Below are 56,253 nucleotides of genomic sequence, written 5' to 3'. Positions count from 1 at the left end.
CCGGCCCGGATGCGTGCTGGACGATGTAGGCGTGAGGCATGACCTTGACCACGCGCCCGTCCACCGGGGCCACAGCGGTGAGCACACCGGCGTCGTCCTCCGGCATGACGGCAGCGCCGTCTCCCACCAGTGCCTGGGCGAACACAGGGTCAGGGACCTCGCTCAGCGCGAGCACGACGCCGGGAAGCGGCGAAGCGACCGTCAACGCTCCCTGTGCGCCCTCCTCTACTTCAGGACTCACATGAGGTCCTGAATGTCATCGGCGAGGCTGTCCGCTTCGGGGCCGACGACGACCTGAACCACGGTTCCGGCGACCACGACGCCGTGTGCGCCGGCTGCTTTCAACGCGGCCTCATTGACGCGCGAGGAGTCAATCACCTCAGTACGCAGCCGCGTGATGCAGCCCTCGATTTCCTCGACGTTATCTGCTCCGCCGAGTGCCGCCAGGATGTCTTCGGCCTTGGACATGTCTCCTCCTTCGTCGGTGATGCTGGACTGTGGACCGTATTTCCGCAGCGCGGGTTGACAATCGGACTCCAGCGCATCACAGTGATGGTTGTCACTGGTTATAACCAGTGAGGATGACTCTACTGACTTCGGCAAAGACACACAAGCGCCCTCCCTCCACGAATCGAGGATTCACATGTCCACCGCAAGCACCAACCCCGAGCCGGGCAAGGGCGCTGCTGAAGCGCCCACCGACCCAGGAACAAATACTCCGGAAAAGACCAAGGGCAGCGGTAAGGCCCTGCAGAACCTCCAGCGTTTCGGGCGAAGCCTGATGTTGCCGATCGCCGCCCTGCCGGCGGCGGCGCTCCTGCTTCGCCTGGGCCAGGACGACCTGCTGGGCAGCTTCGAATCGCTCTCCACCGCGGCGCACGTTATCGGCGCAGCTGGTGGCGCGCTGTTCGAGAATCTCCCGCTGCTGTTCGCAGTGGGCATCTCGTTCGGTTTCGCCAAGAAGGGCGACGGATCCACAGCCCTGGCCGCCGTCGTCGGCTACCTCGTGCTGACGAACGTCTTCGAGGTCATGGCACCGCTGGTTCTGGGTGAGGCTCCGGAGGGCGGCGAAGACCCGGTCATCAACTACGGGGTCCTTGCGGGCATCGTCATGGGCCTCACGACGGCGTGGCTCTGGCAGCGCTTCCACCGCACCAAGCTGCCCGACTGGCTGGGCTTCTTCGCCGGCCGCAGACTGGTGCCGATCCTCACCGCTTTCGCGGCCATCGCCATCGGCGTGGTCATGGCGCTCATCTACCCGCTCTTCGACCGCGGCCTCACCGCCGTCGGCAACACTGTTTCGGAAAACACGGTGGCCGGAAGCGGCATCTACGGGTTCCTGAACCGCATGCTCATCCCCCTGGGCCTGCACCACATCCTGAACTCGATCGTTTGGTTCATCATCGGGGACTACGAAGGTGCCCAGGGTGACCTCAACCGCTTCTTCGCCGGCGACCCGGAGGCCGGTGTCTTCATGACCGGCTTCTTCCCGATCATGATGTTCGCCCTCCCGGCGGCCGCTCTGGCGATCTGGCAGGAAGCACGTCCGTCCCAGCGCAAGCTCGTCGGCGGCATCATGCTCTCCACCGGCCTGACCGCCTTCCTGACCGGCATCACCGAGCCCCTCGAGTTCTCGTTCATGTTCGTCGCCTGGCCGCTGTACGTCATTCACGCGATCCTCACCGGCGTATCGATGATGGTGGTGAATGTCCTGGACATCCACCACGGGTTCGGGTTCTCGGCGGGTGCCATCGACTACGTGTTGAACTTCGGCATCGCGCAGAATCCGCTGCTCCTGATCCCGATCGGCCTGGCCTTCGCTGCGGTGTACTACGTGCTCTTCCGCTTCGTCATCCGCAAGTGGAACCTCCGCACCATGGGCCGCGAGGACGAGACGACTGACGCGCCGTCGATGGCTCGCCCGGATGCTAGCTGACGCCGGCCCCGGCGAGGACCGGGTTCTTCGCGGCCGGCTGGTCACCGGCCGGCTGGTCACCGGCCGGCCGGCCGAGGACGTGATCGACGACGGCGCCGTCTGGCTCGCCGGGGGCCGCATCGAATGGTGCGGCCCGGCATCGGCGCTGCCGTCCGGTGCTCCTGACCGGATCGAGCAGGTCCCGGTAATCCTGCCCGGACTGGTCGACCTCCACTGCCACGGCGGAGCGGGACACACCTTCTCCGCCGATCAGGACGGTGCGCGGGCGATTGCCGGCCACCACGCAGCCCATGGGACGACGTCGTTGCTTGCCTCGCTGGTCTCGGCGCCGGCGGATGAGTTGCTTGGCCAGATCGAGGTGCTCCGAGAGCTGGTGCACGACGGAACGCTGGCGGGCCTTCACCTGGAGGGGCCGTTCATCGCCGCCGACATGTGCGGAGCGCAGAACCCGGCGGCGATCATCGAGGGTAACCCAGCGCTGCTTCGTCAATGGCTGGAGGCCGGACGGGGAACCGTCCGGACCATCACGCTCGCTCCGGAAACCGCCCACTTCGACGAGCTCGTGGCACTTTGCCGGGAACACGCCGTCGTACCTTCGGTAGGGCACACCGCAGCGACAGCGGCCGAAATGCGGGGGGCCCTTGAGCGCAGCCCAGCGGGATCCTGGTCAGCGACCCATCTGTTCAACCGCATGCCGCCGCTCGATCATCGCCGCCCCGGCCCTATCGCCGTGCTGCTCGAAACCGCCCGGCGCGCACCGGAAACCGTGGTCCTTGAACTCATAGCCGACGGCGCGCACCTGGATTCGGAAACGGTCCGGATGGTCTTCGGCCTGGTCGGTCCGAGCGGCATCGCCCTCATCACGGACGCGATGGCCGCGGCCGGAATGTTGGATGGAGACTACACCCTGGGTGCGCTCGACGTTGAGGTGCGGAGCGGCACGGCGCGGCTTGCAGTCCCTGACGGCAGCCAGGGCGCCATCGCCGGCGGCACCAGCCGACTGCTGGAAAATGTCCGGCGCTGCCGTGAGTGGGGCATCCCTCTCGCGGATGCGGTTGCGGCCGCTTCCTCGACCCCGGCACGGCTGATCGGGAACGACGACGTCGGCACCCTCGCCGCAGGGCGCCGGGCAGACGTGGTGGTCGCCTCGGACGAACTCGAAGTTCTGCAGGTGTACCAAGCCGGTCACCTGCTTGAGCACGCAACAACAGAAAGGGCATAACCGTGCAGGTCATCATCTGCGACTCACCGGAACAGGTCGGTTCGCGCGCAGCGGACATCATCGAAGAGCATGTGCGGCGCGGGCCCGCGGTTCTGGGACTGGCTACCGGCAGTTCACCTGCGGGAACCTACCGCGAACTTATTCGGCGCCACCGCGAGGAGGATCTCAGCTTTAGAGATGCCACCGCCTTCACACTCGACGAGTACGCGGGACTGCCGCTGGATCACGAGCAGTCGTATCATTCAACGATCCGGCGGGAATTCCTGGACGACGTGGACCTCCCGCTGTCCCGTCTGTTTACCCCGCACGGGGATGCCGAAGATCTCCGTGCAGAGGCGGCCCGCTATGACACCGCTATCCGCGAGGCCGGCGGTATCCACGTCCAACTCCTCGGGATCGGCGCGAACGGGCACATCGGGTTCAACGAGCCGACGTCGTCCCTGACATCGCGGACCCGGGTCAAGACTCTTGCCCGCATCACGCGCTCCGACAACGCGCGGTTCTTTCCCGGCGGTGAGGTCCCACAGCTGTGCCTGACCCAGGGGCTCGGGACCATCAGCGAGGCACGGCAGGCCGTGCTGGTGGCTATCGGCTCCAACAAGGCCGCCGCCGTCCGCGCAATGGTCGAGGGTCCGGTCAGCGCCTTCTGCCCCGCCTCGGTCCTGCAACTGCACCCTCGCGCCGTCGTCGTCCTCGATCGTGAGGCAGCCTCGGAACTGCAGCTCACCGATTACTACCACAGGGCACAGGAGCTGAACGACCGGCTTCTCGCCCGGTAGCGCTCAGCGGGGGTCGCTTACGGTTCGGGGGTGCGGGAGTCGTACCGGCCGAAGCGCGGTTGAAGTCGGGCCAGCAGGACCACCAGGAGCATGCACACGATCCCGCCCCACAGCGCGGTCCAGCCCTCACCGATCCACTCGGCCGCCCCGCCCCCGGCCAGTTCGCCCAGCCGGGGGCCACCGGCGACGACGACAATGAACACTCCCTGAAGTCGTCCCCTCATGGCATCGGGAGTGGCCGACTGCAGGATGGTGCTCCGGAACACGCCGCTGACGGAATCGGAGACGCCGGCCAGCAGAAGGCAGAGGGCGGCGGGAATGATCCACGGGGTCATCCCGCCGTCGGGCGAACGTCCGGCAAGGATGACGACGAGTCCGAACGCGCTGATCGATGCTCCCCATGCGGCGACAGACCACTGGACAGCTCTGCCCTGACGGTGAACGTGTCCCAGCGGACCGGAGAACAAGCCGGAGAGCACGGCTCCGAAGGCACTCGCCGCGAGCAGGATTCCGACTGTCAGTTCGCCGCCCCCAATGAAAACGGCGCCTACTGCGGGCAGCAGCACGCGAGGCTGTGCCATCACCATGGCGGCGAGGTCGATGAGGAAGGTCATCCGGATGTTCGGCCTGGTGCCGAGGTAGCGGAACCCCTCGATGACTGTGCCGAGTCCTGCTCGCCGCACCGGCCCTTCAGGAGGCATGGCGGGGAGCCGGAAGAGTGCCCACAGCGCGGCGGTGAAGGTGACGACGTCGATGGTGTAGGTCCAGCCGTAACCCACCTGTGCGATGAGCAGCCCCGCAAGCATCGGTCCCACGGTGAACGCGAGCCCGAAGGTGATCATCGACAGGGCGTTGGCGGCAGGCAGCAACTCAGGCCGCACCAGCCGCGGAATGATGGCCGTCCGTGTCGGCTGGTTGATGCCGGCAAATCCGCTATGCACGGCGATCAGGACGTAAAGCAGCCAGACGTTGTCGGCTCCGGCCCAGGCCTGCAGCGCTATGCCGATCGTCGATGCCCACAGGCCGATTCCGGACAGGAGGGCGACCTTGCGCCGATCATGGGCGTCGGCAACCGCTCCCCCGTACAGTCCGGCGAAGATCAGCGGCACCAGGGCGAATAGACCGATCAAACCGACGTTGAGGCTTGAGCCGGTGATGTCATAGACCTGCAGGCTCACAGCCACCAACGTCAGATTGGTGCCGACTGCCGAGAGCGCCGTCCCAAAATACATCCTGCGGAAAGCCGGACTCTCCTTCAGCGGAGTGATGTCGGCGAGGAGTCTTGGCACCGGCCAAGTCTACCGGCGGAGCCGTTACCTCCGGCAATGACCCGTGCGTGTTCGCAATTCATCAGCCTGCTGACTTTACGGGTGCGGATGACTAGGGTTGCACTCACAGCGCCGCTCGCAACCGATCGTCAAGTGAAGGAACCGCCATGCTCACCAGCGAAGTCGCCGAGGGAATCCACTGGCTGGAACACGCCCACGTCAACGTCTACTTCGTCGAACAGGAAGGCCGTGTCATGATCATCGATGCGGGCCTCCCTGCAATTTGGCCCAGAGTCCGGGAAGCCCTGCGCGAACTCGGATTCGAGGACTCGGTAGTGGCGCTGGTCCTCACCCACGGTCACTTCGATCATGTGGGAGTAGCTGCGCGGATAAGGAGTCACTACCGGGTGCCGATACTCGTCCACCCGGATGACGCCTATATTGCCGCCCATCCTTACCGCTACAAGCACGAGCTGAACCGATTTGTGGTGCCCCTGCAGAACCCCGGCAGCCTGCCCATCCTCGGCCGGATGACGCTGGCGGGAGCCCTACGGGTGCGCGGGGTCACCGATACCCTGCCGCTTGCCCCCGGGCTGGCGGCCAACCTCCCCGGGATGCCGGAGGTCATCCATGTCCCGGGACATACCGCGGGCCACGTTGCTCTTCATTTCGCTGATCGCGGTGTGCTGATCATCGGCGACGCACTGGTCACCCTGAATCCCTACACCGGGGTAAAAGGACCACAGATCGTGTCCGGCGCCGCAACCGCCAATTCTCCGCAGGCCCTGGACTCCCTCGACCGCATCGCGGCGCTGCACGCCGACAAGGTGCTGACCGGCCACGGCGAGCCGTGGCTTTCAAGCCCGGCCGAGGCCGTCGCAATCGCCAAGAAAATTGGACCCTCCTGAAGGGTCTCCTATCCCGCGGGCTCCGGGGCGTGGGCTGCAATGGCTGTATCGACAGCGTCGAGTACGCGCTTATCTCCGAGGGGCCGAAAGTGGCCCATGATGTCGAGCCGCACGTTGGTTGCACCGACCAATTCGCTGCCGCCCGGGATATGCGGATCGAACGTTCCGTAGATGGAGGTAATGCGTGAGTTCACGGCAAGGTTGGCCCGCAGTGCGTTCAGCGTCCGGTTCCGTGGCGAGAATGCACGCAGGCTGGGAAGGAACGCGAACATCGCGTAGACGGAACCGGAAAAGGGCGAGTTCACGGCAACCAGCTGGTGTACGCGCGGCGCAGATTCCGGAAGGGTCATGACGTATTTTCCGATAAGCCCGCCCTTGCTGTGCGCTACAAGGATCACGTTGCGCAGGTCCCGCTCCCGCAGGTACTGGGCGACGAGTTCCGCCATCGCTGGAACCGTGCCCCGGTTGTAACCCAGCGCAGTGACCGCGTGCACTGGGTGCCCGTTTGCATGGAGATGGGAAGCGACCGGGTGCATGAACTGCCAGGGCTCGTAGATCCCCGGGAGCAGGACCACGGGCGCCTTGTCGCCGGACAGCTGGGAGCCGGCGTCGCCCCGGAAGATAAAGCCGCGCGCCTGCCAGAAACCGACGTAGGCGTAGTCGAGGCCCCAGGCCCACCCCCGCTTAAGCAGCCGCATGCGGGTCCCCGGTCAACAGTCCCCGGGCAGTTTCTGCGGGGCGACTGAACATCAGGATGTGTGGCACATCCGGCACCTCCACGATCACGGAGTTCGGATTGGCGGCGGCCAAGCGCTGGAGCCAATCCGTCGGCACGATCGGGTCGCGTTCCCCCCGCATGAGGACGACCGGGCAGGCTACCCGCGGTAGCGCATCTTCAAGCCTGTGGCTCACCATGGCCGGCAGCGTGCGGAGGTAGGGAACGATCGAACGAAGGTAGTCGGTGAAGACCATCCAGTTCACGGCCGGCGGCTCACGGAGCGTGTCCTGCGCCAGGCGCAGCGCCTGCTGACTGACCGAACGCTCCTGATCATTCACAGTGGGCCCGAGCAACACGAGCTTGTGCACCAGCTCCGGAGCAAGGGCCGCAGTCTCTGTGGCCACCTGGCACCCCATGGAGTGGCCGACCAGAACTACCCCGGTCAGGTCCAGCCTTCGCAGGACAGCCACAACGATTTCACCGAGCTCCGGCACCGACAACGCCCGCCGCGGCCAGGGCGAAGGACCGAAACCCGGAAGTTCGACCGCGTAGACAGCGCTGTTCTTAGCCAGTTCGGCGGCCAACCGCTCGAAATAGCGGGCGGAGACGCCGATGCCGTGGACAAGGACGATCGGTTGCCCCTGACCTGTCCTCCGAACGTTGACAACACAGTCTCCAACGCGCTCCTGGCGTCTTTCTTCCCAGGGCGTACGGCCCATTCTTCAACCCTTCATCGCCAATGTATCCCTACAGCCTAGCCCGTTAGGCGAGGCTTATTATGAGTCACTCAGAATAAGTGTTTTACTGGTCCCATGACCGAACAGAATGCGCCCGTGAGCCCCTGGGCTGCGCCGCTGCGCTCAGCGGGGCGAAGGGTGACCAGGCAGCGCCTGGCGGTGCTCGCCGCCGTCGAACGGTCACCGCATTCAACCGCCGACGACGTCGTGACCGCGGTTCGGAGTGAACTCGCCGATATCACCGTGCAGTCGGTGTATGTGGTCCTCTCCGATCTCACGGAGAGCGGGCTGCTGCGCAGGATCGAGCCGCCCCACTCCCCCGCTCGGTATGAAACCCGGGTCAATGACAACCATCACCACGCGGTCTGCACCGGGTGCGGCCGGATCGAAGACGTGGACTGCGCTGTCGGACACGCGCCCTGCCTCACTCCATCCTGGTCGCCCGGATCCAGCCGGATGACCATTCAGATTGCCGACGTGGTGTATCAGGGTCTCTGCACCGACTGCCGCGAGACCTCCCCAAATCTTCCCGAACTAACAGAAACACACTGAAAGAAGGAGAATCCATGACTGCCAACTTCAGCACCACCCAATCGGGTGCCCCCGTTGTCGACGACAGCAATTCCTCAGCCCTGGGCCGCGACGGCGCCATCCCGCTGACTGACCACTACCTGATCGAGAAGCTCGCGCAGTTCAACCGTGAGCGCGTTCCCGAGCGCGTTGTGCACGCCAAGGGCGGCGGTGCCTTCGGTATGTTCGAGACCACGGAGGATGTCAGTCGGTACACCAAGGCTGCGCTCTTCCAGCCCGGTGCCATGACCGAGACGCTGCTGCGCTTCTCCTCCGTTGCCGGCGAGCAGGGCTCCCCGGACACCTGGCGCGACCCCCGCGGCTTCGCACTGAAGTTCTACACCTCCGAGGGCAACTACGACCTTGTGGGCAACAACACCCCGGTGTTCTTCATCCGCGACGGCATCAAATTCCCCGACTTCATCCACTCGCAGAAGCGCCTTCCCGGTTCAAACCTGCGCGACGCCAACATGCAGTGGGACTTCTGGACCCTCTCCCCTGAGTCAGCGCACCAGGTGACCTGGCTGATGGGCGACCGCGGACTGCCCGCCTCATGGCGCACCATGAACGGCTACGGCTCCCACACCTACCAGTGGATCAATGAGGCCGGCGAAAAGTTCTGGGTCAAGTACCACTTCAAGTCCAACCAGGGCCACGAGACGCTGACCGGCGACGAGGCTGAGGCACTGGCGGGTTCGGACGCAGATCACCACATCCGCGACCTTTACGAGAACATCGAGCAGGGCAATTTCCCCAGCTGGGACCTCAAGGTCCAGGTCATGCCGTACGAAGAGGCAAAGAACTACCGGTTCAACCCCTTCGACCTGACCAAGGTCTGGCCGCACGCTGACTACCCGCTGATCCCGGTCGGACGCCTCACCCTGAACCGCAACCCGGAGAACTACTTCGCGCAGATCGAGCAGGCCACCTTCGCGCCGTCGAACTTCGTTCCGGGTATCGCGGCATCCCCCGACCGCATGCTGCAGGCCCGCATCTTCTCCTACGCCGATGCGCACCGCTACCGCGTGGGAACCAACCATGCGCAGCTGCCGGTCAACGCACCGAAGAACGAGGTGCGAAACTACTCGAAGGACGGTGCCGCCCGCTTCTTCTTCAATTCCCCGCAGACCCCGGTCTACGCTCCCAACTCGGTGGGCGGCCCCGCTGCAGATCCCGCGCAGTACGGTGAGCACGGCGGCTGGGAGAACGACGGCGACCTGGTGCGCGCCGCGCATAGCCTCCATGCAGAGGACGATGACTTCGGTCAGGCCGGCACGCTGTACCGGGAGGTCTACAACGACGCTGAGAAGGCGCGCTTCCTGGAGACCATCACGGGTGCGGTCAGCGGTGTGACCATCGAGGACATCCGTGAGCGCGCCATCCAGTACTGGACGAACGTTGACGCGGACCTTGGCGCGAAGCTTCGCGCCAACCTCGGCTGCGCTTCCGGTGCGGCCCAGAACTCGGAGGCCGAGGCCGCGAACAAGTTCTAGGGTGTAACCCGTGTAAGCAAGCGGAAAGGGAGGATGGGCTCAGGCCCGTCCTCCCTTTTCGCTGTTTCCGGCCTCCGAATGGACTGCAGCGAGCGCATGGTCCAGGCCACTGAAGAACCGCTCAACCAGCAGGTGCAGCGCCCGCTTCACGGACGCTCCGTCATTGTTCAGCACAAAGTCGTACTGCAGACCGTACAGGCTTGATACGAAGAGTCGCGCCGAACCCTCCGCCGCCTCGCGCGGCAGGCCCTGGTTCACCAGCCAATCGGCAGCAAGTTCGTGCCAGAACGAGAACTTCCTCAGGGCACTGCCGCGGGGGCTGGGACTCACGGAGTCCTGAACGGCGGCTTCGAACTCCAGTCGCTGCAGACTTCGGTTCCTGTCGACCAGCAGTTCATTCCAGGATTCCAGGAGCCATTCACGAAAGTCGTCCCGGGTGAAACTTTCGGGATTCGTCGGCTTGATGGAATCATGACGTGCCTCAATATGCGCGACGATCTCGTTGATGAGCTCCTCGCGGTTTCCGAAGTGGTAAACGAGCACATAGCTGCTGATGCCCAGCCCATCGGCAAGGGTGCGGAAGCTCAGGCTCGCGAACGTCTTGTCGAGCAGATACTCGACGATCTGGTCGAGAAGCTCGTTCTTGCGTTCCGGTTTCGGGGGGCGCGCCATGGCTGAATATTACAGTCCGCCCTGACGCGCCCCTCCCGCCGAAGGTCAACGTCCCGCGCGGGACTCTTCCAGCTCGGGTTCATCTGCGTTTCCTGATGCCAGCCGTGAGTGCCGCCGACCGTACGCGAAGTAGATCGCGAAACCCACGACGAGCCAGATGCCGAAGAACACCCAGGTCACGGTGGCCAGATTGAGCATGAGGTACAGGCAGAGGACCGCCGACAGAACCGGGATCACCTTGCCGAAAGGCACACGGAAGGACGGCTTCAGATCAGGGCGCTTCTTGCGGAGCACCAGGATGCCGAGGCTGACCGTGACGAACGCTGACAGCGTGCCGATGTTGATCATCTCGGCGAGCAGCTCTACCTCGGTGAAGCCGGCCAGCAGCGCAACGACGACGCCGCAGAGGATCTGTGTGCGGGCCGGAGTGCTGCGCTTCTCAGAGGTACGGCTCAGCCCTCGGGGCATCAGCCCGTCACGGCTCATCGCGAAGATGACCCGTGCCAGACCCATGAGCAGCACCATGATTACGGTGGTCAGGCCAATGAGGCTTCCCACCGAGATGATGCCGGCGGCCCAGTCTGCTCCCACCAGCTGGAATGCGGTGGCCAGCGACGGCGATTCCGCTGCGGCAAGTTCCTTGTACGACACCATCCCGGTCACGGCCAGGGTGACAAGGATGTAGAGCACGGTCACCAGCGCCAGGCCACCGAAGATTCCGCGCGGAAGGGTCTTCTGCGGGTCCTTGACCTCCTCGGCGGAGGTGGCAACGACGTCGAAGCCGATGAACGCGAAGAAGACCAACGCTGCACCGGAGATGATGCCGGTGAAACCGTAGACGGCCGGGTTGGCACCCGACAGGAAGGACAGGAAGGGCTGCGAGGTCCAGTCCGCATCCAGTGCCGCGGGCGGCTCGGAGGCCGGGACAAACGGCTGGTAGTTCTCGCCGTTGATGAAGAAGAATCCCGCAACAATCACGAACAGCACGATGGCGATCTTGATGATGGTGAAGATGTTGTTCACACGGGCTGACAGCTTGGTTCCGAGCACCAGAATGACGGTGAAGATCGCCACGATGATGAGCGGCCCCCAGTACATGGTGATACCAAAGACGTTGACCTGGGACGGAACGTCCAGGTTGAGCACCGCGAACAGGTCACTGAGATACACGCCCCAGAACTTCGCGATCACCGCTCCGGCCATCAGCAACTCAAGAATGAGGTTCCAGCCGATGATCCAGGCGAGAAGCTCACCCATGGTCGCGTAGGTGAAGACGTAGGCGCTGCCTGCAACAGGGATCGCTGTGGCGAACTCGGCGTAGCACATGATGGCCAGCGCGCAGGTGATTGCAGCCAGCACGAACGAGATGGTCACTGCCGGCCCGGCGTTGAAGGCCGCTGCCTGAGCGCCGACCGAAAAAATGCCGGCGCCGACAGCAACAGCCACGCCCATGATCATGAGGTCCCAGGTGGTGAGCGACCGCTTGAGTGTGCGGCCCTTCTCACCTGAGTCTGCGATCGACTGTTCGATCGACTTGGTACGGAAAAGATTCACGGCTATGTGTCCTTGATGGGGAAAACTGACCGCATAATCCTAGAGATTACGAAATACTTCTCCGCATTAGTCTCACCATGTGAGACAGTTTGATCCCCTTCAGCGGCCCGACGGTACCGGATCCGACGACGGCACGTCCCGGCCGGCGTCGTGGTCCGTCTTCTCCATCAACCGGGCGCCCTCAACGTCGACATCCGGGAGGATGCGGTCCAGCCACCTGGGCAGCCACCAGGCTGACCGGCCGAGGAGGTGCATCGCTGCGGGGATCAGGGTCATACGCACCACAAAGGCGTCCAGCAACACGCCGAAGGCCAGGCCGAATCCGATCGGTCGAACCATGGTGAGGTGGGAGAAGACGAAGCCCGCGAACACCGACACCATGATGATGGCCGCCGCCGTGACCACCCGTGCCCCGTGGCTGAAGCCGACGCGTACCGCTTCCTTCGCCGGCCGGCCGTGCACGAAGGACTCGCGCATTCCGGAGACAAGGAACATCTGGTAATCCATGGCAAGGCCGAACAGGACGCCGATCAGGATGATCGGCAGGAAGCTCAGGATCGGGCCGGGGTTGGTGACGCCAAAGAAATCACCGAGCCAGCCCCACTGGTAGATCGCCACGGTGGCCCCGAAGCTGGCCATCAGTGAGAGCAGGAACCCCGCTGTGGCGATGAGCGGCACGAGGATGGAGCGGAAGACCAGGAGCAGCAGGATCAATGAGAGCCCGACGACGATGCCCAGGTAGAGAGGCATGGCTTCCATGAGTTTGGCGGACACGTCGATGTTTGCGGCGGTCTGGCCTGTGACGGAAACTGTCACACCGGTGGCGTCCTCGATGTTCGCCGCCTCAGCGCGCAGGTCGCGGACAAGCTGTTCGGTGCTCTCGCTTGCCGGGCCTTCCTCGGGAATGACCTGGTAGATCGCGGTGCGGCCGTCGTCGCTGATGCCCGCAGGCACCGCCGCAGCAACGTCCTCGACCTGGGTGAGTTCGTCTGCGACGTCCAGCTGCAGTTCCGTGCGGTCAGCCTCGTCTTCGATGGGCGGCAGGTTGCCCACTACGAGCAGCGGACCGTTGGTGCCCTCACCGAACTTCTCACCGACAAGCGTGTACGCGCGGTAGGCAGTCGAATCAGCGGGTTCGGAACCGCCGTCGGGCAGTCCCACACGCAGTTCCAGGGCGGGGATGGCGAGCACCGCGAGCGCGGCGACGGCCGCAAGCACCGTCAGGATCGGCTTGCGGGTCACGGCACCGCCCCAGCCTCGACCCGCCGCATAGGAATCGTCCGCGGAGTGTTCTTCAGCGGCCTGCGCGTCAGCACCTGCGGACTCCGCCTTCGCCCAGCGGCGCTTCGAGATGACCCGACGACCCATGAAGCCGAGCAGCGCGGGCGTCAGGGTCAGCGCGACGATGACAGCTACGGCCACGGTTCCAGCCGCGGACATGCCAAGGATGGTGAGGAACGGAAGGCCTGGAACGGCGAGGGCGGCAAGCGCGATGACAACTGTGATACCCGCAAACAACACGGCGTTGCCTGCTGTACCGGTGGCACGCGCGATCGATTCCTGCACAGGCATGCCCCGCAGCAACTGCGTACGGTGGCGGTTCACGATGAACAGCGAATAATCGATCCCGACGGCGAGTCCAAGCATCAGCGCGAGTACCGGAGAAATAGAGCTCATCTGAATGACGCCGGTGAGCGCGAAGGTGATGCCAACGCCGACACCTACGCCGACGATCGCCATCAGCAGCGGAAGGCCAGCGGCGATGAGCGTTCCGAGCATCAGGATCAGGACGAGCGCGGCCACGGCGAGGCCGATGACTTCCGCTGGACCGAAAATCTCGGAGATGTCCTGAACGATCTCCTTGCTGTACTCCACCGAGAGACCGGCCTCGGTCGCCCGGTCCGCGGCCGCTTGGACAGCTTCTCGCGTCTCGACGCTGATTGCGTCCACCGACGACGTGAATTGGATGCTTGCGACGGCTGTGGTGTCATCCTCCGATACGAACTGCACTCCGGAAGAAGCCTCCAGTTGGCGTTCCCCCAGCTCCAGTTCGACGCGGGCGGCATCGAGTTCTGCCTGTCCTTCATCCAATTGCCCACGCTGCGCATCGATCTCGGTTTGGGCGGCGTCGAGTTGAGCCACAGTGGCATCGATCTGCTCGGCCGGAAGGAAGGACTTTCCGGCTTCGAACTGCGCGCGCTGCTCATCCAACTGTGCCTGTCCTGCGTCGAGCTGGGCGGCGCCGTCGCGGAGCTGCTGGGCGCCTGCTTCAAGCTCAGCACGCCCGTTCTCGAGCTCTTCCCGACTGTCGGCGATCTGTTGAGCGGTGACGAAGGGGTCGATCACCGCTTCCACGCCCTCGAGGTCAGCAACGTCACTCAGTACGCTGCTGACGTCTTCGCGCTGATTAGTGCTGAATTCACCGTCGGGGCTTTCGAAGACGATGGTCCCCATTCCGCCCACGGCGTCAGGCATCTCTTCCTTCAACTCGTCGAGGACGCGCTGGGATTCTGTGCCTGGAATCGTGAAGTTGTTGCTGAGGGTGCCGGAGAAGGCAACGGCTGACCCGCCGACCGCGACCATGATGGCCAGCCAGGCGGAGACCACCCACCAGCGGCGGCGGTAGGCGAACGAACCGAGTCGGTACAGGAGGAATGCCATGGTGATCTGCGTCCTGGGCTAGAGCGTCGGGTGAGAAAAGCCGTCACGCAGCATGGTGAGCGTTGTGACGATGTGGTTTTCGAGTGTCTGTGCCGCGTCGTGGTCAGGGTTCTCGCTGGAAGCCCATTCGCGCATGGCGGCTTTGGCGCAGGAAAGTAGCGAGCCGACGAGCGCATGAATGTACAGGCTCGATGCCTGTCCCTCCAGGCGCTCCTCGACCGCGCTGATGATGCGCGCTTCTGCGCGCTCCCAGGCCAGAAGCTGTGTGCCCAGGAGGTCCGGATTGCCCGCGGCCATGCGGAAGAGATCGCCGCAGTCCTGCAGGTTCTCGACCTTCGTGGTTGCTGCGAGCGCTTGAATCATCGCGTCAAGGATCGGCTCGTCGGCAGGACGTTTTGCCAGTTCAGCTTCAGCCTGGTCGAGGAATGCTTCGGTGGAGACGCTTAGCGCCTCTTCGGCACTGTGAAAGTAGTTGAAGAAGGTGCGACGGGAGATGTTTGCCCGCTCGGCGATGTGCTCTGCGGTGAACGCACCCAGACCTTCGGATCGGGCCAGGTCAAGAGCGGCCTGGGCTATTGCCCGCCGGGTGTCGAGCTTGTTCTGCTCGCGACGACTGGTTTGCTGCGGAGTCACATACTTACACTAGGTGCAAGTTTGCACATCGTGCAAGTTATTCAGGTCCTGATCGCTCGGGAACCAATTTAGGAGGCGCCGCCGTCGTCTGCTGGAGCTTTCATCTCGATCAGCTGAATGAGATTGCCACAGGTATCATCCAGCACAGCGACGAGGGCCGTGCCGATGTCAGTGGGCGGCTGAGTGAACTGAACCCCGAGGCCGGCAAGCCGAGCATGCTCCGCGGCAAGGTCATCGACGTTGAACTGAGCCAGCGGGATACCATCCTCCACCAGGGCATCCCGGTAGGGCTTGACGGCCGGGTGGCCCGCAGGCTCAAGGAGCAACTCCGGCCCGTCCGGCGCCTCCGGAGAAACGACGGTCAACCAGAAGTCCTCACCCAGCGGGATATCATGGCGGGTCCGGAACCCGAGGACATCCGTATAAAAGGCGTGAGCCGCCCGCTGGTCATCGACGAAAATGCTCGTCAGCGCGATTTTCATGCACTTGCCCTCTCACTGGCAGGCCACCGGTTCGCGATCTCGGCGAGTGGCCCTGGATTGAAGTAGTGGAACTTCGAACGCCCCCGGCGCTCGGTCGTGACCAGCCCGGCAGCTTCGAGGACCCCCAAATGCTGTGAAATAGCCTGCCGGGAGCTGGCCACTTCATGCCGCATGGTCAGAACCGAGCAAATTTCGAACAGCGTCTGGCCGTCCCGCGCGAACAATTCATCGAGGATCAGCCGCCTTGTCTCGTCGTCGAGAGCCCGGAAGATATCAGCCACAGGTCAATAATACGCAAGCGAACGCTTGCTCATCAAGGTTATGGAATCCGCACTGCCTTACCCGCCAGCGCATTCCCGATGGACCGGTTGACGAGCGGAAGGCGGGAGAGCCTGGTCATCACCCGCCGCACCATCAAATCCGCGTCTGACGACGGCAGGAACCACCGCCCTGCGCGCCGTCCCGCCTCCTGCTTCTCGCGCACGACGGGCATCCAATGATCCTGATAGGCAGCGAGACCGTCATTGATTGACGGAGCATGCACAAGGAGAGCGACCAGGACCCGGGCTCCCGCGATAGCCAATGAGGATCCCTGACCTGCGAGCAGGGAAACGGCTTGGCACGCGTCACCCACCAGGACTACGCGCCCCGTATGCCAACGATCCAGGTGGACCTGGGCAACGACGTCGTAGTAGAGGTTCGTAGGCGCCTGGTCGAGCGCGCGCGGGGCAAGCCAGCCAGCATCCGCAAATTCCCTGCGCAGGGTCTCCCTCCGGTTGGCCGGCAGGATTGGCGATCCATCGCGATGGATCAGGAAAGCCGCGACCCTGGTGCCCCGCAACCCGTATAGCCCTATCTGCTTGTCCTTGGTGTCACTGACCGCGAAGCGGCCTCTGACCTGACTATTGATCTCGGAATCGTCAAAGGTGAACGCTGCAGTATGGAATCCGAGGTACCTGATGAACTGCGCCTCCGGCCCGAAGAGGGCTTCCCGCACCGCCGAGTGGATACCGTCTGCGCCGACCAGAAGATCACCGTCAACGAATCGACCGTCACTTGTATGGACCCGGACTCCGTCGGCATCATTCTCGATCCGCGTAAATGTCGCACCGTAGCGAAGCGGAACCGACGCGGGAAGGCTCTCCCGCAGCGCTTCCTCGAGATCGGGCCGCATGATGCTCAGCAGCCGTCCATTGACGGCTTCAGCGAATCGCTTGAAGCTGAGCCGCCCGGTGGTGCGACCCGTCGAGTCGACGTAGGACACTTCATCAACGGAATAGGCACGTGCCTCGAGTGCAGGTAAAACACCCATCTTCTCCGCGGCGTCGTATCCGGCGCCGAAGAAGTCCATCATGTAACCGCTGGCCCTAGGGCCGCCTGACTTCTCGAGTATCTCCACTTGCCACCCCGCGTCAGCAAGGTTGACGGCGGTGGCGAGACCCGCGATTCCCGCGCCCACGACGATTGCTTTCACGGTCAGTCCTTCCCACAGCCCGGAGCAGCGCCGCATCCCGCCGACGGACCGGTACCAGTGCGGATTATTCTCTGGAGTACCTCACCTGACAAGGGCGAGTGCTTACTGCCTCGTCCTTCGGGCCGACTCAGGGTGCCGGAGCGCGGGGTGACTTCCATGCAGCAGCTTCGGCAGCAGGAGCGCTGCTAGCAGGGCAAGTGCGATGAGTGGCAGCCAGGGGGTTCCCGGCCACCAGTGATGCCGGTCGGTCAGGTCCAGCAGCCAGCCCAGCAGTGCGTTTCCAGCCAGCACTGCGACGCCGCCGCACGTTGCTGAGAGCCCGTAGTAGGCGCCACGGCCTGCTCCCGCTCCGGCGCTCTCCGGGATGAAGCTGGGTATGAGCGCGAGGACCGTGGGCCGAATCAGCATATGACCGAGCATGAGGACTCCGACGATGCAGACCATCAGTACCGCGGCGTGCGGTACTCCCGCGATGGCTGGTCCTGCTCCCTGTGCGTCCCAGCCTGATGCCTCGGAGCGCGTCCCTGCAGCTACCGCCGTCAGTGCGGTGATTCCCATCGCACTGGCCATCAGCAGGAACCCCACCGACACGGCCCGCCCCGGCCCGATCCGTTGGCCCATTGCAGCGACGGGCAACTGGAGCAGCAGGGTCATCACCGAAGCGGTCAGGAACAGCACGGCCAGCCACGAACTCTCCAGTCCCCGCCGGCCCAATTCGAGCGGAAACGCGAAATAGAGCTGGTTGTACGCCAGCATGCTGGTGCTTGCAAGAAGGCAAAAGGCGACGAACCGCCGGTTTCGCAGGCACGCCAGAGCGTCACCGGGGCGGCGCGCTTCGACTTCCGCTTCACCCTCCTGCGGTCGGCGTACCGGGACGTCGGCGGGCAGCCGGAACCACAGCAGTATGGTCACGGCGGCGAAGACAGCTATTCCTGCGGCCAATGCTGCATCGAACCCCCACCCCAGCAATGCCGCTCCAAGCAGGGGTCCGAGCAGCGCTCCTATTTCACCTGTGATGGCCAACCAGACGAACACCGACCGGCCGCCCTTCCGTCCGTCGGCGTTCGAGGGTGTACGGCTCGTGCGGGGAACCTGTCTCGAACGGTCCGCGTACGAGAGTTGGGATTCAAGGGCTGGCGAGAACAGCGCACCCCCTGCCCCGGTGAGCACGGCGCCCAGGAGAAAAAGGGTGAAGTCCGACGCCGCCGCCAGCGTCGCATAACCGGCGATGCGGACCAGACAGCCAGTGAGGATGGCACGGCGGGCACCCCACCGGTCGGCCAGCAGACCACCAAAGAGGAACATGCCCTGCTGACTGAACGTCCGGGCACCAAGGACAAGCCCGACGGCGGCCGCGTCCAGCCCGTAATCCCCGCCCATGGCTCCGGCCAGGAAGGGTATTACAGCATAGAAGCCCAGGTTGAAGACCAGCTGCGCACCGAGAAGTGTGCGCGTTTCAGAGGGGTATCGCGACACTGGTCGGTCTCTGTATCGTTTGCGCAGCAGCAACCAACTGCTTGCTGTGGCTGTGCTCCGGCTTCGCGAAGAAGTCGGTCGTGCGTGCCAGCTCAACGAGGGCGCCCTGATAGAGCACTGCCACCCGCCGGCTCATATACCGGATGACGTTCATGTCGTGGGAAATCATGATGAGGGCGAGCCGGCGGTCGTGGTGCAGGCGCAACAGCAGGTCCAGGACCTTGCGCTGGGTAACGGCGTCCAGGGCGGAGGTAGCCTCATCGCAGATCAGTACCGCCGGATCCAGGAGGAGCGCCCTCGCAATCGTAAGTCTCTGAAGTTGTCCGCCGGAACATTGGCTCGGGTAGCGTTCCAGCAGATCCGCCCCCAGTTCAACGTCTTGGACAGACTGCCTGATGAGCGCCTCACGCTCGTCCGCAGTGAGGGCACGACGGCGCAGCAATGCAGCTTCCAGGCTGGCGCGCAGTTTCATGCGTGGGTCAAATGCGTCGTGCGGCTCCTGGAAAACCAACTGCACTGCCGTTGGGTCCTTCACCTCCCCTGGCCGCGGCGATCGAATGATTCGGCCTCGATCTGGCGTCTCCACACCGACGAGCAGGCGGGCGAGTGTGCTTTTTCCGGAACCTGACTGCCCCAGCACACCAAGGATCTCCCCCTCCCGCACGCTGAGGGAGACTCCGTCGAGAGCCGGTCGGGCACCGCGCCCGTTCGAGGGGAACCGCTTGGTGACGTTCTCCAGTGCCAAGATGGTGCGTGGCGACCCGGCCTCGACCGAGGAGGCCCCGCCCCTGGCGACCGGCGTCGGGAGCGGAGTCCGGACCGCATGGCCACCTCCTTGCTTCTCCGCCGCAACGCGGACCGGGATGCGCGGAAGCGTCTCAGCCGCCCTTGCCTGAACCGTGCGGGCCCGGAGCAGGCTCTCCACCGGGATGCGCACAGGTTCCCGCGCGGGGTCGACCGTCGCCGTTGTGAGGGCTGACGCCGAGAGCAGTTCCCGCGTGAACGTGGTTTGCGGTGTATTCAATACAGTCCTGACCGGACCAGTCTCCTGGATGCGGCCGCCGTCCATCACCACCACCCGATCAGCGAATGCCGAGACGGTGGCCAGGTCATGGGTGATGTAGAGGACCCCGAGCCCGTGCACGTTTCTCTGCGTATCGATCAGCTCCAGGATCTGCCGCTCGAGCACTTTGTCCAGCGCCGACGTCGGCTCGTCGGCGAGCAGCATCTCCGGCTGACCGGCCATGGCAAGCGCGAGCATGGCCCGCTGTGCCATCCCGCCGGAGAGCTGATGCGGGTACGAGCGCGCACAACGGGTCGGATCCTCGAACCCGGCGTCGGAAAGCAGCCTCAGTGTCTGCGCTTTGGCAGCTCGTCCGCGCAGTCCGCGGTGCAGTTTCAGCGGCTCAGCGAGGTGGCGTCCGATCGTCATCCTCGGATTCAACATGCGCTTCGGCTGCTGATACAGCATGCCCAGCCGGCCGCCGCGAATACGGTTGAGCTCCTTGTCTTCACAGCTCAGGAGTTCTGTCCCGCCGAGCCGGATAGAGCCGGACGCAACACGGATCCCGGGCGGAAGCAATCCCAGCACCGACAGCGCAGTCATGGTTTTACCGCTTCCGGAGGCCCCCACCAAGGCCACCATCTCACCCGGCTCGACGGAGAGCCCGACGCCGGAAAGCAGCAGCGGAGGAACCCCGCCTTCTCCGGACGGCAGCCGAGCAGCCGGCCCGGTGCTGGACCCGGCGAGGCTGAGACCCTCGATGGACAGACCCTCACCCATGGCCGGCAGCCGCCGTCGGAACTGATGCGGCGAGCAGCAATGTGCTGCCCGACATACGTGCCAGATGCTGGCCGAGAAGCGTCACGCAGAGCGCGACGACGAAGATGACCAGGCCCGGGGCGAGCATGGTCATGGGCGACCTTACTGCGTAGGGTTGGGCGGCGGCGAGCATCGACCCCCAATCCGACTGCGGAGGTTGCACCCCCAGGCCCAGGTAGGAGAGGGCGCCGACACTGATCAGAAATTGGCCGAAGCGGAGGGTGGCCTGCCCGAGCAGAGGTCCAGCAAGATGGGGCAGGATATGCCGCAGCACTATGAACCAGGGCGGGCACCCCAGCACCCTGGCTGCGTCCATGAACCCGCGCGCCGAGACGTCGTAGGCCAGTGCCCTGGCCAGCCTGGCGAAGGGTGTCCAGCCGGTCACGGTCAGGGCAAGCAGCAGTGATGGGTACCCCGCGCCAAGCGCCGCAACCAGGAACAGTGCAATCACCATTTCCGGCATCGCCAGCAGAACGTCACTGGTACGGGTGAAAAACTCGTCGAGCCATCCGCGCCGGCGTGCACTAAGCACACCGATCGCTGTGCCGATTGCCGCGGTAAGTACGGTGGCAAGGGCTGCGATGGTCAGTGAGAAGCGGCCGCCGTCGAGCAGTCGGCTCAGGGTGTCACGGCCCAGGTGGTCCGTGCCCAGCCAGTGTGAAGCACCAGGCGGAGCAAGCCGGGATACGAGATCCTGCTCGGCCGGCGGATAGGGCGCAATCCAGGCGCCGAGGGCGACTGACAGTACGATGAGCGCGAGCACGGCGGTCGCGATGCGAAGGTGCACCGGCAGACGGCCCACTGCCCGGGTGAGCTTACGCATGGCGCATCCTGACCTGTGGGTTGAGGAGTCCGTGCACAAGGTCGGCCGCAGTGGTCAGCACCACCGCAAGCCCGACGACGAGGACGACCGCGCCCTGCGCCAGCGGAATGTCGCTGTTCAGCACGCCGTCAAAAAGCAGGCGCCCCATGCCCGGAATGGCGAAGATCACCTCAATGATGACCGATCCTCCCAGAAGACCTGCGAACCAGACGGCAACCAGCGTCGTCAGCGGGAGCAGTCCGTTGGGAATGACGTGCTTCCGCACGGTGTCGAAGCGGCTGAGCCCCCTGGCCCGTGCGGCCACCACGTGGTCTGCTGCCAGGGCCTCAAGCATCCCATCGCGTACCGCAGACGTGAAATGACTTGTGGGGCGCAAGGCGAGGACCGCGACCGGCAGCACAGCCGACGTCGGGCCCTCCCACCCTGCCGACGGCAGCACGGAGAGCTGGATCGCGAAGACCAGGACGAGCATCGGCGCCAGCCAGTATTCGGGCATGGCGATGAAGGCCTGGTTTAGCGCGGTGATGGCCTTGTCCGCCGCACGGCCCTCCGTGAGGGCCGCCGTAACGCCGAGGACCACGGACACCAGGGCGGCCGCGGCAAGAGTCATGACCACGAGGCTGAGAGTGATCCAGAGGGCGGGCAGTACCTGCTCCACCACGGGGGTGCGGCTCGTGTAGGACAAGCCCATATCTCCGCGGACCAGCTGACCCAGCCAGCGCAGATACTGGGTCCAGAGCGGGTCCTGAAGCCCCAGCTGAAGGGACAGGGATTCGACGGCGGATCCGTCCACCATGTCGCCGGACACCCTGGAGCGGATGATCTTCCGCACTGGATCGCCGGGCGTGACATAAGGGATTAGAAAGACCGCGAAAGACGCCAGGAGAACGGCCGCCACCAGGGCAGCCGTTCTCCTGGCGAGGAACAGCATCATGAGCGGCCCTGATCTTCGGGCCTACGCGGGAGGGCCATGGTCAGGACGCAGACTTGGCCGTCTCCGCACGGAGCACGTACCGGGACAGCGGATCCTGCACGTGGGCCTGCAGATCGGTGCGCACGGCGTCAATAGCCTGCTCATTGACGAGCCAGATGTTCACGGCCTCGTCCTGGAGGATCTGCCCGGCTTCGGCGTAGAGCGTGTAACGCTCGGCGGTGTCGGCCGTGGTGGCGGCTTGCGCCACCAACTTGTCGTACTCCGGGTTGCAGAAGTGGCTCAGGTTGTAGCTGCCTTCACACGTGTAGTCAGCGGTGAGGAACCCGATGGGATCGGCGATGTCGATCAGGCGGTTGCGCTGGCTCAGGACCATGTCATAGTTGCCGGACAGCAGGTCCGGTTCCACAGCGGCGTACTCCTTGGTCGTGATCTTCACGGGAACACCGACCGTCTTCAGGTTCTCCTGGATGACGGTGGCCACATCGGCGAACTCTGCTCGCTCCACGATGGCGACGATCTCGAGCGGACGGTCGGCGCTGTAGCCGGCGGAGGAGAGTAGCTCCTTGGCGGCATCAACGTCCTGCTGTGGCACCGCTGCGCCGTCGACAGCCCACGGCTCCGACGGAGCGAAGGGACCGGTTGCCGGGATTGCGGCGTCTTCATAAACGCTCGCGGCCAGTGCTTCCAGGTCCAGGGCTGAGCGGACGGCTTTACGGAAGTCGACGTCGTCGAACGGCGCCCTGCCGTTGTTCATGTACAGCGTGGCGGTTCTCGGCGAATCGGCCTTCAGGACACTCACGTTCGGGTCGGCTTCAAGGGCCGCCAGGCCGGAGACTGGGATGGAGAGGGAGACGTCCGCTTCACCGGTCTGAATCTGGGCGGTGCGTGTGGCGCCGTCGGTGATGAACCGGATCTCGCCGCCGGCGAGCTGCACCGCACCGCCCCAGTAGTCCTCGTTGCGGTCAACCGTCAACGACTGTTTGGGTTTTTCGGACACGGGCTCGAACGGCCCTGTGCAGTGGCCGAACGGGTCTACCGTTTCACCCTCGAAGGCCGCGGGCGACAGGATCCCGGTGTTGACGCTGGCCAGACGGTAAGGAACCAGCGGACTCTCGGTAGGGGTGGTGACACGAACCGTGGACTCGTCTACCGCAGTGACTTCGCTGACCACGGCGGTGCTGAAGGCGCGGGCTGGAACTTCGGCGTCGAGCACGTTCTGCAGTGAACCGACCACAGCGGCAGCATCGAGCACAGTGCCGTCCTGGAACGTGACGCCCTCGCGAATGGTGAAGTCCCACTCAAGCGGTGCAACCTGTGTCCATTCGGTTGCGAGGGACGGAACGATCTTCCCCTGCTCCTCGTCATATCGGGTCAGTGTCTCCAGACACCCGGACAGGGAGAGGATGTAGGCAGCGTCGCTCTCGAGCGCCCAGTCGGCGACGGGCGCGCGGAAGTTGTTGACCACGATCCGCTGGTCCGGGTCAGCAGCCTCGCCCGCGCTGCCCGACGTGCCGCTGAAGGTGCAGCCGGAGATGGACAGCAGGGCAACAAGCCCCAGGGAAACGGACGCGAGTGAAGTGCGCAACGGGAAACCACCTAGCTAAAGCGTCTGCTGATATCTCAGCTGCAGACACGGGAGAAACGGCCGGAGGGCCAAGGCAAGTGTAGGCAAACCTAACTTGCCGCCCAAAAAACACTTCATCAGGCCGTCATCAAACCGGCCTCGCAGCTTACTCCCCGCGGGAGATAGCGATCATGTCCTCGCGCGGAACAAGCTTCACTCGTTCGCGAACCAGCTCAGGGAGGCTGGCGTCGTCGTGCATATAGTTGGCACCCAACTTCATCTCGTGGGCATCCAACCGAAGCCAGCCTTCCCAGGTGGTGTACCGGACGCCGCGCTCCTCAAGGAGGTTGATGATGGCGTCCTCGGATGGGTGCTCGGCGGGCGGGAGGTTCAGGCGGTCCTCGAGGAGGAAGCCGATGGTTTCGAGCGCGTCGCCCTTGGTGTGGCCGATCAGCCCGACCGGTCCGCGTTTGATCCAGCCCGTGCAGTAGATCCCCGGAACCGGGTTGCCCGACTCGTCAATGACGCGGCCGCCCTCGTTGGGGATAACGCCGTTCTGCTCGTCGTAACCGACCTCCGGCAGCTCAGATCCGAAATAGCCGATCGCGCGATACACGGCCTGGACCGGGTAGTCGAGGTACTCCCCGGTCCCCTCGACTCCGCCGGTGCCGTTGAGGCGGGTGCGCTCGAAGCGGATGTTCGCCACCTTCCCCGGAGTTTCAGGGGAATCGGTGATTTCGACCGGGCTGTGCAGGAAGTGCAGGTGCAGGCGGCGCGAGGCTGTGAACTCGGAGGGGTCCTCCGGCTGTTCGACGAGCCAGTTGGTCAGCGTCTTGACCATGGTCTTGGTCTGGTTGTTGCTGGCGATCTGCTGCTCGGATGCTTCGTCAAAGTCGAAGTCCTCCGGGTAAAGCACGATGTCGACGTCACGGGAGTGCGAAAGCTCGCGCAGCTCGAGCGGCGTGAACTTCACCTGCGCCGGCCCGCGGCGGCCGAAGACGTGCACGTCCGTCACCGGAGACCGCCTCAGTGCGGCGTAGACGTTGGCCGGAATCTCGGTCACCAGGAGGTCGTCGGCGTGCTTGGACAGGACGCGGGCGATGTCCAGCGCCACGTTGCCGTTCCCGATGACGGCGATCTCCTTGGCGTCCAGCGGCCAGTCGCGGTCGACATCGGGGTGTCCGTCATACCAGGAGACGAAGTCCGCCCCGCCGAAGGATCCCTCGAGCTCCACGCCGGGGATGTTCAGATCGGCGTCCTTCACGGCACCCGTCGCGAAAATGACGGCGTCATAGAAGGTCCGGAAGTCTGACAAGGTGAGGTCGCGGCCGTAGTTCACGTTGCCAAGGAAGCGGATGTCGCCGCGGTCCAGCACCTTGTGCAGTGCAGTGACAATGCCCTTGATACGCGGATGATCCGGGGCCACGCCGTAGCGGATCAGGCCATACGGTGCCGGGTACTGGTCGAAGAGATCGATGGAGAGTTCGAAGTCTCCGCCCTTGACCTCCTGCGACTTGGTCAGGATGTCTGCGGCATAAACACCGGCCGGGCCTGCGCCGATGATGGCGACCCGAAGCGGACGGGCCGACGTCGTGCTGGACACTGATGCCTTCTTCCTGGTGGAGTACCTGGGAGCTTCCCCGGAGGGATGGGAACGCGCGCATTAGCGCACAGTTTCCTATTCTAAATCCCCGATTCGACCCGCGTCGAAACCAGTGGCGAGGCTCACCCGGAAGGCGGGTGGAATAGGAACAGCACGTCGACGGTTGGCACGCATGTGACCCGCACCCACAAGACACCGCGCCCCGCCCGCAGCGATAACGCCACGGGCATCCTGTTCGGCATCGGCGCCTACGGCTTGTGGGGCATGCTCCCCCTGTATTTCCTGATCCTGCTGCCGGCCACCGCCGTCGAGATCGTGGCGAACCGGGTGCTCTGGTCGCTGATCTTCTGTGCCCTGCTGCTCACAGTGCTGCGCTCCTGGAAGACGTTCCGCGTCGCCGTCTCCGACCGGCGGGTGCTCGGGACCCTGACGGTTGCCGCGCTGTTGATCGCCGTGAACTGGTTCGTCTACACCTACGGCGTCACCAACGGACATGCCATCGAAGCCTCGCTGGGCTACTTCATCAACCCCATCGTTTCGGTACTTCTCGGCGTCTTCGTGCTTCGCGAGAAGCTCCGCCCGCTCCAGTGGGCGGCCGTGGGGATGGGTGTTGTCGCCGTCGTCGTTCTGGCGGTTGGATACGGCAGCGTGCCGTTCATCGCCCTGACGCTTGCGTTCTCGTTCGGGCTCTACGGGTTCGTGAAGAAACGGGTCGGGCCGAGTGTCGACGCCGTTTCGAGCCTGAGCATCGAGACAGCGGTCCTAACGCCGATTGCTGCGGGGGTCATGATCTGGCTGACGGTTTCCGGCGGAGCGACGCTGACCACAGAGGGCCCGGGCCACTTCTGGATCATGGCCGCGTCCGGCATCATCACGGCCGTCCCGTTGATCTTCTTTGGCGCAGCAGCCCGGCGGCTGCCACTCACGACCATCGGAATGCTCCAGTACCTGGCACCGGTGTTGCAATTTATCCTCGCCCTCACCGTCTTCGGGGAGGAGATGCCGCTGGAGCGGTGGATCGGATTCGGCCTGGTATGGCTGGGCCTCGCGCTCCTTACCGTGGACATGGTTCGTACGGTCCGGAAGAACGCGAGGCCTCACCACCGCGAGCAGCTTGGGCAGCCCGCGGGCGTCTAGTTACTCGGCGACCTCCAGCGCGGGGGTGTCCTTGCGCAGCGTCTCGCCACGGAAAAACCCGGGGCGGGAGCGGCGGACGAACATCATGACGACCACGCCCAGTGCGATGATCCCGACGCCGATGACGAACACCAGGCCGACGCCGAAGATCTCCGAGCCGCTGCCGAATGCCGGATCCCAGCTGTCGACGGCGGTCTGCAGGAAGACAATCACCAGACCGATGCCGCCGAGCAGTGGGGCAAGGAAACGGAAGACGAAGTTACGTGCCGAGCTGAAGGCCGTCCGGCGGAAGTACCAGACGCAGGCGAGCGCGGTGAGTCCGTAGTAAAAGCAGATCATCAGGCCGAGCGCCATGATGGTGTCGTTCAGGACGTTGTCGCTGATGACGCGCATCAGGGAGTAGAAGCCCGCGGAGATGACGCCGGCAACCACAGTGGCGAAGACGGGCGAACGGAACTTCGGGTGAACCGTTGCGAACCTGTCGGGCAGTGCCTTGTAGTAGCCCATGGCGAGCAGGCTGCGTGCCGGTGACAGGAACGTCGACTGCAGGGACGCCGCGCAGCTGGACAGCACGGCAAGAGACAGCAGGATTGCGAACGGGCCCATGACCGGGGCTGCAAGCGCCGCGAAGACGTTCTCCGAGATGTCCGCATTGTTGAGGCCGAGGCCCTCCGTTCCGACTCCGGAGAACATCACCGTTGCAATTGCGCCGAGCAGGTAGATCCCCAGTACGACGACGGCGGTGCCCGCAGCTGCCAGGCCTGCGGTGCGCTTTCCGTCGCGGGATTCCTCGCTCACCGTGAGGCAGACGTCCCAGCCCCAGAAGGCGAAGATCGACAGTGAGAGGCCCAGCGCGAAGGCGGAGAAGCTCTCGATCGCGAAGGGGTTGAACCAATCCCAGCTGAATGAAATGGAGTCAGCTGCAGCACCCTGCTGAATGCGGCTGAAAGCGGCAACCACAAACCAGGCAAGAACAGCTACCTGGAGTCCGACGAGGGCGTACTGCACAGCCTTGGTGGTCTTCACGCCGCGGCAGGATACCCAGACCGCCGCACCCACGAAGACGAGGCAGGTCAGGATGTTCAGCCACCGAATGCTCGTCAGGTCCGCAATCGCATCCTGCCCGGTCAGCTGTGCAAGGAAGAGATAGAAGAAGTCGACGGCGACACCGGCCAGATTCGAGAGCACGATGATGTTCGCCGCGAGCAGCCCCCATCCGCCGATCCAGCCGATATACGGCCCGAAGGCCTTGGTCACCCAGGTGAAGGTGGTGCCGCTGTCCGGGGTGTCAGCGTTCAATTCCCGATACCCGAGAGCTACCAGGAACATCGGGATGAAGCCGACGATGAAGATTGCCGGCAGATGGACACCGATGCTCTGCACCGTGGGTCCAAGTGTGCTGGTCAAGACATAGGCCGGGGCAATAGTGGAAATACCGATGACGATGACGGCCAGAAGGCCGAGCTGCCCCGTCTTCAGTCCTTTGCCGGAGTAGGTGGGAGTGCTGTCTGGATCGCCGGTGCGCACTTGCATAGTGCTCATGGGTTCCTTACCTCTTTGTTAGGAAAATATTTTGAGGACCGCCGTGTGGGTAAGCGGGTTTGCCACTGTCACCGGGATCACAAAACGAATTGCGTTCGTTTAGTATGCCGGTTTGACCACTTGGACGCAATAGGACGTCCGGCGCCGACAACTCGACTCCGCTAGTCCTTATCGACTTTCGTTAACTTAACGACTACCGTTATTAGCGATAACCGTTAACAACCGGAGGTTTCATGAACGCCGCGATACTGTCCGCCACTCCGCCCCGCGGAGCTCTTCGAGCCATGGAGAAAGGCGGCCTCATCACCGTGATGGTGCTGCTGGGCCTGGGGGTGACACTCCTTGCCGTCGTCATGGTCGTCGCCGTAGTTCTGGCCGCGAATGGAATGACATTCCTGTCACTGCCCTCCAGCACGTCGCCGGAAGGGCCCAATCTGCTCGGCAGCAACGTCACCGATGCCACCTTTGATTCCTTCTCGATGACGGTGCACGGCGTGAGCATCTCCGCGATGACACCGTGGATCTTCACCCTCATTCTGGGTTGCCTCGTTCTCGCCGCCACACTGGTGTTCTTTCTGGTGCTCGCCCTGCGGCTCTACCGGGGGCGTCCGTTCGGCCGGCTCATTACAGCCGGTCTCGCAACCATCGCCGTCGTGAACATCGCAGGTGCCTTCGTTTTTCCCGCGCTCTTCTCCGTCGCCTCGAGGTCAATCCTCGTGGACCTCGGGATTCCGCTCGACGGTGCGCCCTTCAAGGTCGGTTACCTCTTTACCGAGGCGGATATGGCGTCGCTCGTGGTCGGAGTGATCTGCGCGCTCTTCGCCGGTGCTTTCCACATCGGGACCCGGTTGCAGCGGGAGACGGAAGGGCTGGTCTGATGGGAAACCTGCTTCAGCGTGCTGACCGGGGCGCTGCCCTGGGAGTCGCAGCGATTCTCGCGATCTCGGCAGTCACCCTTTCCGTCGCCGCAGCGCTCACCGTCGTAGCGCCCGGTCCCCTGACTCTCGATGTTCCGCTGGCGAACCTGCAGGCGCCGGCGCTAGGAGAAGGCGTTTCCGGCATCGACGGCGCTACTTACTCCGCAGCTGAGATCACGTTGAGTGACGTGACTGGCCAGGAGCGCTGGCTGCTCGGTTCGGCCTCGGCGCTGGGTTTTCTGGCGGCCATCATCGCAATCGGCACTGCCGCCTGGCTTGGTTGGCGGATCTTCCGGCGCACGCCGTTCACACGGCGCCTGCCCGGTCTAATCGCCGTGTCGGGAATCGCAATCATCGTGAGCGGCACACTGGGTTCGTTGCTGCAGGCCTTCGCAGTGCACGCGGTACTTGAGAGGATCGATGTACTCCCGCCGCGTCAGGACGGAAGCTTCTTCCTGATGGAGCTCGATCTCGCGCCGCTCGCCGTCGGACTTTGCGCGGCGCTGGTGGCCGGAGCATTCGAGGCCGGCTACCGCCTCAAACGCGACACCGACGGGCTGGTCTAGATGGGAATCAGGGAGTCGGAGGACACCGGAATTCATTGCCGCCTGGATGAATTGCTTGCCGCTCGTGGAATGACCCTGACCGAGCTCGGAAAACGGGTGGACATGAGCATTGTCAACCTGTCCATCCTCAAGAATGACCGGGCTCGGGCCATCCGCTTCTCGACCCTCCGAGCCATCTGCGAGGTTCTTGAGTGCGAGGTCGGTGACCTGCTCGAGATCGACCGCACAGGCGCCTGAGCGAACAGACGACAGCGGCCGGCCGGTACAGCCCGGATTGGGCTGCCCAACCGACCGCCGTCGTCGTGCAGGAGCTCTGGTGTTACTTGACCCCGCGGATCGCAGCTTCCAGGACGTCCAGGCCGTCGTTGAGGAGCTCCTCACCGATGACCAACGGAGGCAGCAGGCGAATGACGTTGCCGTACGTGCCGCAGGTGAGGATGATGACGCCTTCCTGCAGGCACGCCGCTGCAATGGCCTTCGTCGCTACGGCGTTCGGCTCCTTCGTGCCGGGCATCACGAACTCGACGGCGAGCATTGCACCGCGGCCGCGTACCTCACCGATGATCCCTGTCTCCTCCTGGAGTGCGCGCAGCCGGGGCACCACAATCTCCTCGATCCGCCGCGCACGCGCCGAAAGATCGAACTCGGTCATCGTGTCGATGGCGGCGAGCGCTGCAGCGCAAGCAACAGGGTTGCCGCCGTAGGTTCCGCCGAGACCGCCCGGGTGGACGGCGTCGAGCAGGTCGGCACGGCCGGTGACAGCCGAGAGCGGCATACCGCCGGCAATGCCCTTGGCCATGGTGATGAGGTCCGGGACCACACCGTCATGGTTCACCGCGAACCACTCGCCGGTGCGGCAGAAGCCCGACTGAACCTCGTCGGCGATGAAGACGACCCCCTTCTCCTTGGCCCACGCGGCAAGGGTGGGCAGGAAGCCTTCGGCGGGAACAATGAAGCCGCCCTCCCCCTGCACCGGCTCGATGATGATGGCGGCGAGCGACTCGGCGCCGATCTGCTTCTCCATCACGGAGATCGCCCGCTTGGCCGCTTCCTCGCCCGTGATCGACGGGTTCTCCTCGCGGAACGGGTAGCTCATCGGAAGCCGGTAAACCTCCGAGGCGAACGGACCGAAGTTGCCGTCGGGGCCGCCCTTGTACGGCAGGGACTTGGCGGTCAACGCCATGGTCAGGTTGGTGCGGCCGTGATAGGCGTGGTCGAAGGCGGCAACGGCCGGCCGACCGGTTGCCAGACGGGCGATCTTGATGGCGTTCTCGACCGCCTCCGCTCCGGAGTTGAACAGCACGGTGCGCTTTTCAAAGTCACCCGGCGTCAGCTCGGCGAGCTTCTCGGCGACGGCGATGTATCCCTCGTAGGGGGTCACCATGAAACAGGTGTGTGTGAAGTGCTCCACCTGCTCCTTCACGGCGCCGACGACGGCGGGATCGGACGCGCCGACGCTCGTCACCGCGATGCCGGATCCGAAGTCGATGAAGGAGTTGCCGTCGACGTCGTGCACAACGCCGCCGTCCGCGTCAGCTACGTAGACGGGAACGCCGGAGGAGACGCCCTTGGCGACGACGGCGGCGCGGCGCGCGTTCAGCGCGGTGGATTTGGGGCCGGGGAAGTCACCGATGATGCGGCGCTTCTGTTCGAGCCGGAATTCCTGGAGTGCCTGGGTGGTCATGGGTAGGTCCTTTCTGGGCGGGCGCTGTTACGCGTCCAGCGCGCTCATGACGTGCTTGATGCGGGTGTAGTCCTCGACGCCGTACATCGAGAGATCCTTGCCGTAACCGGAACTCTTGAAACCGCCGTGCGGCATCTCGGCGGTGAGGAGGATGTGGGTATTGATCCAGACCGCACCGAAGTCCAGATCACGGGAGACGCGCATGGCCGTACCGTGGTCGGTGGTCCAGACGCTGGAGGCGAGGGCGTAATCGACGTCGTTCGCCATGTCGACTGCCTCGTCCTCGGTGGTGAACTTCTGCACGGTGATGATCGGGCCGAAGGTTTCTTTCTGCACGATATCGTCAGTCTGCTGAGCGCCGGTGACGATGGTCGCTTCGAAGAAGTAACCCCTGTCGCCCGAACGCTTTCCGCCGGTGGCCACGGAGCAGTGCGAGGGCAGAGCGTCCATGACGGCACTGACGGCGTTGAAGTGGTTGATGTTGTTCAGCGGACCGAAGTAGTTCTTCGTGTCGTCCGCATCGCCTGTCGTGAGGGTTTTGGTGTGTTCCACCATGGCTGACACGAGGTCGTCGTGCACCGAGTCCTGCACCAGTACCCGGGTGATCGCGGTGCAGTCCTGGCCCGCGTTGAAGAAGGCGAACTCAGCGATGGCTGCGGCGGTCTTCTTCACCTCCGCGTCGGCGAAAACGATGGCGGGAGCCTTGCCTCCCAGTTCGAGGTGCGCCCGCTTCAGGTTCTTTGCTGCGCCGGTGGCGACAGCGATGCCCGCACGTACCGAGCCGGTGATCGACACCATGGCGGGGGTCTTGTGCTCAACCATGGCCGCTCCGGTCTCACCTGTGCCGAGCACAACGTTGAGGACGCCGTCGGGCAGGATTCCCTGGGTGAGCCGTGCGAGGACGAGTGTGGACTCCGGCGTGGTGTCACTCGGCTTCAGCACGATGGTGTTTCCCGCTGCGAGCGCCGGGCCGATCTTCCAGATAGCCATCAGGAATGGATAGTTCCAGGGTGCGACCTGTGCGACGACGCCCACGGGTTCGCGGCGTACGTACGATGTGTGGCCCTCGAAGTACTCGCCTGCGGACTTGCCCTCGAGCAGGCGTGCGGCGCCGGCGAAGAACCGCATCTGGTCGGCCCCGGCGGCGACCTCCTCGGAGGCGATCATTTCGCGCACCTGGCCGGTGTTGCGGTGCTGGGCTTCGACGAGCTCCTCGCTGTTGGCCTCGATGGCGTCTGCGAGCTTCAGCAGCATGAGTTGGCGCTGGCCGGGAGTCACCCGCTTCCAGGATGAGAAGGCCGTCTTGGCCGCGCTCATCGCGGCGTCGATGTCTGCCTGCACGGAGACCGGCGACTGTGCCACTACTTCCCCGTTGGTGGGGTTGACGATGTCGAGCATCTCGCTGCCGCTCGGCGTGACGAACTTCCCGTTGATGAAGTTCTGCAGTGTGGTGACCACGGCGTTTTTCCTTTCGCTTTGGGACATGCTTGCCCAAATTCATTGCCGACCCTACGTGGTGCACACCACGCAGCCTAGGTGTAGACGCACAGCGCAATCGGCGTATCGTCATGCATCCGCACAAGGCCGCGGGCCTATGATTGATGTCATGGCGATCACACTCCCGGCGCTCCTTGCCACGCCCGCGCTGAAGCTCCAGAGGGTGGGTACCAGTGAAGCCACAGATGTACCGGTGCAATGGGTTGCGGTCACGGAACTTGAAGATCCGAAGCCGTTCCTCAGCGGCGGCGAGGTGGTGCTCACCACCGGCCTGAGACAGAAGTCCGCTACCTCCCAGCGCAATTTCGTGCGGCATGTACACGCGTCCGGCGCACTCGCTATCGGCTTCGCCACCGGCCTCAGCCACGAAAGGGTCCCTGCCGCCTTCCTCGACCAGGCAGACGAACTGGGCCTGCCGGTATTCCGTGTCCCCTATGAAACCCCGTTCATCGCCATCGGCAAGATCGTCGCCGACTCCCTGTCTGCCGAGCATTACGCCCGTCTCGAAAACCTGCTGAAGGGCCATCAGACTCTGGCCAACGCGCTTCTGGGCGGCGGCGGACTGCCGCAACTTCTGCGTGAGTTGGCCGCCATGCTGGCCACCGACGTCGAGCTTTCCCAGTATGGGACTCAGTTGGCCGAGACCGGCAGCAGATTCTCCTCCTCCTCACCGGGGAATGAGGGCCGCGCCTGGCACCGCATTCCCGTGGCAACAGGGCTCAAGGACCGGTGCACCCTGGCCATCGCCGAGCCGTACCGGCGCGACGCGATTACGGATTACGCCCAGACCCTGATCAGCGTTGAGCTGAGCAACCAGGCGAGGCGCCGGGGCTCCGAGCGTGCCGTGGTCGGGCAGTTGCTGCAGGATGTGGTGCGCGGCACCCTCGCCGGGGGTGAGGCAGCGGCGCGCCTGGGAAGTGCCGGCATCGACATTGCGCGCAAGCAGTGTGTCGTGCTGGCGGACGTAGCCACCGGCCAGCGACGGGCCCTCCGGACGCTCCCCCTGCCGGGGAAGTACGACGACGTCGTCACCGCCGTCCTCGAAGACCGGCTGGTGATCGTGGTGCCGGCAAGCGACGGTGAGAGCCTGAGCCGTGCGTTGAGTACCTACCTGCACGGGGCGGGCTTCACCGCGCGGGTGGGTTTCGGCGGTGGCTATGCGCAGGCGAGCGGGCTGCGCTGGAGCTACTTCGAAGCGCGCGAGTCCCTCACCCGGGGCCAGCAGGTGAACCGGCCCGATCGGCTCAGCCTCACCTCACTCCTCATGGCCAGCGAGGACGTTCCGCTGGCGGACCTCGCAGCCGAGGCACTGGATCCCTTGGTGGCCTTCGACGAGCGGCACGGCGCCGAGCTGATGCTCACACTCGAGAAGTACCTCGCGCACAACGGGTCAGTGGCTGCAGTGGCGGACGTCCTGCAGCTGCACCGCAACACCGTGCGGTATCGGCTGCAGCAGATCGTGGACCTGACCGGCTACGACCCCGCCGTCACGGCCGACCGGGTGCACCTGTATCTCGCGATGAACGTTCGCGGACTTCGTTAGCGGTCAGCGTGAAGCGGCGTGGGTTATACAGAACCTCGTCCAGGGCCGAGCCTCCAGCCGGCCCTCGGCGATCTCTGCCCCGCACGCTTCGCACCTGCCGTAGCGTCCCTCGTCCAATCTTGTCAGGGCCGCTTCCAGTTCACTGATACGCGCGTCAGTGTCCCGCAGGAGCGTACCGGACTGCGACAGTTCAAACGCGATGGTGGGACCCTCCGGATCATGTTCATCATCCACGTTTGAGTCGCGGCGCAGGTCGCTGGTGGAATCGATGTCCGATGCCAGGGCGGCGCGCGACTTTCGGGAGTCAGCCAGTTCCTGCTGAAGCAAGGGGCGCATCCGCTCTTCCATGCTCATGTCCCCTCCGCCCATCAGTGATGCTCGGATCCTACTCCTGCAATATCCGGCCAAGGCTCTGGCGCGGCGGCCCCGCGGCTTCATAAGGTGAACGAATGGGAAATCAACTGCATACAAGTCTCCTGCACACCTGGCAGGGCATCGACGATCCTGGCCGCCTGGATTCCGCCACCATCAACCTCGAGCCCGGACGGTTAAGCGCACACGGCACATCCCGCACCGACTCGTATGCCCTCAGCTGGGCGTTGACCACAGTCGACGGCTGGGTAACCCGCCGCCTGACCGTCACGGCGCACGGTTATGGTTGGAGCCGCCACCTGGAGCTGGAACGCCACGACGATGGAGCATGGACCAGCACCAGCTCCAGTTCCGGTGAATGTGACCTCCCCGCACCCGGCATCGAAGACGCGGCGCTGCTGGCAGGCGCCCTCGACTGCGACCTCGGCCTCTGCCCGGTCACCAACACCATGCCCATCCTCCGGCTGAACCTCCACTCCGAGGAATTGGCTCCGGCGGACGAAACCTCAATGGTCATGGCGTGGGTGGAGGTCCCGAGTCTTCGGGTGATGCGCAGCGGCCAGATGTACAGCCAGTTGCGGGCCGCAACAGGAGAGCACAACGGCGTGGTGCTCTTCAGCTCCGACAATCACGGCTTCACTGCGGAACTGCAGGTCGACCAGGAGGGGATCGTGCTGGAATACCCGGGGTTGGCTACGCGTATCCGCTGAGATTCAGTAACTTTCCTCATCATGGTCGGTCCCTGCTTCTTCTGTGCCGGGGATCCTACTGACTGGCCTCGCTGACCGACCTGCTCATGCCGGGCTCCTGGCCGTGGGGATTGTCCGGCAGTTCGAAGGTGAACGTGGTGCCCCGGCCCAGTTCGCTGCGGCAGTGGATCTGGCCGCCGTGTTCCTCCACGATCGAGCGGACAATGGCCAGACCGAGCCCGACGCCGGGAATCGCCGCCTGCCGCACCGCTGAAGTGCGGAAAAACTTGGAGAAGACCTCCGCGCTGTCTTCCGGGCTCATCCCCATGCCCTGGTCCTCCACTTCACAGATCACCGAACCGGGCATCTTCTGTGCACGAACCGTCACGGTGCCGCCTGCCGGTGAATACTTCACGGCATTGGACAGCAGGTTATCCAGCACCTGGCCGATGCGGGCCGGGTCGCAGCGGGCGATGGTGCCCGCAGGAATCTCGTTCACTATGGTTACCCCTGCTTCCTTGCCGCGGGAGGCGATGGCCGCAACCGATTCCGCCGCGATACCGCCGAGATCGGAAAGGACGGGGGCGACTTCCGGAGGACCCGAAGCCGCGGTGAGCAGATCGTCGACGAGCCGGCGGAGGCGCGAGACATTCCGGGCGATGACGTTGAGGCTCGCCTCCGTCTCAGGCGGGAGGTCGTCGTCGTCGAGCAGGAGTTCCAGATAGCCCACAATCACGGTGAGCGGAGTGCGCAGCTCATGGGACACCATGGCGACGAACTCCTCCTTGGCGTTGAGCGCATTCACCAGCTCGGTCACGTCATTGAAGGCGACGACGGCGCCCTCTCGCTTGCCGCTTTCATCCAGCATCATGCGGGCAGAGGCCGAGAGCACGCGCTGGTCTTCGCCGGTGCCGACGCGGATGAGGTAGTCGGAGAAGGTTTGACCCGCAACAGCGCGGTACGCCGGGCGCAGCTCCGGGGGCATGGGGGTCACGCCGTCGGGACTGAACAGCAGGAGGTCCTTTTCCGGGGCGTCGTCCACGCCCTCCGGCAGCCCTGCCCGGTGGATCTCGTGCTGCCTGCGGTTGAAAAGAATGTCATGGCCGTCAGCGTCAATGGCGAGAAGTCCGACGTCGACCGTGTTCACCGTGGCGTTGAGCAGCCGCTCACGCTGGGCGCTTCGCTGGAGGAGCTGCTGCAGCGCGTGGTCCTTCTCCTCCATGGCGCGCTGCTGGTCCATCATGCTTGCCGTCATGACGCGTATCGTCACGGCGATTCCGAAAATGATGGTGGGCAACAGGGCGGACTGCGTGAGGTCGGACGGTCGGATATCGGTCCGGGTGATGAAAAGCGGCACCCAGATCATCGCGAAGGGACCGAGGAGACTTACGGCCAGCGCCAGTCGGGGGTGGAGGCCGGAGGCGGTCAGCCACAGCACCGGAAACACGGCCATCAAACCGACCCCAAGAATTTCGACGTCGGCACCGTACCGAAGCAGGCCGATGGGTATGAAATCCAAAACCGGGATGATGAGGAACAGTCCGTACGGCAGCTTGTCCCACGGCGTAAGTGCACAAGCCAACAGAAGGGCGACGCTGAGCGCTATCCCCCACTGGAATGCGGCAGTTTCCCAGACGACCGGGTGGAAGAACACACTCCCAACGGCCAGCAGCGCCGTCGTGATGGACAACGGCGCCTGGCTGAGGAGCACCCTCGAGCGCATCGACATCTCGTGGAACTGCCGTGTGTTGAACGTCAGATAGGACAGGACATTGTCCATGGTGACTGGTGCTCCTAACGTCCGGTGCAGTTCCGACACTGCCCACTCTATAGAGGGTGCGGTCGGTACGGGATGGGCCGGAACAACCCGCGCTGACGCGGAGGTGACAACGCGTTTCGCCACAAGACTCCCAGTTGTGGGTTAAATGGACCCATGACCGTCTCAGCTCCCGAACGCCGCGCCCTTGTGATCGAAGATGATGCGGACATTCGAATGCTTCTGGTGGGAGTCCTGAAACGCGAAGGTTTCCTGGTGGAAGAGGCCGCGACGGTTCGGGAAGGTGTGGAAGCCGCCCGCCGCGGTGTCGACATCATCACCCTGGACCTCAACCTGCCCGACGGCAACGGACTGGATGCCTGTGCACAAATCCGCCCGATCTCCGACGCCTACATCCTCATGATCACCGCGCGCGGCACCGAGATAGACCGGTTGGCGGGCCTGGATTCCGGTGCGGACGACTACATCACCAAGCCGTTCAGCCCGCGTGAACTCGTCGCGCGCATCAACTCACTCTTCCGGCGCCAGAACCGGCAGCTCGCCGCAACTGAGGCTGCCAGCGCGGCCGACGAGAATGAACGCCGCCGTGCTGCCCAGGTGCAGCAGAGCCTGCTGCCCCGGCAGGGCCTTCAGCTACAGGAGTACGACGTCGCCGGAAAGTTCCGGCCATCGCGTGCGGTCGGCGGGGACTTCTTCGACTGGTACCCCGCCGCGGACGGCATGCACTTCACCGTCGCGGACGCCATGGGCAAGGGTATGGGCGCAGCCCTCGTCGCGGCAACGGTCCGCGCCGTGCTTCGCTCAACGGCCGAGGAACCCGACCTCGCGCAGGCCTTCGCCTCCGCTGCAGCCTCCCTCGAAGGCGACCTCGAACGGGCGTCCTCCTTCGTTACCCTGCTGCACGGCCGTCTCTCGACGGCCGACGGCGGCGTGGACCTGATCGACGCCGGCCACGGGCTCGCTCTCCACATCAGCCCGGACGGGTCATGGCGTCGCCTGGCTTCCGGTGGTGTGCCCTTGGGCACGGTCCCCGGTTGGGAGTGGGAGGTGGTGCGGCTCACACTGGGTCCAGGTGACTCCCTCGCAATCATCAGCGACGGGCTGCTGGACATCTACAACACGCTTGAGGAGTTCGCGGTGGCCGCCGCCGGCACCGTTGCCGGCGCAGACTCGGCGCGCGATGCCTGCGAGAAGCTGCTGGTCCTGGGTGAAGACCCGCGGGTGGAGGATGACGTGACCGCGGTAGTCGTACGACGGAATGGCGGCGAAGCAGCATGAGTGTCTTCTGGGTGCGGCTACTGGTCGTTCTCACCGTCATCCTCGGCGTGAACTACATCGCCTGGCGGTGGCTCGAATCGCTCAATTGGGACGCCTGGTGGATCGCTGTTCCGCTGGTGGCGGCTGAAACCTACAGCCTGATCGATGTCGCGCTCTTCGGGCTGACGGTCTGGCGGCTGAAGCGACGCATCCCTCCTGAACCGCCGGTCGGCGCCACGGTTGACGTCTTCATCACCACCTACAACGAACCCATCGACATGGTGCTCAAGACAGCCGAGGCGGCGAAACGCATCACTTACCCTCACGAAACCTGGATTCTCGACGACGGATCCCGTCCGGAACTGCAGGAGGGAGCCGAGAAGCTTGGCGTCGGGTACATCACGCGTGGACCGGAGTGGGCGAACCGCCCGCGCCACGCCAAGGCGGGAAACCTCAATAACGCCCTGATGATGACCTCCGGCGAGTTCATGCTCATCCTCGATACCGACCAGGTGCCCGATCCCCGCATCCTCGACAGAACGCTCGGCTACTTCAACAACCGCCGGGTCAGCCTCGTCCAGACGCCCCAGTACTTCGTGAACGTTCCCGAAGACGATCCGCTCGGAAGTCAGGCGCCGCTCTTCTACGGTCCGATCCAGCAGGGCAAGGACGGCTGGAACGCCGCCTTCTTCTGCGGATCCAATGCCATCCTGCGTCGTGAAGCACTTATGCAACTCGGGCTCGCCGGGTATGTGGAGGAAGTTGAACGCGCCGTCACCGCAGCCCTCAAGTCCGCACGGGCCGCAGTGCGTCGGGCACGCAAATCCGCTGAAGCCGCCAATCCGCTGGTCACCCGCCTGCTGGACGATGTCGACAGGGCAGTTGACACAGCCCGCGCCGAGCAGGCGGCCGGGGCGCCGCTCGCAGAAGTCACCTATCGTGTTCGCCGGTCGGTGGACAACGCCGTGCAGCAGATGGTCGCTGCGGACATGTCAGCCATGGAGGCAGACCTGGCCGAAATTGCGGCAATGGACCTGGGCAGTGAGCCCGGCGTCGCGGTTCCTGACAATCTGGATATAGCCGTCCAGCAGCTCTCGGACCGCGCCTGGTCACCGCTCGGCGCATTGGAGTCGGTCCAGGCGGTGCTCGACGCGATCTCGGTGGACCGCGATGACGAGGCACAGCCCGTCATGCCGCTGGCGACCATCTCAGTCACCGAGGATATGGCCACGTCGATGCGCATGCACGCGATGGGCTGGCAGAGCGTCTACCACCACGAGATCCTCGCCTACGGCCTGGCGCCCGAAGACCTGAAGACCATGCTCACGCAGCGGCTGCGCTGGGCGCAGGGCACCATCCAGGTGCTCCTGCGCGAGAACCCGCTGGCCAAGAAGGGAATGAGCCTCGTCCAGCGGCTCATGTACTTCGCGACCATGTGGAGCTATCTCAGCGGGTTCGCGGCTGTCGTGTACTTCGCCGCACCGATCATCTACCTGACGCTCGGCATCCTTCCAGTGACCAGCATCAGCTTTGACTTCTTCATCCGCTTCCTACCGTTCATGATCGTCAATCAGCTGCTGTTCGCGGTGGTGGGCCGGGGCGTCAGCACGTGGCGCGGCCAGCAGTACAGCCTCGCGCTCTTCCCCACCTGGATCAAGGCCTGCACGACGGCGGCCCGTAACGTCTGGTTCGGCCGTCCGCTAGGCTTCGCTGTCACGCCGAAGGCACGTCAGGACGGCGGCCCCAGCTGGAGCCTGATCCGTCCGCAGCTGATTGTCATGGTTCTGCTCGCCGTGGCCGCGATAGTGGGCACCATCCGGCTGGCCACCGGCCTGAATGAACCGCTCGGTACGTTCGTGAACGTGGTCTGGGTTGTCTTCGACCTGATCGTGCTGAGCGTGCTGATCAAGGCTGTGAAATACGAGGGTTACGTTACCGAGGAAAGGAACGCCGATGCAGTTCGCGATTGAGGACCGGGGAACATACACCGAGGTGGTGGCCACGGGCCGGCTCAACATGGTCTCCGCGCCCACCCTGCGCGCAACCGTCGATGAGGCGGTAGGCGCCGGCAGCCGGCACATTGTGGTGAACCTTGCCGCAACCGAGTTCATGGATTCATCCGGCCTCGGCGCCCTGATTGGGTGTCTGAAGGTGGCCCGCCAGGCCGGAGGCGACTTGCGCATTGCGTGCGTGCAGAAGCAGGTGCAGATGGTCCTTGAGCTGACGAATATGAATCGCGTGCTCGCGCCTTACGGCACCGTAGAAGAGGCATTCGCGCGTGACTGACCGTGAGTTGCAGCGCCGGTTCGAGGCTGATGCAAAGCCCGAGTCGGTCAACGATCTGCATGACGAACTTGATCGTTTCTGGAGCGCCCTGGACGATGTGCCGTTCGAGGACCAGATGGCGTTCACCACCGCCGTCATCGAGGCCGCCTCAAATGTCGTGGAACATGGAGTTCCCCTGGACCGGGACGGAGTGCGCCTCGGCGTCGAACTGAACGCAACTTCCAGCCGGCTACAGGCACGGATCCTCGAGATCAATGCCGCAGCCCATCCGGATCCCCTGACACCGGCAACGGGAGACCCGGCGGACCTGGAATCAGGACGCGGACTGTTCCTCATCAACGCTCTGGTGACCACGGTGACCGTGGAACGGCAGGGGAACACGAACATCTGGGTACTCTCGAAAGAATCGGCGCCCCGGCAGTAGGCCGGAGCACCGATTCTTGCCGGCTGACTACGGCTGACGACTAGGCGTCGGCCGGCGTGTCGACCAGCACGGCTCGAGAGACGGAGACCATGTCCCCGCGCGGCACGACCTTGATGCGTTCGCGGACCACCCCGTCGATTTCCGTCGCGGCGTCGCCGAGCGCCCGCTCGTGGGCATCCAGCGCAAGCCAGCCTTCCCAGGTGGTGAACTGCACCCCGCGGGAGGCCAGAAGTTCGACGACGGCGGCGTCGTCGGGCGTTCCTGCCGCCGGGAGGTTCTCGAGGTCTTCGAGCAGGTACGTGATGGTTTCGAGGGCGTCGCCCTTGGTGTGGCCGATAAGTCCCACCGGTCCACGCTTGATCCAGCCCGTCGCGTACAGCCCCGACACATGGGCGCCGGAGGCATCCAGGATGCGCCCGCCGTCGTTCGGGATGACGCCGCGGCGGTGGTCGAACTCCACCTCCGGCAGGGCGGACCCGAAGTAGCCCACCGCGCGGTAGACGGCCTGTACCGGGTAGTCGATGTACTCCCCCGTGCCCACGGCGTTGCCCGTGCCGTCGAGTGCGGTGCGCTCGAACTTGATGCCGGCAACCTTGCCGTCCTCGCCGAGAACCTCCACGGGGTTGTGGAGGAAGTGCAGGTGGAGACGGCGGGAGGCAGTGAACTCGGAGGGGTCCTCCGGCTGCTCCGCGATCCAGTTGGTGAGTGTTCCGACCATGGTCTTGGTCTGGTTGTTGGTCTGGATTTGCCGGTCGGACTCTTCGTCGAATTCGAAGTCCTCGGGGTAGAGCACAATGTCGACGTCCCGGGAGTGTGAGAGCTCGCGCAATTCCAGCGGTGTGAACTTCACCTGTGCCGGGCCGCGGCGCCCGAACACGTGGACATCCGTCACCGGAGAATTCTTCAGTCCCTGATAGACGTTGTCCGGGATCTCGGTGACGAGGAGGTCCTCGGCGTGCTTGGAGAGGACGCGCGCCACGTCGAGCGCCACATTACCGTTCCCGATAACGGCGATCTCCTTGGCCTCGAGCGGCCATTCACGCGGTACGTCGGGGTGCCCGTCGTACCAGGAGACAAAGTCCGCCCCGCCGAAGGAGCCCTCAAGCTCGATGCCGGGGATGTTGAGGTCGGCGTCCTTGATCGCGCCGGTGGCGAAGATGACGGCGTCGTAATGGGTGCGGAGGTCCTCCATGGTGAGGTCCGTGCCGTACTCAACGTTGCCAAAGAAGCGAATGTCGCCGCGGTCCAGGACCTTGTGCAGCGCGTTGACGATGCCCTTGATGCGCGGGTGGTCGGGCGCAACACCGTAACGGATGAGGCCGTACGGCGCCGGGTAGCGGTCATAGAGGTCAATGCTGACGGTAAGTTCACCGGAAGCGACCGGTGCGGACTTGGTCAGGATGTCGGCAGCGTAGACTCCGGCCGGACCGGAGCCGACGACGGCGACGCGCAGCGGGCGCTGGGGGGCGCCGTGGGAAAAGAGTGGTGGTTGCGACACGGCTGTGTTCCTTTGCTGTGGTGGTGGTTCTAGCAGTTCGAAAGCGCTGAATCAGCGGGAGGGTGGGGCTTGCCAGTGAGGTGAGAGCGCGACGACGTCGCCCACCACGATCACGGCGGGAGACTTCACTCCGCGCTCCCCGGCGAGGTCGGCGATCGCTCCGAGGGTGCCGGTGGTGACGCGCTGGGTGTCCATCCAGCCGTCCTCGATGATGGCCACGGGTGTTGACGCCGCCCGCCCGCCGTCGATGAGCGAGGCTGCGGAGGACTGCAGGAGTGACACCCCCATCAGGAGGATCAGGGTGTGATCGCTGCCGGCCGGGATGAGGCCGGTCTGCTGGCGGATGTCCTCATGCCCGGTGATGACGCTGAATCCCTTCGCCACTCCCCTGTGTGTCACGGGGATGCCTGCGGCGGCGGGTACTGAGATAGCCGACGTAACCCCGGGAATTACCTCGACGGGCACCCCGTGGTCCCGGCAGTAGGCTTCCTCTTCGCCGCCGCGTCCGAGGACGTAGGGGTCTCCGCCCTTGAGCCGGACCACCCGGTTGCCGAGCAGCGCCTGCTCCACCAGGATCCGGTTGATCTCATCCTGCGGCACCGGGTGGTGTCCGGGAAGCTTACCCACCTCGATGACCTGCACCTCGGCGGCGAGGCCCGCCAGTAGGGAGCGCGGGCCGAGCCTGTCAGCCACGACGACGTCAGCCTGGGCCAGGAGGCGGCGACCGCGCGTGGTCATGAGTCCGGCGTCGGCCGGTCCGCCGCCAACCAGCGCAACCGAACCCATTCCGTCTTTGCGGCGGAACCGCCGCAGCGGCAGCTCGCCGGACTCGAGGGCGGCGGCGACGCCGTCACGCAGGGCTGCTGCACGCTTGGGATCACCGTGGGTGTTAACGGCCACGGTGACATCATCGATGCGTGCAACGGCGGGCACCCAGGCGCTGGATGCCCGGTGGTCACCGCCCTTGACGCACCAGACGCGAGCGGCGTCGGCTTCAGCAGCGATGCGGTCCTGCACCTCAGCGGATCCGGAGTGGGCAAGGACCAGCCACACGCCGTCGAGGTCAGCGGTGCGGTACTCGCGCTGCTGCCAGTCCACGCGGCCGTCTGCAGCGGCTTCAGCGATGTCCTCGCAGGCGAACGGCGCCACTACCGTGACCAAGGCGCCGTCGTCGAGCAGTCCCTGCACTCTGCGGGCGGCGACGGGGCCGCCACCGACAACGAGCACGCGGCGGCCGCGCAGTTGCAGTCCGAGGGGATACGTCACTGGGAGCCTCCGACGAGCAAGCCTCGGCGGCGCAGCAAGCGGCGCTCGAGGGGGCCGAAGATCAACAGTTCCACCACGATTCCAATGAATAGGATGAGCAGGATGGCAGCGATGACCGTTGCCATCGAGGAAAACTGTCGTCCCTGATCCAGGAGTGCTCCGAGACCGAATCCGAGGGTTCCGCCTGTCGCGATAATTTCCGCCGCCATCAGGGAGCGCCAGGAGAATGCCCAGCCCTGCTTCAGTCCGGCGACATAGCTTGGCAGCGCGGCTGGAAGGATTATTCGGGTAGCGAGTTGCCACCGGCTGGCACCCAGGACGTGGCCGACGCGGCGGTGCTGGTCCGGAACATGGTCGACACCGGCGATGAGTCCGTTGGTGATTGACGGGATGGCACCCATCAGCACCACGAAGTACACGGTGGCGTCGCTCAGGCCGAACCAGATGACGGCGGCTGGAACCCATGCCACGGAGGGCAGCACCTGCAGACCGGAGATCAGTGGCCCGAACGCTCCGCGCAGGATCCTGCTCTGAGCGAGGAGAAGGCCAAGCGGCGTGGCGATGACGACGGCGATGATGAACCCGACGACGCCGCGCTGGAGACTTGTCAGGACCGTCTCGACCGCATCGCCGTTCTGCCACAGGGTGCCGAGGGTTCCGAAGACATCAGCCGGACCCGGCAGCTGGTCGGGCCGCGGCCGGACAATCCACACGTACATCTGCCAGACATAGATCGCTACACCCAACGCAGCGACGGGCAGCAGCGCCTTGCTGATGCTGACCTTCCAGGACGATTGGGCGCTCACCTCCTGCTGGAGATTGTCGAGCCCCTTTTCGAGCGCACGGTCGTCCTCCGGCGAAAGCTGTGCCGGCGGTCCCGAAGCCGGTTCTGCCTTGGTGAGTGTTGATTCAGGCTGCATGACGCCGGATCTCCTTGCGCAACTCCGTGGTGATCTCCTCGGTCAGCACTGCGTGGTCCTGCCCTTCCACGGCCCACTCGGCAACGACCCGGCCGGGGCGGGATGACATCAGCAGCACGCGCTGGCCCAGCCGGACAGCCTCACGGACGTTGTGCGTGATGAACACGATGGTCCGGCCGGTCTCCCTCCAGACCCGCTGCAGCTCGTCGTGCAGCAGGTCGCGCGTGATCGCGTCGAGCGCCGCGAACGGCTCGTCCATGAGGAGAATGTCCCGGTTCTGCGCGAGGGACCGCGCCAGGGCAACCCGTTGGCGCATGCCCCCCGACAGCTCGTGCGGCCGCTTCGAGGCGGCGTCTGACAGATGGACGAGATCAAGCAGACGCAACGCTTCGGCTTTCCGCTCTGCCTTCGGTTCACCGCGCAGTTCAAGAGCAAGCTCCACATTGGCCAGGGCGGACAGCCACGGGAAGAGGGACGCGTCCTGGAACATGAACGCCGCCTTGGGCGACGCGATAGTGCCCGACGTCGGCTCTTCCAGTCCAGCGATCAGGTTCAGCAGGGTGGACTTGCCGCAGCCCGAAGCCCCGAGCAGGGCGACGAACTCACCCTTCCGGACCCGCAGGTTCACGTCGTCGAGCACCAGGGGCGCGTCTGCGGCGAACCGCTTGGATAGCCCGGTGATCTCTATCTGCGCCGCAGTCATGGCGAGGTAGTTCCGGAGCCCAGCCCAGCGTCGTCGTACGCTGGTTCGCCGGCTTCCTTCTGGAGCCCGTTGAGCAGGCTGAGGTCCAGAATGCCGGTGATGTCGGTGTCCTCGGTGGTTCCGGCGTGCACTCCGTCATCAAGCAACTGGGCAAGCGCGCCGGCGAGCGGCTCCTGGGAGAAAGTCACATTCTCCAGCGCGCGTTCCAGGACGGGCGCCGCGAGCGGCTTGGCATCGGCGGCCGCAAGACCGGCGTTGATGAGATCCGGCGTTTCCTCGGGATTCTCAGTGAGCCAGGTGATGGCGCGCTGCTCTGCCCTCAGCAGCGCCTTGACTTGCTCGGGGTGCTCCGCGAGGAACTGCTTGTTCACGGCCAGGACCGTCGTGGCGAACTTGCCGTCGGGCCAGAGTTCGGCCTCGTTGACGAGAACCTCGGCCCCTGCGTCGACCACGAGCCGCGAGGCCCAGGGCTCAGGCAGCCAGGCTCCGTCGATATCACCGTTCTGGAACAGCTGGAGGGTCGTGGCATTCTCGGTGGGGACGATGGCCACGTCGCCGCCGCCGTCGATCGTGGTCTCGTAGCCCTGTTCATCAAGCCAGACCCGCAGCGCAACATCCTGTGTGTTGCCCAGCTGCGGCGTCGCGAGCGACTTCCCCGCCAGATCCTCCGGGGACTTGATGTCCGGCGTCACGACAAGCTGAGCCCCACCTGATGTGGCGCCGGCAACGATGCTCAGCGACTGTCCCTTGCTCTGCACGAAGGAGTTGATCGCTGGATTGGGACCGATGAACGTTGCGTCGATCGCCCCGGCGTTCAGGGCTTCAATGGCTGATGGGCCGGCGTTGAACACCTGGGTGCTCAGGGCGGTATCGCCGAGCTCTTCTTCGAAGTAGCCGTTCTCCAGTCCCACCAGCGCGGGTGCGTGCGTGAGGTTGCCGAAGTACCCGAGGCGAAGTTCCGTGGCATCGGAGACAGGGGCAGCAGTCGTCGCTTGCTCCGGGGAGGACTGGGAGTTGGCGAACGCAGCGATTGCGGCGCCCGTGGCCACTCCGACGACTGCGACACCGGCAATCGCGACCTCTGCGACACGACTCTTGAGCAGGAAACCCCGCTTGGCTGGGCGGGCTGCGTTCTCGTTGACGGGAGTATTCGGGTTAGATGACATAGCGTTCGTCCTCGCGGGCGGACAGTTCAAGGTGGTCGGATTCCACCAGACCTGCGGCCAGGGTATTGCCGTCGGAGGGGTCGATGACCAGGAAAGCTCCGGTACGGCGGAAGTTCACGTAGTTGTCCACCGGCAACGCAGATGCGAGCCTGATGTGGACGGTCCCGATGTCGTTGAGCTCGAGGCCCGACGCCGGTTGATCGGCGAACGAGGACAGATCCAGCTTGTTGATGACCTGGCGAACCAAGCCCTGGACCGTCTTGCTGCCGTGCTTGATGAGGAGCCGCGAGCCCTCTTTGAGCGGCTTCGGTGAGAGCCAACAGAGTGCGGCGTACAAGTCCTGGGTGGGTTGCGGGAGTTGCGCGACCGAAGTGCCCGAGCCGGCCTCGGCAAGCAGGTCGCCACGGGCGATGTCGATGTCGTCGGCCAGGCGCAGCACCACGGACTGCGGTGCGAAGGCTTCCTCCAGTTCCTGCCCGGCGAAATCGATGCCTGTCACGGTGGTCTCGCGTCCGGACGGCTGCACAGTGACGGCGTCGCCCACGCGGATGGAGCCTGCCGCGACCTGGCCCGCGTACCCGCGGTAGTCGCGATACGTGTCGGCGTCCAGTCCCGGCGCCACGGCGCCCTGCGGGCGGATGACGGTCTGCACCGGGAAGCGGAAAGCTTCGATGTCAGTTTCAAGGTCAGCGAGCGCCGGCAACTGCTCGAGGGTCTCCAGCAACGAGGGCCCGCCGTACCACAGTGTCTTCCCGGACCGGTCCACCACGTTGTCGCCCTCGAGGGCGGATACAGGGATGATTGCGGGCTCGTCGACCTTCAGTTCACGTGCAGCCTGCTTCAGCTGCGCTTCGACGTCGCGGAACACGTCCTCGCTGTAGTCCACGAGGTCGATCTTGTTCACCGCAACGATGATGTGGGCCACGCGCAGCAGGCGCGCCACGGCCAGGTGCCGGCGGGTCTGCTCCAGCACACCCTTGCGGGCGTCAATGAGTACGACGACGGCGTCCGCCGTGGAGGCACCTGTCACCGTGTTCTTGGTGTACTGCACGTGCCCCGGGGTGTCCGCCAGGATGAAGGTGCGGTTGGCGGTGGCGAAATAGCGGTAGGCCACGTCGATGGTGATGCCCTGCTCGCGTTCGGCCCGCAGGCCGTCGGTGAGGAGTGCGAGATCAAGCCGCTGGACGCCGTCTCCGCGCTCGCCACCGAAACCGCGCTCCGCGGAGGTGCGGGCAACGGCGTCGAGCTGGTCTGCGAGGACCGACTTGCTGTCATGCAGGAGGCGGCCCACGAGGGTGGACTTGCCGTCATCCACTGATCCGGCCGTGCAGAATCGAAACAGTGAAGCGGAAGAGAGGTGGTCGATGTTTGCTGCTGTCTCAACAGCGGTGGGGGTAGACATCAGAAGTAGCCGTCCTTCTTGCGGTCTTCCATGGCGGCTTCCGAGATCCGGTCGTCCGCACGGGTGGCGCCGCGTTCGGTGAGTGTACTGAGGGCGACTTCCCGGACTACTGCCGCGACGGTCGCTGCGTCGGATTCCACTGCTCCTGTACAGGACATGTCACCGACCGTCCGGTAGCGGACCGTTCGCGTTTCGACAATTTCCTTCTCGGTGGGCTGTGAGACGTCACCGACCGCGCGCCACATGCCGTCGCGGCGGAAAACCTCGCGCTCGTGGGCGTAGTACAGGCCCGGTAGCTCGATATTCTCCCGCTCGATGTAGCGCCAGACGTCCAGCTCGGTCCAGTTGCTGATCGGGAAGGCACGCACGTGCTGACCGACGGTGTGGCGGCCGTTGTACAGGTTCCACAGCTCCGGCCGCTGGTTGCGCGGATCCCACTGGCCGAACTCATCACGCAGGCTGAGGATGCGCTCCTTGGCACGGGCCTTGTCCTCATCGCGCCGTCCGCCACCGAAGACGGCGTCGAACCGGTTGGCGTTGATGGTGTCCAGCAGCGGCACAGTCTGCAGCGGGTTACGCGTACCGTCGGCGCGCTCGCTCAGCTCGCCACGGTCGATGTACTCCTGGACCGACCCCACAACGAGCCTGACTCCCAGCCGCTCCACGGTGCGATCGCGGAACTCGAGAACCTCGGGGAAGTTGTGACCGGTGTCCACATGCAGCACCGGGAACGGAACCTTGCCGGGCCAGAACGCCTTGGTAGCAAGGTGCAGCATGACCACGGAGTCCTTGCCGCCGGAGAACAGCAGCGCGGGCCGCTCGAACTCGGCGACGACCTCACGAATGATGTGAATGGCTTCGGACTCGAGGGCGTCAAGGGAGGAGAGCCGCTTCGCTACGACTCCACGCGGCTTAGACACGTCGCCTCGTTCCTCGGCGCCGCGATGCGCCGCTTCCGGAGTCGCAGCTTCGCGGCTACCAGTCGTCACGCTCGTGTCCTCAATGGTTTGGGTGGGATGGCTCATTGGTGGATTCCGCACTCTGTCTTCGCTAGACCGGCCCAGCGGCCGGCTCTCGGGTCTTCTCCTGGGGCTACCGGACGCGTACAGGGCTTGCAGCCGATCGAGGGGTAGCCGTTGGACAGCAGCATGTTCACGGGGACCTGGTGCTCACCCGCGTAATCGAGGAGTTCATCGAAGCTCCACGCCGCCAGGGGGTTGATCTTGACGAGATTGTGGACACGGTCCCAGGTGACCAGGGGCGTGTTGGTCCGGGTAGGCGCTTCTTCGCGGCGTACTCCGGTGAACCAGACTTCGTAGCCCGCGAGCGCCTTCTTCAGAGGGTCCATTTTGCGGAGCGCACAGCACTGGGCGGGGTCCCGGCCAAACAGGTCCTTCCCGTAGGTGGCGTCCTGCTCGGCGACAGTGAGCTCGGGCATTACGTCCACGATCGTGACGTCCAACTGCCCCGCCACTTCGTCACGCGTGATGTGCGTTTCGGTGAAGTGGTAGCCGGTCTCGAGGAACAGCACGTCGATTCCCGGGAACTGCTGCGAGACCAGGTGAGGCAGGACGGCGTCGGCCATGGAGCACGCTACCGCAGCCTGCGACAGGTCGAAGTTGCGGGCGACCCAGGCGATGACCTGCTCGGCGGAGGAGTCCCAGCCGAGCTCTTCGGCGCCTTTGGCGGCAAGCGCCTTCAACTCCTCCTCGGAGCGGCGGGCAGGCTTTGCGACGTCGGTAAGGGGTGCGGTGTCAGCAGACGTGGGGACGCTGCCGGCGGCGTGTAAGGGTGACAGGCTCACTGCAGCACTCCTTCCTCGGCACGGTGTGCCCACTGGGCGAACGTTTCGTTTTCGTGGCGGTCTTCGGCGTAGCGGCGCACGACGCGCTCCACGTAGTCGGGCAGGTTCTCGACCGTGACCTTGAGGCCGCGGATGGTCCGGCCAAGGCCGGCTTCACCGCGATCGACGGCTGCCAGGCCGCCCCCAAGGTGAACCTGGAAGCCCGGCGTGGGGTCGCCGTCGGGCGTTGGAAGCATCATGCCCTTCAGCCCGATGTCCGCCGTCTGGATGCGGGCGCAGGAGTTGGGGCAGCCGTTGATGTGCAGGGCTATGGGCTGGGTCAGGATCCCGTTGTCGACGAGGTCGGCGAGCCGGCGCTCCAGTTCAGCGATAGCGGTGGCGGCGGTGACCTTGGTTTCGACGATCGCGAGCTTGCAGAACTCGATGCCCGTGCAGGCGATGGTCGAGCGGCGAAACAGTGACGGACGTGCCGAAAGACCCAGCGCATCCAGTTCAGCGATGAGCGGTTCAACACGGTCCTTCTCGACATCGAGGACCACGAGCTTCTGGTGCGGTGTGGTACGTAGGCGGGTGGAGCCGTGTGCTTCCAGAGTGTTCGCGAGCGAGGTAAGGATGGTCCCGGAAACCCGGCCTACAGTGGGCGAAACACCGATGAAGAACTTGCCGTCCTTCTGCTCATGGACACCCACGTGGTCGCCCGGGGTTTCGGGCTTCGGTGCAGCCGGACCGTCAGGAAGCTCGAAGCCAAGGTACTCATCCTGAAGGACCTGGCGGAACTTCTCGGTTCCCCAGTCATTCAGGAGGAACTTCAGGCGGGCCTTGGTGCGCATGCGGCGGTAACCGTAGTCACGGAAGATGCTGGTCACGCCGAGCCAGACTTCAGCGGCAACGTCAGGAGTGACGAACACGCCGAGACGCTCGGCCAGGCGTGCGTTGGTGGAGAGGCCGCCACCCACCCAAAGGTCGTACCCGGCGCCAAGCTCGGGGTGAACCACGCCGACCAAAGCGAAATCGTTGATTTCATGCACCACATCCTGGCTCGGGTGGCCGGTGATCGCGGTCTTGTACTTGCGCGGAAGGTTCGCCAGTTCCGGATCTCCGATGAACCGTTCGCTCAGCTCGTGAATCAGCGGTGTCGGGTCGAGGATCTCGTCCTTCGCGATGCCGGCCACGGGGGAACCGAGGATGACGCGGGGAACATCACCGCAGGCCTCGGTGGTGGACAAACCGACGGACTCGAGCCGGTTCCAGATCTCCGGGACATCCTCGACCCGAACCCAGTGCAACTGAATGTTCTGCCGGTCCGTGATGTCCGCGGAATCCCGAGCGAACTCCGTGGAGATGCCGCCGATAACGCGCAGCTGTTCGGTGGTGAGAGCACCGCCGTCGATACGCACACGGAGCATGAAGTACTTGTCCTCGAGCTCGTGGGGTTCAAGCGTGGCGGTCTTGCCGCCGTCGATACCCTGCCGACGCTGGGTGTACAGGCCCCACCAGCGGAAACGCCCGTGAAGGTCGGTGCTGTCGATCGAGTCGAAGCCGTTCTTCGCGTAGATGTTCTCGATCCGCTCCCGAACGTTAAGCCCGTTGTCCTCCTGCTTCCAGGTTTCGTTGGCATTGAGGGGCGTGGTGCCGTCGACTTTCCACTGGCCGTGCGGCTTGGCTGCGGGCCTTGTTGCACGGGGCTTACGTGCGCCTGCCGGGCTTGCTTCGGTCGCGACTGAACTCGTCATGTAACGACAGTAGGACCCGCTTCAGACGCCCTTCAAAGGTTCGGCAACACCCGTTCACGTGGCGACACGGCACGTCACAATCGCGTCAAAGTATTGACAGTGCCCGCACCCGAAGGTGACCGGCTCTATGGACGGGCGCACGCCGACACATGCGCCCTGCAGGGACGGCCACAGTCACGGGTGGGGTCCGGCGTCTCAAGGCGACTGACGGCGTCGTCGTATCGAGCAAGCGCAATTTCGGCCACCGCCGTGGACGGGAGCAGGGGTGCACTCACCACTGTCCCACCTGCCATGGCGAGCTGGTCGTGGAAGTAGCCGGGCGCCAGCAGGTAGGACGCGATGGCCGGACTTCGGGCGCCGTCCTGCGCCTCGGCTACCGCTTCGGGAACCGACGGGCGCGCACTGGCGCCGTATCCGACGACGATGCGCCCGGGGCGCAGCTCCTTGAGCTGCTCCGCGAGCTCCCCCACGTCGACGGCAGCACACGCGTCCGATGACCCTGCAGCTGCAAGTACGACGGCATCTGCCGACCCCACTCCTGATTCCTCCAGCCGCTGCTGCAGCAGCTGCGCCAGCTTCGGGTCAGGTCCGAGCGGCGCGGCGGCGAAGGTGTCCGGCCGACTCTGCACTGCCTCAGCGATGTCGACCTTGACGTGATAACCCACCGAGAGGAGCAAGGGCACTATGACAGCAGGCCCGTCCGGGAGTGCGGCGACGACCTCCGGGAGGTCAGGCTCCTGAACGTCAACGTACGCTTCGCGGATGTCCAGCTCGGGCCGCAACGCACGCATCTCATCACGCAACCGGTTCACAGCGGCCTGCCCCTCAGCGCTGTTGGTGCCGTGTGAACATGCGATCAGGACGGGTCGGTTAGACGTCTGCATGTTGGCCATTGAAGCACCCGCCTGCGACTATTGACAGTTGTGTCCCGTAACGCAAAGACCTCATGAACGCGCCGCTGATCCTTGACCTTGTCGGCGTTTTCTTCTTTGCTGTCTCTGGATCTTTGCTGGCAGCTCGCAAGGGCTTCGATCTCATCGGGTCGCTCCTGCTGGCTTGCCTTGCCTCGCTGGGCGGCGGCGTGGCGCGCGACCTGATCATCGACGTCGAGCCTGTGGCGTTCTACAACCCGCTGTATCTCGTGCCGCCGCTTCTGGCGGCCGTGCTGGTTTTCTTCCTTTTCTCCCACCTCGAGAAGGTGAGCACGCTTCTGGTGCTGTTCGACGCCGGCGGTTTGGCGCTGTTCTGCATCGTCGGGGCCCTCAAGGCAATCGACCAAGGATTGAATCCCGTGGCGGCAGTGCTGCTTGGGGTGACAACCGCCGTCGGCGGCGGACTGCTTCGCGACGTCGTCGCGAACGAGGTGCCGCAGCTTTTCTCCGGTGACCTGTACGCGCTCCCCGCGTTCCTCGGGGCCACCCTGGCAGTGTCACTGGAGATGCTCGGACTGTTCAACGTCGTGACCGGAATAGCGGTCGCCGTCCTGGTATTTACCCTCCGGTTGCTCGCCTGGCGGTCGGGCTGGAAGGTACCGCTAGCGGCTCAATCACGTCATTTCGAACCCCCGCACGCGGGATAGGATGAATTATCCCCCCGACACCACCTGGAGCCACTGTGACCGAGCTGTTCCTGGATAAATTCCGCGCCCTTGTACCCGCCTACTTCGAGGAAGCGTGGGTGCCGGAAGACGGCCTGTCCGAGGACGAACTGGCCGAACTGCGCGAGGGCCAGGACTTCCCCCTGCCGCTGGCACTGCGCGAGTTCTACCTCGCGGTCGGCGCCTCCGAGGACCTCATGGAAGCGTTCCACTACGTGTGGGATCCGGACGAGCTGGAAATCGAGGACGGGTTCCTGCTGTTCATGGAAGACGTCGACGAGAAATTCGTCTGGGGAGTCAAGGCGGATCAGCTGAACGTCCCGGATCCGATCGTATGGCGGCGCAACAACGCCCGCGGCTCGTGGAAGAACGAGGAAGGAACGTTCAGCGAGTTCATGCTCGACATGTTCGACTGGGTGTTCGACGAAGAGGCCGAATGACCTGGAATACCCACGCGCCGGAGGGCTACGAGTGCCCGTTCTGCGACCTGGCATCGGGCGAGTTCAGGTTCGCGACCAACCTCTGCGAGCCGGGCGACCTGATCTACTCGGATGAACTGGTCCTGGCGTTCATCGCCTCCCACGGCTTCGATCCGAACCCTGGGCATGTGCTGGTGACACCGCGCGCCCATTATGAGCTGCTGTATGAACTGCCCGACGACGTCGCCGGCCGCATCATGACGGTCACCCGCGACATGGCCATCGCCATCAAGCGTGCATGGAATCCCGACGGCGTCTCCACCCGCCAGCACAACGAGCCGGCCGGCAGCCAGCACGTCTGGCACTACCACCAGCATGTGCTCCCCCGCTGGCACGACGACGGCTTCTACTTCACGCCGAAGCGCCCGATCGTGGCCCCGGCCATCCGCGCACGCAAGGCCGCCGAGCTCCGGGCAGCGCTCGGCCTCTAGTCCTCCGTCCTCGTGTGCCCGTGGCCGCGTGCCGCGCACAATCCTGCACTTTCTGGCTGGATATGTGGCTCTGTGTTGGAGGATTCGGCTGGAACACGCGGGTCAGGGTTCGCCGCCGGTCAAGAAGATGCAGGATTTTGCCCGACCGGATTCCAGAACACTGCCGCTCCACACGATTCCCCCGCAGCCGACTTTACCCACATAGCCACCTCAAGCCGCTGGAGGCTCCGCCAGCCGTTTGAGACTTGCAGCATGGATCCCTCTCAAGCGTTGCATCGTGTGGGCGGCGCAGCGCCGGTGCGAACGCTCCGACAGCGGGGCATCAGCCGCCGTGCAATCGATGCCGCTGTCAGCTCGGGCTCAGTCATCAAAGTGCGACGAGGAATACTCGCCGTCCCAGGAGCCGCTGCTGACTTCGTCTCGGCAGTAACCCACAACGGTCGCCTAACCTGCGTTTCTGCCGCGAGCCACTTCGGTTTGTGGTGTTTGAATTCATCTAGTCCCCTCCACATGTGCTGCCCTGACGGGGCCAGCGGCGTCCACGTGAATCACCGATCTCTCACTGTGCCCGCTCACCCTTACCTACCGCTGGTGGGGTTGGGTGACGTGCTCCTGCACGCCCTCAGGTGCCGTCCCCTGCCTGAAGCAGTGGTCATAGTCGAAAGTGCCGTGAGACGTGGCGGTATCGCGCTTTCCTTTCTATTCGAGCACCTCGAGGGAGATCGAAATGGCAAGGCCCGCACCGCGCTGCAACAGGTGACCGGGTGCGCTGAATCGCCCATCGAGGTCGTCGCGAGGCTACTATTTGTCGCCGCTGGGTTCCACGTGGAGACGCAGGTGCGCATCGAGGGCGTAGGACGAGTCGACTTCCTCCTCAACGATTCTCTCGTCGTCGAGATCGACGGTGCAGCCTTCCACTCCGATCGCAAGGCGCTCCGCCGGGACCACCGCCGAAACAACTCGACGCTTCTGAACGGGTTCCTCATTCTCCGCTACGGCTATGAGGACGTCATGTTCGAGCAGGAAGCCATGTTGGACGAGATCCGTTTGGCGTTACGACGAGGGCGCCGCCGCAACGGCTAACACACGCGCATAATCCTGCACTTCCTCGTCGACCTCTCCACCGTCACCCCAGCAGTGACGCGGGCGGGCACGCCGGCACTCCTTTGGGCAGCCCAGAATGTGCAGGATTGTGCACACAGGCAAACCTCCCAGCACAGCTAGACGTCCCGGCTGACAACCGCCTGCGCGAAGCTCGCCAGCGCCGTCTTCACGGTGCTCTCGGGCAGCGGGTCGAGGGCAGTTACGGCGTCTTCCGCCCACTGCTGCGCTACAGCCCAGGCCTGCTGCGTCGCGGAATGCTCCCGGAGGGCGGACACAGCTTCGGCCAGAGCCTCGTCCGAGGTCAGGTCGCCGTCCACCAATTCGAGTACACGCTGCGCTGACTCATCGCCGGCAGCAGCAGCCTGGCGCAGCAGGAGTACCGGCAGCGTGGGTACGCCCTCGCGCAGGTCGGTGCCCGGGGATTTTCCGGACTTCGCCTTCAGCCCAGTGACATCGATGACGTCGTCAGCAAGCTGGAAGGCCACGCCGACCTTCTCGCCGTAAGAAATCATGACGTCAACGGCCGACGCCGGCGCATCCGCAAAAATTGCACCCAGTTGGCCTGACGCTGCAACCAGGGAGCCGGTCTTGTCGGCGATGACCGAGAGGTAATGCTCCACGGGGTCCTCGCCGTCCTGCGGGCCGACGGTCTCGTGCAGCTGGCCGAGGCAGAGCCGCTCGAAGGTTCGCGCCTGGATCCCGAGCGCACGCGAGCCCAGCTCAGAGACGAGGATGGACGCCCGCGCGAAGATCAGGTCGCCGGTCAGGATGGCTACCGAGTTGCCCCATACCTCATGCGCGGTCGGGGCTCCACGGCGAAATGGCGCGGAGTCCATGACGTCGTCGTGGTACAGGGTTGCAAGATGCGTCAGTTCGACGACGACGGCGGCAACCACCACTTCTGCCTTGGTTGCATCCCCGAGGTGGGAAGCGAGGATTGTCAGCAGCGGACGGATTCGCTTGCCGCCAGCTTCAACGAGATGCCGGGAGGTGGCGTCGGCCAGGGGGTCGGAGCTGGAGATGGCTTCCCGCAGCTGTTTCTCGACCTTCGCAAGGCAGGTCGATACTGCCGGGCCGAGCTCCGGATCCTCAGCAATCAGGGCGAAACCTGCGGGCAGGCGCAGCCCAGT

54 protein-coding genes (2 of these 54 only partly in view) are annotated in these 56,253 nt (G+C 64.6%); 20 read left to right on the top strand and 34 right to left on the bottom strand.

Annotated elements, in window-relative coordinates; translation table 11 throughout:
- Both AC5RU3_RS01640 and AC5RU3_RS01635 read right to left on the bottom strand, forming a co-directional pair.
- A protein-coding gene (locus tag AC5RU3_RS01640) for a PTS sugar transporter subunit IIA (protein WP_493964716.1) crosses the window boundary here: on the bottom strand, positions 1–241 show its start. The gene continues 254 nt to the left of window position 1, outside the view; only the first 241 of its 495 coding nucleotides appear in the window; the start codon lies at positions 239–241; its stop codon lies off the left edge, out of view.
- On the bottom strand, positions 238–468 hold the full coding sequence (locus AC5RU3_RS01635; protein ID WP_309071224.1) for a PTS sugar transporter subunit IIB: 231 nt from the start codon (positions 466–468) through the stop codon (positions 238–240). Before AC5RU3_RS01635 ends, AC5RU3_RS01640 begins: the two co-directional genes overlap by 4 nt.
- 175 nt (positions 469–643) lie before the next feature.
- Here AC5RU3_RS01635 and AC5RU3_RS01630 point away from each other — a divergent pair, with 175 nt between their 5' ends.
- The 3 genes from AC5RU3_RS01630 to nagB are packed head-to-tail and all read left to right on the top strand — an operon-like array spanning position 644 to position 3,937.
- Complete coding sequence (locus tag AC5RU3_RS01630; RefSeq protein WP_309071223.1) at positions 644–1,936, top strand: PTS transporter subunit EIIC; 1,293 nt, start codon at positions 644–646, stop codon at positions 1,934–1,936.
- Complete coding sequence (gene nagA, locus AC5RU3_RS01625; RefSeq protein WP_458115485.1) at positions 1,926–3,158, top strand: N-acetylglucosamine-6-phosphate deacetylase; 1,233 nt, start codon at positions 1,926–1,928, stop codon at positions 3,156–3,158. The genes AC5RU3_RS01630 and nagA overlap by 11 nt, the downstream gene beginning before the upstream one ends.
- 2 nt (positions 3,159–3,160) lie before the next feature.
- Positions 3,161–3,937, top strand: a complete 777-nt coding sequence (gene nagB, locus AC5RU3_RS01620; protein WP_309071221.1) for a glucosamine-6-phosphate deaminase — start codon at positions 3,161–3,163, stop codon at positions 3,935–3,937.
- A gap of 17 nt (positions 3,938–3,954) precedes the next feature.
- Here the strand turns inward: nagB and AC5RU3_RS01615 are convergent, their stop codons facing one another.
- Positions 3,955–5,226: an MFS transporter gene (locus AC5RU3_RS01615; RefSeq protein ID WP_309071220.1), complete on the bottom strand. Its 1,272-nt coding sequence runs from the start codon at positions 5,224–5,226 to the stop codon at positions 3,955–3,957.
- A 146-nt stretch (positions 5,227–5,372) separates the two neighbouring features.
- Between AC5RU3_RS01615 and AC5RU3_RS01610 the strand changes: the two genes are divergently transcribed.
- Positions 5,373–6,113 carry an MBL fold metallo-hydrolase gene (locus AC5RU3_RS01610; RefSeq protein ID WP_309071219.1) on the top strand — a complete coding sequence of 247 codons (741 nt, stop codon included), beginning with the start codon at positions 5,373–5,375 and terminating at the stop codon, positions 6,111–6,113.
- Between the two features lie 8 nt (positions 6,114–6,121).
- Here AC5RU3_RS01610 and AC5RU3_RS01605 read toward each other — a convergent pair whose 3' ends face one another.
- Together AC5RU3_RS01605 and AC5RU3_RS01600 are read right to left on the bottom strand one after the other, a co-directional pair.
- Positions 6,122–6,811, bottom strand: a complete 690-nt coding sequence (locus tag AC5RU3_RS01605) for an esterase/lipase family protein (protein ID WP_309071218.1) — start codon at positions 6,809–6,811, stop codon at positions 6,122–6,124.
- Positions 6,798–7,550 carry an alpha/beta fold hydrolase gene (locus AC5RU3_RS01600; protein ID WP_309123767.1) on the bottom strand — a complete coding sequence of 251 codons (753 nt, stop codon included), beginning with the start codon at positions 7,548–7,550 and terminating at the stop codon, positions 6,798–6,800. Before AC5RU3_RS01600 ends, AC5RU3_RS01605 begins: the two co-directional genes overlap by 14 nt.
- 93 nt (positions 7,551–7,643) lie before the next feature.
- On the opposite strand from AC5RU3_RS01600, the gene AC5RU3_RS01595 reads away from it, so the two are divergent.
- Positions 7,644–8,120 carry a Fur family transcriptional regulator gene (locus tag AC5RU3_RS01595; protein ID WP_309071216.1) on the top strand — a complete coding sequence of 159 codons (477 nt, stop codon included), beginning with the start codon at positions 7,644–7,646 and terminating at the stop codon, positions 8,118–8,120.
- A gap of 14 nt (positions 8,121–8,134) precedes the next feature.
- Entirely contained in the window at positions 8,135–9,631 is a 1,497-nt protein-coding gene (locus AC5RU3_RS01590; RefSeq protein WP_493964715.1) for a catalase, read from the top strand.
- Positions 9,632–9,670: 39 nt separating this feature from the next.
- On the opposite strand, the gene AC5RU3_RS01585 is transcribed toward AC5RU3_RS01590, so the two are convergent.
- From AC5RU3_RS01585 to AC5RU3_RS01525, 13 genes are all read right to left on the bottom strand, one after another.
- Positions 9,671–10,303, bottom strand: coding sequence for a TetR/AcrR family transcriptional regulator (locus AC5RU3_RS01585; protein WP_493964714.1), 633 nt, complete (start codon positions 10,301–10,303; stop codon positions 9,671–9,673).
- 45 nt (positions 10,304–10,348) lie between these two features.
- Positions 10,349–11,857: an amino acid permease gene (locus AC5RU3_RS01580; protein ID WP_309071213.1), complete on the bottom strand. Its 1,509-nt coding sequence runs from the start codon at positions 11,855–11,857 to the stop codon at positions 10,349–10,351.
- A 99-nt stretch (positions 11,858–11,956) separates the two neighbouring features.
- On the bottom strand, positions 11,957–14,518 hold the full coding sequence (locus AC5RU3_RS01575) for an MMPL family transporter (RefSeq protein WP_309071212.1): 2,562 nt from the start codon (positions 14,516–14,518) through the stop codon (positions 11,957–11,959).
- An 18-nt stretch (positions 14,519–14,536) separates the two neighbouring features.
- Complete coding sequence (locus AC5RU3_RS01570) at positions 14,537–15,151, bottom strand: TetR/AcrR family transcriptional regulator (RefSeq protein ID WP_309071211.1); 615 nt, start codon at positions 15,149–15,151, stop codon at positions 14,537–14,539.
- Between the two features lie 68 nt (positions 15,152–15,219).
- Positions 15,220–15,633, bottom strand: coding sequence for a VOC family protein (locus AC5RU3_RS01565; RefSeq protein ID WP_309123766.1), 414 nt, complete (start codon positions 15,631–15,633; stop codon positions 15,220–15,222).
- Entirely contained in the window at positions 15,630–15,914 is a 285-nt protein-coding gene (locus tag AC5RU3_RS01560) for an ArsR/SmtB family transcription factor (protein ID WP_309123765.1), read from the bottom strand. Before AC5RU3_RS01560 ends, AC5RU3_RS01565 begins: the two co-directional genes overlap by 4 nt.
- 38 nt (positions 15,915–15,952) lie before the next feature.
- Positions 15,953–17,107 carry an FAD-dependent oxidoreductase gene (locus AC5RU3_RS01555; RefSeq protein ID WP_493964713.1) on the bottom strand — a complete coding sequence of 385 codons (1,155 nt, stop codon included), beginning with the start codon at positions 17,105–17,107 and terminating at the stop codon, positions 15,953–15,955.
- A 102-nt stretch (positions 17,108–17,209) separates the two neighbouring features.
- Positions 17,210–18,583: an MFS transporter gene (locus tag AC5RU3_RS01550; protein WP_309071207.1), complete on the bottom strand. Its 1,374-nt coding sequence runs from the start codon at positions 18,581–18,583 to the stop codon at positions 17,210–17,212.
- The gene (locus AC5RU3_RS01545; protein ID WP_493964712.1) at positions 18,564–20,366 is read right to left on the bottom strand and encodes an ATP-binding cassette domain-containing protein; all 1,803 of its coding nucleotides are present in this window, start codon (positions 20,364–20,366) and stop codon (positions 18,564–18,566) included. Before AC5RU3_RS01545 ends, AC5RU3_RS01550 begins: the two co-directional genes overlap by 20 nt.
- Positions 20,359–21,228, bottom strand: coding sequence for an ABC transporter permease (locus tag AC5RU3_RS01540; RefSeq protein WP_309071320.1), 870 nt, complete (start codon positions 21,226–21,228; stop codon positions 20,359–20,361). The genes AC5RU3_RS01545 and AC5RU3_RS01540 overlap by 8 nt, the downstream gene beginning before the upstream one ends.
- A complete protein-coding gene (locus AC5RU3_RS01535) occupies positions 21,221–22,162 on the bottom strand; it encodes an ABC transporter permease (RefSeq protein ID WP_309123762.1) in 942 nt (313 codons plus the stop codon). Before AC5RU3_RS01535 ends, AC5RU3_RS01540 begins: the two co-directional genes overlap by 8 nt.
- 40 nt (positions 22,163–22,202) lie before the next feature.
- Entirely contained in the window at positions 22,203–23,747 is a 1,545-nt protein-coding gene (locus AC5RU3_RS01530) for an ABC transporter substrate-binding protein (protein WP_493964711.1), read from the bottom strand.
- Between the two features lie 145 nt (positions 23,748–23,892).
- Positions 23,893–25,329, bottom strand: a complete 1,437-nt coding sequence (locus AC5RU3_RS01525; protein WP_493964710.1) for an FAD-dependent oxidoreductase — start codon at positions 25,327–25,329, stop codon at positions 23,893–23,895.
- 174 nt (positions 25,330–25,503) lie between these two features.
- On the opposite strand from AC5RU3_RS01525, the gene rarD reads away from it, so the two are divergent.
- Positions 25,504–26,466 carry an EamA family transporter RarD gene (gene rarD / locus AC5RU3_RS01520; RefSeq protein WP_309071324.1) on the top strand — a complete coding sequence of 321 codons (963 nt, stop codon included), beginning with the start codon at positions 25,504–25,506 and terminating at the stop codon, positions 26,464–26,466.
- Here the strand turns inward: rarD and AC5RU3_RS01515 are convergent, their stop codons facing one another.
- Complete coding sequence (locus tag AC5RU3_RS01515; protein WP_493964709.1) at positions 26,467–28,008, bottom strand: APC family permease; 1,542 nt, start codon at positions 28,006–28,008, stop codon at positions 26,467–26,469.
- A 233-nt stretch (positions 28,009–28,241) separates the two neighbouring features.
- Here AC5RU3_RS01515 and AC5RU3_RS01510 point away from each other — a divergent pair, with 233 nt between their 5' ends.
- Genes AC5RU3_RS01510 through AC5RU3_RS01500 form a run of 3 tightly spaced genes read left to right on the top strand, consistent with a single transcriptional unit; the run spans position 28,242 to position 29,728 of the window.
- Positions 28,242–28,886 (top strand): hypothetical protein, encoded by a 645-nt coding sequence (locus tag AC5RU3_RS01510; protein ID WP_309123758.1) that lies wholly within the window; start codon positions 28,242–28,244, stop codon positions 28,884–28,886.
- Complete coding sequence (locus AC5RU3_RS01505; protein ID WP_493964708.1) at positions 28,886–29,491, top strand: hypothetical protein; 606 nt, start codon at positions 28,886–28,888, stop codon at positions 29,489–29,491. Before AC5RU3_RS01510 ends, AC5RU3_RS01505 begins: the two co-directional genes overlap by 1 nt.
- Positions 29,492–29,728, top strand: a complete 237-nt coding sequence (locus tag AC5RU3_RS01500) for a helix-turn-helix domain-containing protein (RefSeq protein WP_309071328.1) — start codon at positions 29,492–29,494, stop codon at positions 29,726–29,728.
- 82 nt (positions 29,729–29,810) lie between these two features.
- Here AC5RU3_RS01500 and gabT read toward each other — a convergent pair whose 3' ends face one another.
- Together gabT and AC5RU3_RS01490 are read right to left on the bottom strand one after the other, a co-directional pair.
- A complete protein-coding gene (gene gabT, locus AC5RU3_RS01495) occupies positions 29,811–31,175 on the bottom strand; it encodes a 4-aminobutyrate--2-oxoglutarate transaminase (protein WP_493964707.1) in 1,365 nt (454 codons plus the stop codon).
- Positions 31,176–31,202: 27 nt separating this feature from the next.
- The gene (locus tag AC5RU3_RS01490; protein ID WP_309071330.1) at positions 31,203–32,633 is read right to left on the bottom strand and encodes a gamma-aminobutyraldehyde dehydrogenase; all 1,431 of its coding nucleotides are present in this window, start codon (positions 32,631–32,633) and stop codon (positions 31,203–31,205) included.
- Between the two features lie 148 nt (positions 32,634–32,781).
- Here AC5RU3_RS01490 and AC5RU3_RS01485 point away from each other — a divergent pair, with 148 nt between their 5' ends.
- Complete coding sequence (locus tag AC5RU3_RS01485; RefSeq protein WP_493964706.1) at positions 32,782–34,215, top strand: PucR family transcriptional regulator; 1,434 nt, start codon at positions 32,782–32,784, stop codon at positions 34,213–34,215.
- A gap of 3 nt (positions 34,216–34,218) precedes the next feature.
- Here the strand turns inward: AC5RU3_RS01485 and AC5RU3_RS01480 are convergent, their stop codons facing one another.
- Positions 34,219–34,569: a TraR/DksA family transcriptional regulator gene (locus tag AC5RU3_RS01480; RefSeq protein WP_493964705.1), complete on the bottom strand. Its 351-nt coding sequence runs from the start codon at positions 34,567–34,569 to the stop codon at positions 34,219–34,221.
- 95 nt (positions 34,570–34,664) lie between these two features.
- On the opposite strand from AC5RU3_RS01480, the gene AC5RU3_RS01475 reads away from it, so the two are divergent.
- Positions 34,665–35,297 (top strand): putative glycolipid-binding domain-containing protein, encoded by a 633-nt coding sequence (locus tag AC5RU3_RS01475; protein ID WP_493964704.1) that lies wholly within the window; start codon positions 34,665–34,667, stop codon positions 35,295–35,297.
- 55 nt (positions 35,298–35,352) lie between these two features.
- On the opposite strand, the gene AC5RU3_RS01470 is transcribed toward AC5RU3_RS01475, so the two are convergent.
- A complete protein-coding gene (locus AC5RU3_RS01470) occupies positions 35,353–37,056 on the bottom strand; it encodes a sensor histidine kinase (RefSeq protein ID WP_493964703.1) in 1,704 nt (567 codons plus the stop codon).
- Between the two features lie 153 nt (positions 37,057–37,209).
- Here AC5RU3_RS01470 and AC5RU3_RS01465 point away from each other — a divergent pair, with 153 nt between their 5' ends.
- The 4 genes from AC5RU3_RS01465 to AC5RU3_RS01450 are packed head-to-tail and all read left to right on the top strand — an operon-like array spanning position 37,210 to position 41,020.
- On the top strand, positions 37,210–38,331 hold the full coding sequence (locus tag AC5RU3_RS01465) for a PP2C family protein-serine/threonine phosphatase (protein WP_309123753.1): 1,122 nt from the start codon (positions 37,210–37,212) through the stop codon (positions 38,329–38,331).
- Positions 38,328–40,280: a glycosyltransferase gene (locus tag AC5RU3_RS01460; protein WP_458115502.1), complete on the top strand. Its 1,953-nt coding sequence runs from the start codon at positions 38,328–38,330 to the stop codon at positions 40,278–40,280. The genes AC5RU3_RS01465 and AC5RU3_RS01460 overlap by 4 nt, the downstream gene beginning before the upstream one ends.
- Complete coding sequence (locus tag AC5RU3_RS01455) at positions 40,264–40,596, top strand: STAS domain-containing protein (protein WP_309071337.1); 333 nt, start codon at positions 40,264–40,266, stop codon at positions 40,594–40,596. The genes AC5RU3_RS01460 and AC5RU3_RS01455 overlap by 17 nt, the downstream gene beginning before the upstream one ends.
- Positions 40,589–41,020 (top strand): ATP-binding protein, encoded by a 432-nt coding sequence (locus tag AC5RU3_RS01450; RefSeq protein ID WP_458115503.1) that lies wholly within the window; start codon positions 40,589–40,591, stop codon positions 41,018–41,020. Before AC5RU3_RS01455 ends, AC5RU3_RS01450 begins: the two co-directional genes overlap by 8 nt.
- A 40-nt stretch (positions 41,021–41,060) precedes the next feature.
- Here the strand turns inward: AC5RU3_RS01450 and AC5RU3_RS01445 are convergent, their stop codons facing one another.
- The 10 genes from AC5RU3_RS01445 to AC5RU3_RS01400 all read right to left on the bottom strand — a co-directional run bounded on the left by AC5RU3_RS01445 (position 41,061) and on the right by AC5RU3_RS01400 (position 52,396).
- Complete coding sequence (locus AC5RU3_RS01445; protein ID WP_493964702.1) at positions 41,061–42,518, bottom strand: FAD-dependent oxidoreductase; 1,458 nt, start codon at positions 42,516–42,518, stop codon at positions 41,061–41,063.
- A gap of 51 nt (positions 42,519–42,569) precedes the next feature.
- Positions 42,570–43,784 (bottom strand): uroporphyrinogen-III C-methyltransferase, encoded by a 1,215-nt coding sequence (gene cobA / locus AC5RU3_RS01440; protein WP_458115505.1) that lies wholly within the window; start codon positions 43,782–43,784, stop codon positions 42,570–42,572.
- Entirely contained in the window at positions 43,781–44,704 is a 924-nt protein-coding gene (locus AC5RU3_RS01435; protein WP_493964701.1) for an ABC transporter permease, read from the bottom strand. The genes cobA and AC5RU3_RS01435 overlap by 4 nt, the downstream gene beginning before the upstream one ends.
- Positions 44,694–45,407 (bottom strand): ABC transporter ATP-binding protein, encoded by a 714-nt coding sequence (locus AC5RU3_RS01430; protein ID WP_458115507.1) that lies wholly within the window; start codon positions 45,405–45,407, stop codon positions 44,694–44,696. The genes AC5RU3_RS01435 and AC5RU3_RS01430 overlap by 11 nt, the downstream gene beginning before the upstream one ends.
- A complete protein-coding gene (locus tag AC5RU3_RS01425) occupies positions 45,404–46,573 on the bottom strand; it encodes an ABC transporter substrate-binding protein (protein WP_493964700.1) in 1,170 nt (389 codons plus the stop codon). The genes AC5RU3_RS01430 and AC5RU3_RS01425 overlap by 4 nt, the downstream gene beginning before the upstream one ends.
- Positions 46,563–47,975, bottom strand: a complete 1,413-nt coding sequence (locus AC5RU3_RS01420; RefSeq protein WP_493964699.1) for a sulfate adenylyltransferase subunit 1 — start codon at positions 47,973–47,975, stop codon at positions 46,563–46,565. The genes AC5RU3_RS01425 and AC5RU3_RS01420 overlap by 11 nt, the downstream gene beginning before the upstream one ends.
- The gene (gene cysD / locus AC5RU3_RS01415; RefSeq protein ID WP_493964698.1) at positions 47,975–49,000 is read right to left on the bottom strand and encodes a sulfate adenylyltransferase subunit CysD; all 1,026 of its coding nucleotides are present in this window, start codon (positions 48,998–49,000) and stop codon (positions 47,975–47,977) included. The genes AC5RU3_RS01420 and cysD overlap by 1 nt, the downstream gene beginning before the upstream one ends.
- Positions 48,997–49,677 (bottom strand): phosphoadenylyl-sulfate reductase, encoded by a 681-nt coding sequence (locus AC5RU3_RS01410; RefSeq protein ID WP_493965139.1) that lies wholly within the window; start codon positions 49,675–49,677, stop codon positions 48,997–48,999. Before AC5RU3_RS01410 ends, cysD begins: the two co-directional genes overlap by 4 nt.
- Positions 49,678–49,775: 98 nt before the next feature.
- Positions 49,776–51,512, bottom strand: a complete 1,737-nt coding sequence (locus AC5RU3_RS01405) for a nitrite/sulfite reductase (RefSeq protein WP_493964697.1) — start codon at positions 51,510–51,512, stop codon at positions 49,776–49,778.
- Between the two features lie 125 nt (positions 51,513–51,637).
- On the bottom strand, positions 51,638–52,396 hold the full coding sequence (locus AC5RU3_RS01400; RefSeq protein WP_493964696.1) for a sirohydrochlorin chelatase: 759 nt from the start codon (positions 52,394–52,396) through the stop codon (positions 51,638–51,640).
- A 62-nt stretch (positions 52,397–52,458) separates the two neighbouring features.
- Between AC5RU3_RS01400 and AC5RU3_RS01395 the strand changes: the two genes are divergently transcribed.
- The 4 genes from AC5RU3_RS01395 (at position 52,459) to AC5RU3_RS01380 (ending at position 55,102) form a co-directional block, all read left to right on the top strand.
- Positions 52,459–53,091: a trimeric intracellular cation channel family protein gene (locus tag AC5RU3_RS01395; protein WP_309071600.1), complete on the top strand. Its 633-nt coding sequence runs from the start codon at positions 52,459–52,461 to the stop codon at positions 53,089–53,091.
- A gap of 35 nt (positions 53,092–53,126) precedes the next feature.
- On the top strand, positions 53,127–53,549 hold the full coding sequence (locus AC5RU3_RS01390; protein WP_309071599.1) for a hypothetical protein: 423 nt from the start codon (positions 53,127–53,129) through the stop codon (positions 53,547–53,549).
- Complete coding sequence (locus tag AC5RU3_RS01385) at positions 53,546–54,019, top strand: HIT family protein (protein WP_493964695.1); 474 nt, start codon at positions 53,546–53,548, stop codon at positions 54,017–54,019. The genes AC5RU3_RS01390 and AC5RU3_RS01385 overlap by 4 nt, the downstream gene beginning before the upstream one ends.
- A 669-nt stretch (positions 54,020–54,688) precedes the next feature.
- Positions 54,689–55,102 carry an endonuclease domain-containing protein gene (locus AC5RU3_RS01380; RefSeq protein WP_493964694.1) on the top strand — a complete coding sequence of 138 codons (414 nt, stop codon included), beginning with the start codon at positions 54,689–54,691 and terminating at the stop codon, positions 55,100–55,102.
- A gap of 137 nt (positions 55,103–55,239) precedes the next feature.
- On the opposite strand, the gene AC5RU3_RS01375 is transcribed toward AC5RU3_RS01380, so the two are convergent.
- A protein-coding gene (locus AC5RU3_RS01375) for a polyprenyl synthetase family protein (protein WP_309071596.1) crosses the window boundary here: on the bottom strand, positions 55,240–56,253 show its 3' portion. Its footprint extends 90 nt past the window's final position; the window shows 1,014 of its 1,104 coding nt (coding positions 91–1,104); its start codon lies beyond the right edge, outside the window; it ends in the stop codon at positions 55,240–55,242.

This window comes from Arthrobacter sp. MDB1-55, from assembly GCF_059092925.1.
This window is presented reverse-complemented; position numbering and strand designations above follow the sequence as displayed.

What these genes read in the sequence shown, in the direction of transcription:
- AC5RU3_RS01430 (WP_458115507.1), bottom strand. Translation starts at nt 45,407, where the DNA reads ATGACTGCGGCGCAGATAGAGATCACCGGGCTATCCAAGCGGTTCGCC.
- AC5RU3_RS01455 (WP_309071337.1), top strand. Translation starts at nt 40,264, where the DNA reads ATGCAGTTCGCGATTGAGGACCGGGGAACATACACCGAGGTGGTGGCC.
- AC5RU3_RS01460 (WP_458115502.1), top strand. Translation starts at nt 38,328, where the DNA reads ATGAGTGTCTTCTGGGTGCGGCTACTGGTCGTTCTCACCGTCATCCTC.
- AC5RU3_RS01600 (WP_309123767.1), bottom strand. Translation starts at nt 7,550, where the DNA reads ATGGGCCGTACGCCCTGGGAAGAAAGACGCCAGGAGCGCGTTGGAGAC.
- AC5RU3_RS01425 (WP_493964700.1), bottom strand. Translation starts at nt 46,573, where the DNA reads ATGTCATCTAACCCGAATACTCCCGTCAACGAGAACGCAGCCCGCCCA.
- AC5RU3_RS01510 (WP_309123758.1), top strand. Translation starts at nt 28,242, where the DNA reads ATGAACGCCGCGATACTGTCCGCCACTCCGCCCCGCGGAGCTCTTCGA.
- AC5RU3_RS01505 (WP_493964708.1), top strand. Translation starts at nt 28,886, where the DNA reads ATGGGAAACCTGCTTCAGCGTGCTGACCGGGGCGCTGCCCTGGGAGTC.
- AC5RU3_RS01500 (WP_309071328.1), top strand. Translation starts at nt 29,492, where the DNA reads ATGGGAATCAGGGAGTCGGAGGACACCGGAATTCATTGCCGCCTGGAT.
- AC5RU3_RS01545 (WP_493964712.1), bottom strand. Translation starts at nt 20,366, where the DNA reads ATGGGTGAGGGTCTGTCCATCGAGGGTCTCAGCCTCGCCGGGTCCAGC.
- cysD (WP_493964698.1), bottom strand. Translation starts at nt 49,000, where the DNA reads ATGAGCCATCCCACCCAAACCATTGAGGACACGAGCGTGACGACTGGT.
- AC5RU3_RS01595 (WP_309071216.1), top strand. Translation starts at nt 7,644, where the DNA reads ATGACCGAACAGAATGCGCCCGTGAGCCCCTGGGCTGCGCCGCTGCGC.
- AC5RU3_RS01435 (WP_493964701.1), bottom strand. Translation starts at nt 44,704, where the DNA reads ATGCAGCCTGAATCAACACTCACCAAGGCAGAACCGGCTTCGGGACCG.
- nagA (WP_458115485.1), top strand. Translation starts at nt 1,926, where the DNA reads ATGCTAGCTGACGCCGGCCCCGGCGAGGACCGGGTTCTTCGCGGCCGG.
- AC5RU3_RS01590 (WP_493964715.1), top strand. Translation starts at nt 8,135, where the DNA reads ATGACTGCCAACTTCAGCACCACCCAATCGGGTGCCCCCGTTGTCGAC.
- AC5RU3_RS01535 (WP_309123762.1), bottom strand. Translation starts at nt 22,162, where the DNA reads ATGATGCTGTTCCTCGCCAGGAGAACGGCTGCCCTGGTGGCGGCCGTT.
- AC5RU3_RS01475 (WP_493964704.1), top strand. Translation starts at nt 34,665, where the DNA reads ATGGGAAATCAACTGCATACAAGTCTCCTGCACACCTGGCAGGGCATC.
- AC5RU3_RS01605 (WP_309071218.1), bottom strand. Translation starts at nt 6,811, where the DNA reads ATGCGGCTGCTTAAGCGGGGGTGGGCCTGGGGCCTCGACTACGCCTAC.
- AC5RU3_RS01480 (WP_493964705.1), bottom strand. Translation starts at nt 34,569, where the DNA reads ATGAGCATGGAAGAGCGGATGCGCCCCTTGCTTCAGCAGGAACTGGCT.
- AC5RU3_RS01395 (WP_309071600.1), top strand. Translation starts at nt 52,459, where the DNA reads ATGAACGCGCCGCTGATCCTTGACCTTGTCGGCGTTTTCTTCTTTGCT.
- AC5RU3_RS01585 (WP_493964714.1), bottom strand. Translation starts at nt 10,303, where the DNA reads ATGGCGCGCCCCCCGAAACCGGAACGCAAGAACGAGCTTCTCGACCAG.
- AC5RU3_RS01465 (WP_309123753.1), top strand. Translation starts at nt 37,210, where the DNA reads ATGACCGTCTCAGCTCCCGAACGCCGCGCCCTTGTGATCGAAGATGAT.
- AC5RU3_RS01405 (WP_493964697.1), bottom strand. Translation starts at nt 51,512, where the DNA reads ATGACGAGTTCAGTCGCGACCGAAGCAAGCCCGGCAGGCGCACGTAAG.
- AC5RU3_RS01515 (WP_493964709.1), bottom strand. Translation starts at nt 28,008, where the DNA reads ATGAGCACTATGCAAGTGCGCACCGGCGATCCAGACAGCACTCCCACC.
- AC5RU3_RS01470 (WP_493964703.1), bottom strand. Translation starts at nt 37,056, where the DNA reads ATGGACAATGTCCTGTCCTATCTGACGTTCAACACACGGCAGTTCCAC.
- AC5RU3_RS01635 (WP_309071224.1), bottom strand. Translation starts at nt 468, where the DNA reads ATGTCCAAGGCCGAAGACATCCTGGCGGCACTCGGCGGAGCAGATAAC.
- AC5RU3_RS01575 (WP_309071212.1), bottom strand. Translation starts at nt 14,518, where the DNA reads ATGGCATTCCTCCTGTACCGACTCGGTTCGTTCGCCTACCGCCGCCGC.
- AC5RU3_RS01400 (WP_493964696.1), bottom strand. Translation starts at nt 52,396, where the DNA reads ATGCAGACGTCTAACCGACCCGTCCTGATCGCATGTTCACACGGCACC.
- gabT (WP_493964707.1), bottom strand. Translation starts at nt 31,175, where the DNA reads ATGACCACCCAGGCACTCCAGGAATTCCGGCTCGAACAGAAGCGCCGC.
- AC5RU3_RS01420 (WP_493964699.1), bottom strand. Translation starts at nt 47,975, where the DNA reads ATGTCTACCCCCACCGCTGTTGAGACAGCAGCAAACATCGACCACCTC.
- AC5RU3_RS01540 (WP_309071320.1), bottom strand. Translation starts at nt 21,228, where the DNA reads ATGCGTAAGCTCACCCGGGCAGTGGGCCGTCTGCCGGTGCACCTTCGC.
- AC5RU3_RS01485 (WP_493964706.1), top strand. Translation starts at nt 32,782, where the DNA reads ATGGCGATCACACTCCCGGCGCTCCTTGCCACGCCCGCGCTGAAGCTC.
- AC5RU3_RS01630 (WP_309071223.1), top strand. Translation starts at nt 644, where the DNA reads ATGTCCACCGCAAGCACCAACCCCGAGCCGGGCAAGGGCGCTGCTGAA.
- AC5RU3_RS01385 (WP_493964695.1), top strand. Translation starts at nt 53,546, where the DNA reads ATGACCTGGAATACCCACGCGCCGGAGGGCTACGAGTGCCCGTTCTGC.
- AC5RU3_RS01565 (WP_309123766.1), bottom strand. Translation starts at nt 15,633, where the DNA reads ATGAAAATCGCGCTGACGAGCATTTTCGTCGATGACCAGCGGGCGGCT.
- AC5RU3_RS01610 (WP_309071219.1), top strand. Translation starts at nt 5,373, where the DNA reads ATGCTCACCAGCGAAGTCGCCGAGGGAATCCACTGGCTGGAACACGCC.